This is a genomic window from Salinibacter grassmerensis, from assembly GCF_947077765.1.
GTDB classification, from domain to species: domain Bacteria; phylum Bacteroidota; class Rhodothermia; order Rhodothermales; family Salinibacteraceae; genus Salinibacter; species Salinibacter grassmerensis.
The window spans coordinates 575,038-632,708 of the sequence record NZ_CAMTTF010000003.1; the positions used below are offsets into that span (position 1 = coordinate 575,038).

The following is a 57,671-nucleotide window of genomic DNA, read 5'->3' on the forward strand; positions in this document are numbered from 1 at the left end:
CCTGCGGCGGTCCGGGGTGGGGGGGCTCACGCGGCCGCTGGTCGCCTACTATAACAAGTTCGCGTATCCCTTCGCCAACCTTCTGCTCATTCTGATTGGGGTGCCCATCGCCTCCACCCGTCGCCGCGGCGGGCAGGCCGTCCGGTTCGCGATCGGGCTGCTCACCGCCTTTGTTTACCTCTCCGTTCAGAAGCTCGCGGAGCCGCTCGGGTACGCCGGCACCCTCACCCCGGTCTGGACCGCCTGGCTTCCCCACCTCACGTTCGCCGTGGTGGCCCTGTTCGTCCTCTGGTGGGCCCGCAAGTAGCAGTGCGGCTTTGGGAATTTGCCGTCTGTCCCGAAACCGTTCCCCGTCATATTATTTTTACAGGTACCGGTGGAAGATCATCCACGAGTCTCTACGCACCCGGTTCTCGTACCCTGTCCACTCACCTGCTCCCCCTCCCATGTGGCACGACAGCGTCCTCGGCACGATCGGCGACACGCCCCTCGTTCGGCTGAACGAAATTGGCAGTGACCTCCCCCCCACGATTCTCGCGAAGGTGGAGTTTTTCAATCCGGGGGGGTCGGTGAAGGATCGGATTGGGCGGGCGCTGATTGAGGAGGCCGAAGAGGAGGGCCGCATCGAGCCGGGGGGCACGATCATCGAGGGGACCAGCGGCAACACGGGGGCGGGCCTCGCCATCACCGCCATCGCCAAGGGGTACCGGTGCATCTTCACCACCACGGACAAGCAGAGCCAGGAGAAGGTCGACGTGCTCCGGGGCCTGGGCGCAGAGGTGCTGGTCTGCCCCACCAACGTCGAGCCGGACGATCCCCGCAGCTACTACTCGGTCGCCCGCCGCCTGTCGGAGGAGATCCCCAATTCGATCTATCTGAACCAGTACGACAACCCCGCCAACGCGAAGGCCCACTACGAGACGACGGGGCCGGAGCTGTGGGAGCAGACGGAGGGCCAAATCACCCACTTCGTCGCGGGGGCCGGAACGGGGGGGACCATCAGCGGAACGGCGAATTACCTCAAGGAGCAGGACGACGACCTCAACGTGATTGGGGTGGATCCCCGTGGGTCGGTCTTCCACAAGTACTTCCACGAGGGCGTCTTCGACGAGGACGAGATCTACCCCTACTTCACCGAGGGGGTGGGAGAGGACATCCTCCCCGACAACATGGACTTTGACATCATCGACGACTTCGTGGAGGTCAACGACAAGGCGTCCATGCAGATGACGCGCCGACTGGCGCGGGAGGAGGGCCTCTTCATCGGACAGTCTTGCGGGCTGGCCGTCGCCGGCACCCTCAAGTGGGTGAAGGCCCACCGCGACGCCCTCTCGCCGGAGGACGTGGTGGTCGTGTTGCTTCCGGACTCGGGCTTCCGCTACCTGTCGAAGACCTACAACGACGACTGGATGCAAAACCACGGCTTCCTGGAGAAGAGCCCCGACGTGACGGCCGACAAGGTCCTTAACGTTCAGCAGGAAGAAACCGACGTCATCGCCGCCGCGCCGGATGACAATCTCGGCAACGTCATCGAAACCATGACCGACCAGGGCATCTCGCAGATGCCGGTTCTGGACGAGGACCAGGAGGTTGTCGGCAGCATTACCGAAACCCGGGTTCTCAACGAGCTCATCGAGGATCCAGCGTCCCGCAAGGCCCCGGTACGTGAGATCATGGGCACCCCGTTTCCGGTGGTCCCCGCCTCCCTGCATCTCGACCACCTCTCCGCCTACCTGGAGGAAGATGCGGGGGCCGTCCTAGTCGACCACAGCCCGGAGCACCGAGGCGGCTACTCGATCCTGACCAAGAGCGACCTGATCAGCGCGCTCGCCGATGTGGGACAGAGCAACGGCAACGGGGCCGCGTAGCGACGCCCGAGTTCTTTCCCCCCTTCCTCTCCCGCAACGTCTTCTCTTCTCGATGTCCGACATTGAGTCGCCGCCCCAGTCCTCCCGGGAGGTCGCAGAAGCGTTTTCCGCCCCTCTTCCCGAAGAGGCACCCGACCAGACGGTCCGTACGAACCGTCTGCGCATGCCGGATTTCGACGGCCTACGGGACGCCCCTGAGGAACTTCCCCTGGACGTGGACGAAGGGATGGCTGAGGGGACCTACGCAAATTCGGTCCTGGTCCGATCGTCCCCCGAGGAGGTCGTGGTGGACTTCGTTCGGGTCGTGCCCGGGACGATGCAGGCCCGCCTGAAGAGCCGGGTGATCGTGCCGCCCCAGAACGCCGAGCGCCTTCTCGACGCCCTCGAGGACCATCTCGACACGCCAGACCGGCCGGACGCGCTCGACTCCCCGTCCGCGGATCGTCCCGTAGCGGAGGGCGACCTCGACCTGGGTTCGGTGCCTTCGGGAAACGGACATTCCTCGCCGACGGAGGATGGCTCCGATCCAGTTCCCACTGTGGAGCCCGAACTGCTCACGGCCACCTTTTCCCTTTCGGGCGACGCGCAATACTGCAACGACCCGTGGACCTCTGTTCTCGGCACCCCCGACCACCCGTGGGCCCGCCTGTCTGAGGAGGACCAGGAGGTGGCCGAGTCCGCGGTGCTTCGGGCCCGGAAGGGCGCCCTCGTCACCAATCGCCTCGTGTCCGCCCAGACGCATCACCGCGAAGAACCCCTCCCCGTCCTTCTCAACTTTATTCCCGTGCACGACGACGCCTCCGGGGAGGACAGCCCCCGCGCCGTCACGGCGAGCGGGGAGGTGCTGGCCGAGCCGCCGTCCTGGATGCTCAGTCAGACCCAGCGGCACCGCATGGAAACCCTCGGCCGCATGACCATGGGCGTGGCCCACGACCTGAACAACCTGTTGAGCGGCCTGGTCGGCCACGTTGAGCTTCTCAAGGATCAGGTGGAGCGCGCCTCACTGACGGACTCGATCCGCCCCTCCATCGAGACGATCGAGACGACGGCGGAGGACGGCGCGGCCCTCATCGAGAAGCTTCAGCGCTATATCCGTCACGATACGCAGCAGCACTTCGAGCCCCTGAGCCTGACGGACCTGATCGAAGACTGCATCACCCTCACCGAGCCGTACTGGTACAACGAGCCCCGTCGCCAGGGCATCGAAATTTCGGTCGAGACCGACCTGAAGGACGTGCCGGACATTCTGGGGGCCGCGTCGGAGCTGCGCGAGGTGTTCGTCAACCTCGTCCTGAACGCCGTCCAGGCCATGCCGGAGGGCGGCACGCTCCGCTTCGACACGCACACGGACCGGGCCGGGCAGGTCTGCGTCACCGTGGGCGATACGGGCATCGGCATGAGCGACGAGGTACAGCAGAACATCTTCGAGCCGCTGTTCACCACGAAGGGCGACGACGGCACGGGCATGGGCCTCGCGGCCAGCTACGGCATCGTGCAGGAGCACGAGGGCACCATCGACGTGTCGTCCGAGCCCGGCGAGGGCGCCCAGTTTACCCTGACCTTTCCTCCGGCCGAAGGCGACCTACCCCCCGTCGATGAGAGCCCTGTGGAGGGCTCGTCGGACGAGCCGGCATCCTCCGAGGGAGCGTCCATCCTCGTGGTGGACGACGAAGAGATGGTCCGCTCGACCGTCACACGCCTCCTCACGCTCAGTGGGCACGAGGTCGACCGGGCTGCTTCGGGGGCGGAGGCACTGGAGGTCTTCTCCGCCGGCACACACGACATCGTGTTCACCGACTTCGGCATGCCCGAGATGACGGGGGCCGAGCTGGCGCACGCCCTCAAGGAGGAGGCCCCCGACCTGCCTGTTGTCCTGCTCACGGGCTACACCGAAACCGAGTCCGCCCACGACGAGGTAGACGACATTCTTTCCAAGCCCTTTAAGCGCGACGAGCTCGACACCGCCATCCAGAAGCACGTCTTCTCGTCGTCCTAGCCGCGATCTCTCCCACTACTGAACGCGAGGCACGTGCCGGGCGGCCTGAACGAGCATTCCGGTTTGGTCAGAGGAGTAGTTCCTCTTTGGAGACATGGACGGCGTGGTTGCGGTGAGCTGCCCCGAAGAGATGCGTCTTGCGTCGCCCCCCGACCGTTCAGTCCAGGCGGGGCGGGTGCGGGGTTGGATCGCCAAGAAGGAGCAGCGGGGCTGGTCCTCCTACGATTCAGGCTCGGAGTCCTGGCGCGGGGTTTCCTCGATCACTCGGGCCTCTTCGATGTTCGGATCAAGCTCACGATCAAACGCCTTCTTGGACTCGGCGGCGATATCCGAGACCCGGTCGGCAGTCGCCTCGACCAGATTGGCCGTCAGGCGAAGCACGGTACCCCCGGCATGGACCGTTTTCCCAAGCCAATTCAGATTGTGGGGTTCGCGGCGCTCCGAGGGACGCTCTTGGGACATGTGTCGGGACGAGTCGATGGAAAGGGGCGCCTGCGGGTACGGGCCCCGCGCCCGCAGTTGGGATTACGCGTCGTCGGACGTTCTTCCTCCCTTCGGGGCCTGTCGCTGGGCCGTCTCCGGCTCCGCAGCGCCCGGCCCGGACGTCTGAGACGTACACGACGACCGATGCGGACGGCGAACAACATCCTGGAGCCCGTCGGCAAGCGCCTTTCCGGCCTGCTCAATGCCCCTTGCCAGGGCCGAGGCGGAGGCCTCAATGAGGAACTGAGCCTGCTGCTCTACCTCCAGCTCATCGAAGCGGCGGCGGGTCTGTTCGTACTCGTCATCAGTCGGCATGGAAACGAACTGTTTGGCGCAAGGCCTCGTTTGGAAAGCATCGATTACATAGCAAGTGCCCCTTGAGGGCACCACGCTGACGTGCAGCAGGAGCAGATGGTTTCTCGATCAGACGTTCAGGTATGACCTCTTCTTCCCCAACGGACAAGTCCGACGGCCCTCTCCTCGAAGGGGTCGTGACCAGCTCGACCGGCAGCTGGTACGACGTGCAGGTCGGGGACCGGACCATTCCCTCACGGATGCGTGGCAAGTTTCGGCTGACCCGACAGGACGTCACCAACCCGATTGCCGTCGGGGACCGGGTGACGCTCCGGGTGGCCGACGAGGACCAGACGGGGTTCATCACGGACATCCACGAGCGCACGAACAAGCTGAGTCGACGGGCGGCAGGGCCCCGGGAGGGACAGGAACACATCCTCGTGGCCAACGTCGACCGCATCTGGAGCGTGCAGGCCGTGCAGCGGCCCGCCCTCAACCCCCGGTTCCTCGACCGCCTGCTCGTCGGGGCGGCCGCGCAGGACGTCCCGGCGGGCCTGATCATTAACAAGATCGACCTCTTGGCGCAGGACGACCTGCCGGACGTGATGGACCTGCACCTCCGGTACGCCGACCTCGATTACCCAGTGCTTACAACGAGCGCCACGGAACAACTCGGGCTCGACCGGCTCCGCGATGCCTTCGACGGGCAGGTCAACGCCATCACCGGTCCCTCCGGCGCCGGCAAGTCCACGCTCCTCAACGCCTTGGAGCCGGACCTGGACCTGCGGACCGCCTCCGTGAGCTCCACCACCGAGAAGGGCACACACACCACAACCCACGCCGAGCTCCATGCCCTCTCGGACGATAGCTACGTGGTGGACACGCCCGGCGTAAGGGAATTCGGGGTGCGCAACGTGCACCCCAAGGACCTGGCCCACTACTTTCCCGACCTCGCTCCCTACGTCAACGCCTGTCAGTTTCCAGACTGCACGCACGACCACGAGCCCAACTGCGCCGTGAAGGCCGCCGTGGAACGGGGCGATGTCCACGCAGAACGGCACGCGAGTTACCTGGCCATCTTGGAGTCGCTTCGTGAAGAGCACACCCCAGAGTATTGACGCAGAGGTCGCGACGTACAACCGTGTCGGCTCGCGCCCTACGCTACACGGATCAGAAGTGGCTAGGCCTTCTACTCCCGCACCTTCTGGGTCGCCGCGTCCCCCTTCTCCACCAGTAGGTCAAGGGCATCGTCCATCGTCACGTCGTCGATCGACTGGTCGTCCTTAAGGGACGCGTTGGTGCCGTCGTGCTTCACGTAGGGCCCGTAGCGCCCATTCCATACCTCCACCGGCTCGTCGGACTCGGGGTGCGGGCCGAGGACCCGATCCGGCTCGTTGCGCGACTCCTTGCGCCGGATCAGTTCCAGGGCGCGCTCCAGCTCCACCTTCAGCACGTCGTCGCCCTTCTGCAGCGACGCGAAGGTGCCCTCATGCCGCACGTATGGGCCGTAGCGACCAATATCGGCCTCGATTTCCTTTCCGGTATCCGGGTGCTCGCCGAGGGTGCGGGGCAGGTCGATGATTTGGACGCCAAGGTCAAAATCCACGTCTTCGGGCTCCACGTCCGGCGGGAGCGATACGCGCTTCGGGTCGTCTTCCTCTTCGTCGTCGCCGAGCTGGATGTACGGGCCGTAAGGGCCGGACTTGAGAAGAACCGGGAGGCTGGCCTCCGGGTGAATGCCAAGCACGCGGTCGCCCCGGTTGGCCTCCTCCAAAATCTCGCGCAGGCGCTCCTCCGTCGTGTCGCCGGGCGCCAGGTCGTCGGGAATCGAGGCCGTGACAGTGGATCCGTCCATCTCGCCCTCGACGTAGGCTCCGTACTTGCCCACGCGCACCACATACTCGCCCCACTGGTCGGGGAATGACATCTCGCTGATCTGCTTGGGGTCGATGTCGTCGAGCCCCTGCTCTACGCGCGTTTCGACCCCCTCCTCCCCCTTGTAGAAGTCTCTCAGATACGGCGTCGGGTCCTTGCTCCCCCGGGCAATGTCGTCGAGCACGTCCTCCATCTCGGCCGTGAAGTGGACGTCCACCAGCGGCTCGAACTGGGTCTCCATCAGATTATTCGTGGCGAAGGCCGTAAAGGTGGGCACGAGCGCACTGCCTTTCATCCGTGCGTAGCCGCGCTGCTGAATGGTGCCGATGATAGAGGCGTACGTGGAGGGGCGGCCGATGCCCTCCTCCTCAAGGGTCTCAACCAGGGAGGCCTCTGTGTAGCGGGACGGCGGCTTCGTCTCGTGCCCGAGCGGCTCCACCGACCGGACCTGAAACCCAGAATCGTCGGCCGCCTGCGCCGCGGTCTCTCCCACCTCGAGTGGCGGCAAGGGACGCTCCTGGTCCCGCAGGGCCGCCTCTGGATCCTCGCTTCCTTCCACCAGCACGCGGAAGAAACCGGGAAAGTCGAGCCGCTTGCCGGAGGCCCGGAAGCGGGCCACGTCGCCGTCCACCTCGGCGTCAAAATACACGTTCGTGTAGCGGACCTTGGCGTCCGCCGTCTGGGTGGCCAGCATTCGCTTCCAGATTAGGTCGTAGAGCGCCGCCTCGATGCCACTGAGGCCAAGCTCGTCCTTGGTTTGCATCTCCGACCCGGCGGGCCGGATGGCCTCATGCGCCTCCTGGGCGCTGTCTGAAGAGCTGTACTGGCGCACCCCGTCGCTCAAGTACTCGTCGCCGTACCGCTGGGCGACGGTGCGCCGGGCCCCTTCCACCGCCTCGGACGACAGGTTCGTCGAGTCGGTACGCATGTAGGTGATGTAGCCGTTCTCGTAGAGCGACTGCGCGACGCTCATCGTCCGGCTCGACGAAAGGTTGAGCTTCCGGTTGGCCTGCTGCTGAAGGGTGGATGTGATAAACGGTGGGAACGGGGACTTCGTGCGCGTCCGCTCCTTGATGTCATCGATGCGCCACGTCGTCTCCGGGAGTTGCTCGGCGAGGGCGGTGGCCTGCTCCTCGTCGAGCAGCACCACGTCTTCCCCTTCGGTGAGGGACTCCTTAAGCCGCCCGGTGTCCTCGTTGAAGTCCTTCCCGGACGCGAGCCGCACTTCGTTCAGGTGCGTCATCTCAGCCTCCACCCCGATGCCCTGCTTGGCCAACTGGGCGTCGAGGTCCCAGTAGGTTGCCGGCACGAACGTGATGCGCTCCCGCTCCTTCTGCACCAGCAGCCGCACCGCCACGCTCTGTACGCGCCCCGCCGAGAGCTTCGGCTTGATCTTACGCCACAGCAGCGGCGAGATCGAATACCCCACGAGCCGATCTAGGATGCGGCGCGTCTGTTGTGCCTCCACGAGGTGTTGATCGATGGTGCGCGTGTCGTCCAGGGCCCGCTGAATTGCGTCCTCCGTAATCTCGTGGAAGACCATCCGCTCGACCGGCACGTCGGGGTCCAGGGTGTGGATAAGGTGCCATCCGATCGACTCCCCCTCCCGATCTTCATCCGTCGCGATGTAGAGCCGGTCCGCGTCCGACACGGCCTGTTTCAGGTCCCGCACGACCTCCTTCTTGTCCGGCGGCACCACGTACAGCGGCTCAAACCCATTGGTCACCTTCACCCCGAGCCGGGACCAGTCTTCGTCCTTGTACTCCGATGGAATCTGATCCGCCGACGCGGGAAGATCCCGAATGTGCCCCATGCTCGCCTCGACGCGATACCCGCTCTCCGGCAGAAATTCTCGGATGGTTCGGGCCTTGGTCGGGGACTCAACGACAACCAAACGCTTCATAAAACTAAAATAGTCGGAGGTGACAAAGAGACAGCCGGGCGATGGCAGAAAGACACGACGACCCGTCGGGAAAAGAAGGCCGATAGATCACGCTCGCTACGGGACGGTCGTTCCGAGAAGGTTTGTGATCGATGTGTTTTGAATCGGGCACGGCGACCTGCGCGACGCTCCTCAACCGGGCCCTGCGTGCAGAAGTGGACGCATCGTGCATGCAAAAAGCCCGGCACCGGACAGACCGGCACCGGGCTCTTGCGTGTGCTTATTCCCGAGAATGCGGGAGCATTCGGGGTAGGTTAGGCGGTCTCGCCATTCGAGCGCCCGTACTCCAGGCTGTCCTCGCCCAGGAAGTGATCGAGGTGGTGGGCACGATCTTCAACCTTGGTCAGCGCCTTCTTGAGCGTGCGCTCAGTACCCGGATCCCCAAGGTCCTGTGCCTCCGTGATGACCTCTCGGAGGGTCTCGGCGAGGGTGCGCTCCGCATCCAGGTCGTGCTGGAGCATCTGCCGGATGCGATAGGTGCCCTCCGGCTCGTGCTCCACGTGGGAGAGCTCTGCCTGCGCGTCCGGCGCACTGGTCGGGATGCCCCCCAGGGCCGTGATGCGCTCGGCCACGCGGTCGAGGTACTTGTGGACCTCCTCGTAGTTTTCTTCGAGGAAGAGGTGGAGGTCGTTGAACTGCGGTCCCTCGACGAGCCAGTGGTGCTTCTGGTACTGGTGATACAGGGTCCAGAACGTGCACTGGATCTCATCGAGCTTCGGAATCAACTGCTCGACGACCTCCTCGTCCAGTCCGATCGGGTTGTCCTCGATCATCTGCTGCGGGCGCCAGGGCTCGCCGTGTGCAGTGTCGGTCGTTTGTGTCTTGGTCGTAGGCATACAGGTCGGAATATTGGTTTATTCAGCGGATGCGGTGTCGGTGTGTCGTGCCGCGGGCGTCAGTCCATCGCAATCTCTAGTGACAGACTGACGGCTTCTCTCGTCGAAGGGGTCAAACTCGGCCTTTCCGTAGCACCATAACAATGTACAAATCCGGTGCCACACCAGGCCATCCCGTCGTCTGTTGCGTCGTTGTAACGGGCCCATCGGCGTCGGCGTTCGTCGTCCGGGCGGGCCGCATTCTCACGTGAAGGCATTCAGCCCCGTCACGTCCTCCCCCACGATGAGCGTGTGCACCTCGTGGGTGCCCTCGTAGGTGATCACGCTCTCCAGGTTGTTCATGTGGCGCATCACCGGATACATGCTCGTGACCCCGTTTCCCCCCAGCACCTGCCGGGCCGACCGGGCGACCTCCAGGGCGGTCTGGCAGTTGTTGCGCTTGGCGAGAGAGACCTGCTGCGGGCGCATGGCGCCGGTCTCCTTGAGGGTGCCCAGGCGCCAGTTCAGCAGCTGCGCCTTCGTGATCTCCTGAACCATGTCGACGAGACGCTCCTGCATGAGCTGGAAGCGGCCGATGGGGCCCCCAAATTGTTCACGGTTCCGGGCATGCTGCCGGGCCGCGTCGTAGCAGGCCATGGCTGCCCCAATGGTGCCCCAGCAGATGCCGTACCGCGCCTGGGTCAGGCACGAGAGGGGACCTTTCAGCCCCGACACCTCCGGAAGACGCGCCGTATCCGGGACGCGCACGCCATCGAGCACCACTTCACTCGTCACCGCCGCTCGCAACGACCACGAATCGTCGATGGGCGGCGTCTCGACCCCGTCGCGGTCCGTCTCTACCAGAAAGCCCCGAACCGTATCGTCCTCGTCCTTCGCCCAGATCACGGCCACATCGGCCATAGTGGCATTCGTGGACCACCGCTTGTGCCCGTCGAGCACCCAGCCGTCCCCGTCGCGACGGGCCCGGGTCTTCATCTCGGCGGGATTCGAACCGACGTCGGGTTCTGTAAGCCCGAAGCAGCCAATGGCCTCGCCGTTGGCCAGGGCGGGCAGCCAGCGCTCCTTCTGCGCGTCACTGCCGTACTGCCAGATGGGATACATCACCAGGGCGCCCGTGACCGAACAAAATGACCGGAGCCCGGAGTCTCCCCGCTCGAGCTCCTGCATGATGAGGCCGTAGGCGATGTTGCTGTGCCCCTCGCCGCCGTACTCGGGCGGGAGCGTAGAGCCCAGCAGGTCGTGCTCGGCAAATGCCGAAATCAGATGGCGGGGAAACTCGCCGCGCTGGGCATACTTCTCGATAATGGGAACCACGTCCTCCGTCACGAAGGCTCGCACTCCTTGGCGAATGTCCTTCGCCTCGTCGGATAGAAGCGCTTCGAGGTCATAAAAGTCGGGCGGATCGAAGGCCGTTGGGTCCCACGTCTCGGGGACGGACGAGTCGGAGGAAGCCGGAGCCGTCTTGGGGTCGGGAGGAGCGGGCTGAGACATGACTGTCGCGTCGAAAGATGAGAGAAAGGCGAATACACGTGGGGAAAGGGCGGCACGCACCCGGCCGGACGCCGTTCCTATTGATCATCGCCTCACGGACGCGTACGTTCCGAGAGGCAGTCGATGGATTATCGGCGGCCTCTTTTCCTTCGGACTAGTACGTGCTACGACGCGCCCTTCTCCTTGATTCTACACGCTCGTTCTCCTATGCGACGCCTCTCGTGTCTCCTGCTCTTTCTTGGGCTCACGCTCTCTCTGGCCCCCGCACAGGCCCAAGACGACGGCCCGTCCCGCTTCGGACTTGGCATCCAGATGCTGGGAAGTACGGCCAGCGGCAACGTGGGGCCCGGCCTCCACTTTCGGGCGTCCACGCCCCTGAACTCCGACGTATCACTGGCGCTGGGATCCGGCCTGACCGGCTTTATCTTTCGGGGGCGCGACCAGGCGGCCTTTGCCCTCGATCCACAGGTGTCGGCCATTGTGTCGTTTTCGACTGCTCGCGCCCAGAACATGTACGTGCATGCCGGTGCGGGCGCCTACGTCCCCTTCGGCGACACAAATACCGAGAGCGGCCCGACCTTCAACCTGGGCATCGGCCAGGCATGGCGGCTCGATGAAAGCTCGCTGTTCGTCGAGTTTAACCCTGGATTTCTCATCGGCCAGGAGTCCACCACCCTGGTACTCCCAATTCGGGTCGGTGTCATCCTCTGACTTGCGCGCCTGGTCCCCGGCTCCGTCTGCCGCCCGAGCCCTGCTCTCACTCTCCCGATCGGGAGTTGGGGTCGCGGGACGCTTCGGGGCCGTCTTCCGGCGCCGGGCGGGCGTCGTTTGCCTCCCCCTGCCTCAGCGCCTGCTCTTCGATCCCGTCTGCGGCCTCGTTCAGAAGGTGATCAAGCGATCGCAGGTCGCCCGCCGGCCCTTCGGCCTCGGCCTCGTCTCTCAGCGCGCCGTACAGGTGGATCCACCGCTCAAATCGGTCGCCGAGCTTCATCACGCCGTAGAGCGTGGAGCTTCCGAAGACGAAGTCGAGAACAGCCGCGCCGAACGACAGCGGCATCAGGGCAACATCCTTGAACCCTTCAAGCCATAGCTTGGCCTGAAAGATCACTACGTCCCGAACGACGTCAGTGCGGGACGGCTTGTCCGACGGGGTGGAAGATTCGGACATGAGACGTGCGGAACGAATGCGATAGGTCTTCGGGATTGCGCGGCAACGGCCTTCCCCCAAAGAAGTTACGATTCCGCAATCCGAGGGAGACTACAGCACCCTCCGGAGGATGGACTGCAGGCGCTCATGGTCGTCGTCAAGGAGTCGGCTCAGGGCACGACCGGCCCGCACGAGCGGCTCGCGGCCCCCACGCTCCCCTCCGTGAGCCGCGTGGATGCCACGGAGGACGGCCACGAGAAGGTCGTCGACGGGCACATCCGGGTCCGGATGCTCGACCAGGGTGCGGAGGAAGTCGTAGGGCGCCGCGAAGGCTCGCACCTCCTGGTCGGTGCAGGGCGCAACGAAGTCGTGGATGTTCGGGGGCTGCGGCGGAAGGGTCTGCCGGATGTCCCCGTCGGGCCCCCGGCACGCCAGCATCTGCGCACGGACGGTGGTGCGGAGGAGTTCATCGACCATCGGCATCTCTTGTGCCCGCTCCTCAGACGAGAGGCCCAACGCGACGGCCTGCCGATTCGTGTCGTAGCTCCCCGTCTCCACATGGCTCACCAGCCCGTAGAGCGTCGGCGCCCCGTCCGGCTCCACCCGCACCCAAGCGCCAAAGTCGGGCGCGTCGGCCTCTTCGTACACCTCGGCCACAAATTGTCGAGTGGTAGCCTCGATCACTTCCCCCACCGCGGCGGTTTCGTCGGCCATCGTTTGCGTACGTTCATTTCGAAAACCAGAAGCGCTTGCGTCTCGGACAGATGTGTCTTCCAGGGCAGAGTTGCTGCGGCCCGCCCCCGCACGATTCACCCCTCTCTCGCCTTCGCGTCCCGCCAGAGCCGACGCACCTCCGAAAGGTCCGCCTCGTCGATGGACGTTCCCTGCCCCGACAGGCGTGACTCCACGTCCTGAAAGCGGCCTGTGAACCGGTCGGTGGTTTCCCGCAGGGCGTTTTCCGGGGTCACGTCTACGTACCGCGCGTAGTTTACCAGGGCGAACAGCAGGTCGCCAAACTCTTCCTGCCGCCGTTCTGAAGACCGGTCCCCCTCCACGGTATCCCGGAACTCCCCCAGCTCCTCCTGGACCTTGTCCCAGGCCTCGGCTCGATCCGGAAACTCGAAGCCCACGCCCGCCGCCTTCTCCTGCGTGCGCTGGGCCCGCAGCAGGGCCGGCAGTTGGGCCGGCACCCCGTCGAGCACCGAGGCCTCCTCCGGCCCGCCGTCCTTCTCCTGCTGCTTGATCTCTTCCCAGGAGGCCGCCACCGCGTCCGCATCGCCCGTCGCCGCGTCCCCGAAGACGTGGGGGTGGCGCCGGACGAGCTTGTCCGTTTCCGCCTCAATCACGTCCGCAAGCGTGAACCGCCCTTCCTCCTCCGCAATGACGGCGTGGAAGAGCACGTGCAGAAGCACGTCGCCCAACTCCTCCGCCAGTTCGTCCCAGTCCCTATGGTCGATGGCCGCGACCACCTCGTAGGCCTCTTCAATGAGGAGGTGCTTCACCGACTCGTGGGTCTGCTCCCGATCCCACGGGCAATCACGCCGGAGCTGCTTGACGATGGCCGACAGGTCCGCGTACGCCTCCAGCCGCTCGGCGGGCTCGGCGAATTGGGACTCGTAGATCTTGTCGGCAGAGGACGCGTCGGGGTCGGGCATGGATTCGGAGAGCGACGGGGGACTGCTGTGGTGAATACTATCCCATACAGGTCTACAGCCAGAGGCGTCGCGTGTTTGTGTGTGACAGGCGTGTCGGGCCCCTCGCCCACGGGAACATCGCAGGGAATGTGGCGTCAAAACAGATGCGCAAAGATATATTCTGGGGCACTTAGATTATCTAGCGCACCGCTCTTTCACGTATGGGGATGACACGGCTTCGACGTGTAGTAAGCGTGCAGCAGACTGACCTGCCGAGCAGCCTGATTCGCTTCGTAAAACCTGTCAGGAACTGTAACTGCGGACGATTATTCGTACGCGATGGCGGCGTAACAGCCCCCATCTGTCTCACGTCGCTCCTGGCCCTTGGGGAGCGTGAGACATCGACAAAAAGGGTGTAGCCGCCGCGTTCTCCGACTGCGGATGCGCCGGTGAAATTTAATCAGTCTCAGCGCCGCCCTGGCCTCGTGGATGGGCAGACGAGCGACGTGAACCGCTAATGCATCCACTATGCAGGTAGAGGTTTGCCTGTGCGGCTACACGGACCCGGGTTCGACTCCCGGCATCTCCACAACGCTTTTCCCCTGAACCCCGTAGGCCCAACGGCTTACGGGGTTTTCTTTTTGGCCCGAGTGTATTGTTGGGTGCATTCGCCCAAAATCCCGGCTAGGTCCGAAGACGGCCCTTCATGCAGGGTTTCATGCTGGCGACCGGACAAGGGATTACCCTGAACGATAAATGACTTGAACAATGGCGGCCTGAACGTACGGATCCGCACTGGTCCCCGGCCGCTGCATTTCCCTCTTCCCCTCGGCGCTTCAGATCCAGACTTCCAGATTCCAGAGGTCTCTCTCCATCGACGAGACTGATGAGAACGGAACGACGTACTACCGTGTTCGTCACCACCGCCGCCGAGGACGATGGAGAAACCACTGAAAGCGACACGTCAAATGAAGTAGAGACGGCATCCTTCTCCAATCCGCCGGACCGGCCGTAAGACTGACACTCACTCTTGATGTCTCGCCTTTTTGATTTGCTGACACCTTTAGAAACGGTAGTTTTTGAAGTAAGAAGCATCCACCGCCTCCTCCATGGAGCGAGGTTCAGGGCAAATGAGGTGTTTCAGAAGTTGTCATGGTGGTGTGGCCTTATGGGTAGCTGTTATCCGCTCAGAACGGCTTTTCGATCGGGGAGTCCCGCTGAGACAAGCACGAACCAGGACAAGTACGCAGTACGCTATCCATTCCACTGACTTGCCAGATTGCCTCATGGCGGCGTGTGCACTGTGGAAAGAGGCAACTACGGCAGAAAAGGGCCCGCTGTCACCTTTCCTTTGAATTTTCGGTCGTGACGTAGCCTCGGGTCCGCGCCAATAAGGTCATGAGGACTGTATCTGTCCTCCATGTCCGCCATGTTCTGGATGATCATCTGCCGTACAACCAATTTTGCGTTCTCAGCGCTGAAGGCCGATTTCCCCTATTCTGCATCAACTGATACCACTCTCGGTTGCCGACACGATCTACGCTTCTGAGGCACGTGCTGGAAGGGGAGCCTGAGAACGATCGGTGCGCTGCCCAGTCGGCTGATTTCTCCCTTGACCGGTTGGAAAAGCTACACCCGCTTCATCGGCGAAGCTCCGCCCCTGAGTCTCGATGCCTCCACTCCAGGCCACAGTTCCAGCTCCCGCGCAGACGATGCCAATCAGCGGGGCTCCCTTCCAAACCATTGTGGTCTCCACCGGGGCGAGCCCGAGCCCCAGGGCGATTTCCTCGCCAACCACCACGAAGAACCCGAACGCCTCGGAAAGCCCCACAGGCGCGAAGGAAAACGCTTCTTGAAGGGCAACATCAAGCACGAAAAGAAGCAGTCCGGCCGCACCCCAGGAGCGCCGGAACGACCGCTGCAGGCGGCGCTACCGGCCTGAGTCGGCAAGCACGTAGCCGACGAGTCGAAGCGCCAGGGGTAACACTCTGGGGGCTCGTCTCCGCGCTCCTGAAAAAACAGGCCCGGTCCCGGGGCCCCGAAATCAACGGCTTTGCCGGGAAGACCAGCGATCGCGTCGGCAAGCAGGCCTGGGCCCCGGGAGACGAGACAGAACCGGATAGCGTGACCCGCTGGCAGACTCGCCGCCGGCGGAGGCGTCTTCTACAGGTGGTTCTTCCGCGGTAGAGGGCATGTGGTTGCTGGAAAAAGCGCTCTCAGGAACGCGTCGCTCCCCGGACAGACGCGCCATCCCTTCGGTGCCCGCAGGTGTTCACAAGCACATGGCGCGCGGACTCATAGCGCAAAGAACGTCGCGCTTCAAGGCGTTATTGCACCGGCGTCGGTCATACCGGTAATGGCCGACGCAGGGCGTATGTAGGACAGAATCGCGGTGATTGACTTGTGCGCTTCGCCGGTTCTTCGGAGCGAGTTTTCTTTCGTCGAAGGACCGATGGCGGATCGTGTCGTACGATGCTTACGTCGCGATTCCCGATGTCAGACCTTCCGACCTATTGAATTCTATCGGGGCGGCAGATGATTAAACGCACGGTGCGCCTCCTCCAGATCTTCTGTCTCAGCTAAAGGGCCCGCTCGTTTGATGCACCTTCCCGACCACGCGTCCATGCGGCCCGACCACGTCAGTCCGATTCCGATGCTAGATTCCAAGCGGGAGGCGGAGATGCTATGTCTGCTCCTCGACGCAGGACTGCACCCATGTCTCCAGGAAGGTTCCGATCAGGAAGGCCTCGATGAGAAAGGCACCGACGAGGATCGTGAGCAGGGCTCCGGTCTGAACCCCGAATGAGAAGCTACGTCATCGACCTGTCCCTGGCGACCGAGCGAAACCATCGAGGCAGCACTCACCACGCCCGATTTCAGCGGCGAAAGCGGCGTTGCCGAGACAAGCGCCGAAGATCTCGCTGAGAATCTCCGCGGCGGAAAGGCCCATCGCCGTTGGGAGGTGGACAATCACCTACGCGACCGAGCAGACCGTTGTCTTCTCCGCCATAGCAATGGTCCGACGCGGACTCATTGGGAGCGGCGGGGCCCAGTCTGTCTGGGAGACAAAAAGCGCAACCTTCGCCGCGATGCGCGCCTCCCCCACGTAGTCGGTCGTCTTCCCGAGCTTGGGCACCGACTCCTTTCTGAGCTCTTCGTCGTCCACCTTGACCGTGTCTTCCGTGTCGACCTTCCTCGTTTCGGAAACCTCCCTCATCGCGGCCTCGATTCCGCTCACCAAGCTACCCTGCCCCAGGGCAACCGTGAGGGTTCTGCACGCGAGGTCTTCCCTCGCAATGACGCCAATGAGCATCGGTGGGCCGTTCCTGGCGTTGTCCGTCCCCGTATCATCCAGGTACAAGAAGAGTCCCCGGTTCTGGCCGTCGGTCCCTTTTCCCAGGAAGACAAATGGGCACCAGGCCCCAAGATCAAACGTCTCCGGGCGAAGGCGACGTGGGGGAGACACCTCTGAGGTGATCTTCTCGACTGGCGTTGAGGGCCGATCGGAGAGGTCTAGAACGTACCGGTCGGGTCGCCACGCCGCAATGGCGGCGATGCGATGGATGTCTTCGAATGCCCTGCCCGCCCCGACCGTCTCCGGGGCCTCGGCGTGACGATTGCTTGCGATCGTTGCGGCAATCTCGCCGGCCGCAAAGCACCACTCGGCCCAGTCGGCGTGGCCTTCGGCTCCTCTGTTTCTGATCCTCCGGTCGTAGGTACCTACGAGACGGGGATATCGGGCAGTAAGCCTAGCGTGAAGTTGCTTTGGAATCCTACGGCAAGGGGCATCAGGGCGTTCTGGGCTTGATCCAGACACGGGACTCGGGATCTGCAGGATCTATCGTGACATGACTGGTTGCCGCGCGCAGTGCGGTGCTACAGCGCGGCGAGTTGCTACGACGTGGCGGGTGCCGTGGTTGTCTCCTCTGTGCTAGCCTCCATCCGGTAGTACTGATGGTACATCGTGTAGGATGTGGCCACCAGCACAAACGCCACGACCGGGAGGATGAGCGCCGACGTAGGATCGCCCGAGGCCGTGTGCGCGATCACCGCCGAGACGACGCTGATCGTGAAGCCGGCGTAGGTCCACTCTTTTACCGAGCGGGAGAGCACTGAGCGAGGGAGGGGCGTCACGAGAGCCACGGCCCCTAGGAGCTTCGCAATGCCAAGCTCAATCCGAAAGTAGTCTGGGAAGCCAAGTTGAGCGAACTTGCTGGCCATGTTCTCGGACACGAAGTACATCGTGCCGGAGCCGGCCATCATGAGAGCGAAAAGGACAGTCGATCCCCAGTAGACGTATTTTTTCATCAGGAGGGCGGCGAGTGTAGAAATAAGAGATCGTTTGGCCCGTCAATGGGCGTTCTGTTTGCTGTGCTCTGGTCCATCCGTGTCGTTTGTAAAGCCTTGGGGTACGAAAATCAAAATCAGATAGGGAGGTCTGATCCACTCTTCTGAAGGAGGCGGGGTTTGTATCAGACACTGGGCTGTGTAATCATTTGCGTGACCCCCTGTACCCGCCGCTGCCGCAATCCACCAGTTGTCCCCGTCTTTTGGGTGTCCAGAATTTAGCTGTTTTAGATCTAGTTGGGATGGTCACTGTTCATCGGCCCGGAGGATTTGTTCAATCTCGTCGGTAATGGCGTCAATCTCGGACTGCGCTTCCTTGTCGCCGGTCTCGTGGACGCTGCTCCCCTCGCCGAGAGCTCGGGCGTACGCAACGCGCTGGTTCGTTCCGGCATCCAGCCGGCCGAAGGGCGCCTCGTTGACGATCTGCTGGATCTGCTCGCCCATCTTCGAAGAGCCAGTCGCCCTGGAGATGACGAAGCGAGCATCGGGCCTTCCTTTCGTTAGATCTTGGTGGGCCTTGATGTCATCAACAACCTGCCCGATCCCCTTCGGGTCCGCCGCTGAAGGTCGCACGGGCACCAGAGTAAGGTCACTGGCCTTGATGGCCGAGACGGTCATCTCCTTCAGCTTTCCAACCGCATCGATGATTGCAATGTCGAATCCCTCGATGGATGAAAGTTTTTCGTGGACTGCAGGTTGATCTACGCCAATCGTCTCGGGCGCTTGGGACCCACTTTTGGCTGACCAGTCTCGTACAGTGCCCTGCTGGGGGTCTTGTGGGCCCGCATCCACCAGGAGCGGGCTGTAGCCTCTGTCCTGTAGCGTGACTGCAAGATTGGTAGCGATTGTAGTCTTTCCAACGTCGTCCTTCCGCTGAACGAGACCAATGGTGGTCATACCCATATGGAGGCGTAAAATTTATGATTGTATGCCGACTGGAGGCCGGAGACCATGCCACTGCGGGCAGTGTGCTGGGAAGCACTCAGTGGTTTTCTCGGTATGCATTTGTAGCGATACAGGCACTTAACGTACGCTCATTTAATTCCAGCTGTTCGTTGTCGGAAAACATCGGGGGTCGGGACTAATCCTCGGCTGCCACGAAGTAGCGAAGCACCGGCGCCGGGCTGGACAGAACGGCCCTGCGCAGCGCCGCGTAAGACTCCTTCCAGCATCGGGAAAACGCCAGTCTACTGCCGCTGAAACCGACGGCAACCGCACCGTTTTGCGAAGATCCAAGAATTGCCTTCCGTCCGCGCACCTGGCTCCGAGACGAAAGCAAGGGGGTCTCTCGTGCTCCAACTGTGCCGAAGGCGAGGTCCCCGCGAGAGAAAGACTTCCCTCAACAGGATAGCGTAAGAGCATGACCATTGGTTTGATTGTCGCCCTGTCAGGCACGGTGATTGTTTTCTTCCTCATTGCGCAGGTTGCCACCTATAGCCGACCGCAAGGCTCCCGTAGCCGGGACGAGGGCATCCTCCGGGAGGTAATGGTGGGGTTTGTCGTCGGCGCTTCGGTGCCTGCGATCGTCATTCTGTCTGTCTTTTTGCTCTTCGGCCAACTGAGTTGATCCGACAGAGCCGCTGCCAGCAGCTCGTCGCGATCGGACAGCCAAGTCCCAACGGCCGAGCCGATGGCTGGGCTTCTCTGCCCATTCCGGCATGAGTACAGCGTTTGCGGCCCGGAGGACTGCTTCTGTGGAGGGAGGATTCTACTGGGGAAGGGCTCCTTCCCCGATAAAAATGCTTCTTCGGGTGGACATAGATTTTCTCCTGTGAGGCAATTCCGTTTGCCGCCTACGTTTTGGTCCAGTAACCGACTGCCTCAACCAACCGTTCTCCAGCATGTCTTCCAGTTCCAGCGGGCGCGACCAGGAGGAAAGCCAGGATTCAGAGGCAGAAAGCAGCCCTGCCGAAGCTAGAGGCGCGATCAGAGACTTCCTCCGGGATCCTATGGGCACCGATCTCTTCAGCACCAACGGCAAGGGGTTCCCTATCGGAATGGTTCTTTTCATCCTGAACCTCATTGCTTTGATCGTCGTGATCGCACTTTCGTTGATCTTTCCGGGCCTGTTCTGAGTGGACCGGTTCTGGTTTCCTCGGCCAGGAAAAATACCCCTTTGCTCCGCGCTTTAGTGTTTTTGGTCTTCATTTCAGCTTTCGACAACCACCTGTCATCGGTTGTTGTAATCTGAGCCACAGCCTCCCTCCCCAGCGGACCGGGTAAGGTGGAGTTATCCCCCAGGAGCGTGCCAGGCGACCGTCGCCTCGAACGTCCCGCGTGCAGGGCCCTTGGCGCCGAGGCCAGCGTGCCCCTCGGCAAGTCAGAGGCCACCGGCACCTCCAGCCCATTCTCCTCAATCGGTGACGCCGGTAGCAAGACAGTTTCACGCGCATGCCCCGTCCCGCGGACCCGGACGGACCGGTGTGAATGGTTCCACGAAGGGGACCTCCAACTCGCCGGGCACTGTTGCCATCTCAAAGACGGAAGGGCGACCAGATCTGTCAGGAGATCTAACGTTCGACAGGAGTGGACACGGAATCCTCGTAAGGGGGGTCGGCCTCCCCTGACCATTCGTTGCCGAACCATGCCCGATTTACAAACACGTAGGCTGCGGGGAGAACCACCAGCGTAAGCAGCGTGGCGCTGAAGAGCCCACCGACCATCGGTGTGGCGAGCCGCTTCATCACCTGCGCGCCAGTGCCGGTCGAAAACATGAGCGGAAGAAGCCCGAAGAACGTGGTGAAGACCGTCATAAGCAACGGCCGTACGCGCATCACGGCGCCCTCCTCCAGTGCTGACCGAAGGGCACTGAGGGACGTTAGCCTCCCTTCCTCACGGTACCGCTCGATGGCCTCGTCGAGGTAGACGAGCATCACGACCCCGGTTTCGGCGGCCAGGCCCGCCACGGCGATCACGCCCACGCCCACAGCGATGCTCATGTTGAACTTCAGCCCCCACAGAAGCCACGCCGCCCCCACGAGACAAAACGGCAGCAGACCCAGCAAGAGGGCCGCCTTGGCCGCACTGCGAAAGTGCAGGAGTAGCAGCAGAAAAATGATGGCGAGGGTAATCGGCACCAGCAGTTGGAGGCGCTCATTGGCCCGTTCCATGTACTGGTACTGCCCGCTCCACGTCAGCGAATATCCGGCCGGGAGGTCCACCTCCTCGCGCACCACCTGCCTGGCCCTTTGTACGAACGAACCGATGTCTGTCGTCTCCGTGAGGTCCACGAACACCCAGGCATTGGGGCGCGCCTGCTCGCTTTTGATCATCGGCGGGCCCTCCACACGTTCCAGTGCTGCCAGTTGGCCGAGGGGCACCTGTCCACCCGTCGGCAACGGCACGCGCACACTGCGGAGGGCCGGCAGGTTGTCGCGCAGGCCGCGCGGGTAGCGTACGTTCACCGAATAGCGCTCCAGGCCCTCCACGGTTGTAGTCACGGGCATCCCTCCCACCGCCGTCTGGATGATGTCCTGCACGTCCCCAGTGGTGAGGCCGTAGCGGGACGCCGCGGACCGGTTCACGCTGATGTCGAGGAAGGTGCCCCCCATGACCCGCTCGGCGTAGACCGACTGTGTCCCGTCCAGCGGCGACAACGCCCCCTCCACCCGCTCCCCGATCTGCTCTAGCGTAGATAGGTCTGCCCCGGCAATCTTAATGCCCACCGGCGTCTTGATCCCCGTGGCCAGCATGTCGGTCCGCGCCTCAATGGGCTGGGTCCACGCGTTGGTGAGTCCTGGAATCTGCAGCGACTGATCCAGCTTGCTAATCAGCTTCTCCTTCGTCATCCCCTCTCGCCACTTGCTTTTTGGCTTCAGAATGATCGTCGTCTCCAACATCGACAGGGGTGCCGGGTCGGTGGCGGTCTCTGCCCGCCCCGCTTTGCCGAACACCGACTCTACCTCCGGAAAACTCTCGATAATGCGGTCGGTCTGCTGCAGGAGTTCTTTCGCCTTCTGCGGGGACACGCCCGGCAGGGTGGTGGGCATGTAGAGCAGGTCGCCCTCGTTCAGCGGCGGCATAAATTCCGATCCGATCTGGGGGAACGGCACCACCGGCTCCCCCAACGTCATGCGCTGCAGGGGCAGAACGGTGACCCCCAGAATCAGCACGGCCCCCACCAGCACGGTTCCGGGAAACCGCAGCACCCGCCGAATGACGGGCCGGTAGACACGGATAAAGAACCGGGCGATTGGGTTGTCCGCCTCCCGCCGGATCCGGCCTTTGACGAACGTCACCATGAGGGCAGGCACCAGCGTCACCGCCAGCAGCGACGCCGCGGCCATCGCAAAGGTTTTCGTGAACGCCAGCGGCCGAAACAGCCGCCCCTCTACCTGCTGCAGGGTAAAGACCGGCAGAAAGCTCACCGTCACGATCAACAGCGAAAAGAAGAGACTCGGCCCCACCTCTTTCGCCGCGGCCACCACCGCCTCCACCCGCGTTTCGTTGTCGAGTTGCGAATGTCGACCTCCGAGCTCTGATGGCTCAGAAATCCCCGGAATCCAGCTGAGCACCCTCCGCACCCCACTCACCTCCCCGTCTTCGGTCTGCCCATCCTCAATCTGATCATCCTCAATCTGCCCATCTTCTTCTCGCAGCCGCTCGATGTGTTTGTGCGCATTCTCTACCATCACGAGCGACGCGTCCACCATTACGCCAATCGCAATCGCAATGCCGCCCAGGCTCATCACGTTCGCATTGATCCCGAGCAGGTACATCACCAGTAGGGACACGACGATGCCCACCGGCACCGTCACCAGTGCCACGAACGCGCTTCGCACGTGCAACAGGAACAACATCACGACAACGGCCACCACCAGCATCTCCTCCGCCAGTTGCGTCGTCAGCGTGCTAATCGCCCGTTCGATGAGGGGCCGCCGGTTGTACTCCGGCTCAATGTAGACGCCCTCCGGAAGGCTCGCCCGGAGCTCCGTAATTCGGTCCTCCACCCGCTGAATGACCTCCATCGCGTTCTCTCCGGACCGCATCACCACGATGCCGCCCACGGCTTCCCCCTCCCCGTTCACATCCGCGATGCCGCGCCGCAGCTCCGGCCCCGCCCGCACCTGCGCCACGTCGCCAACCGTGAGCGGCGTTCCCTGATCGGACCGGAGCCCGACGGCTCGGATGTCGCCCATTCCCTCCAGGTATCCCTGCCCTCGCACCACAAACTCCCGCTCTCCCATCTCCATGATCCGCCCTCCCACGTCCTGATTGGACCGCTTGAGCGCCCGCCGCACATCCTTGATCGTCGCGTTGTAGGCCGATAGCTTTTGCGGGTCCACCACCACCTGATACTGCTTCTCGAAGCCGCCGACCGACGCGATCTCGGAGACGCCCTGCACGCCCTGCAGCTCATAGCGCAAGAAGAAGTCCTGTATCGACCGGAGCTCTGCTAGGTCGTGCCGCCCGGTGGTGTCGCGGACGGTGTACTGGTAGACCCACCCTACACCGCTCGCGTCGGGCCCCAGCGCTGCCGAGGCCGCTTCCGGCAATTCCTCCTCTACCGTACTCAGCGACTCCAGGACCCGGCTCCGCGCCCAGTAGAGGTCGGTCCCGTCCTCGAAAATCACGTACACGAACGAGGTCCCAAACATCGAGTAGCCACGCACCGTCTTGGCGTACGGCACCGACATGAGGGAAGTCGTCAGCGGATAGGTGACCTGCTCCTCCACTACCTTCGGTCCCTGCCCCGCATACTCCGTCTTGATGATCACCTGCGTCGGGGACAGGTCCGGAAACGCGTCTACCGGCATGTTAACGGTTGCCCAGGTCCCCCCTGCCGCCAGCAACAGCGTCACCAGCGCCACTAGCAGCCGGTTGTGGGCACTCCATTCGATAATCGATTTCAGCACAATAAATGACCAGTTGCGTCAACGAGTCAACGACCAGTGGACCTGTTGCTAGTGTTGGTGGCCGGCACCCTGCATCGACGTGCTATCGTCCATCGCCGCCAGTGCGCCGCTTAGCCGCGCCTCCGAATCAATGAGGAACTGCGCGCTCGTTACCACCCGCTCGCCCCCGTCCAGTCCATGGAGCACCTGCGTGCGTCCGTCCGCCGAGCGTCCCGTATGCACCGGCACCGGCCGGAAGCGCCCGTCCCCGAGCGCCCGAATCACAATCTCCCGCTCGCCGCTGCTTACGATGGCCGAGGACGGGACGACCGGGCGGGGCGTCGCCTCGCCTCCCGACAGCCGGACTGTCGCGTACATCCCCGGTTTCAGTATCCGATTCGGATTCGGCACCGCAATGCGGGCCCGCACCGTGCGAGTGTCAGTGTCCACCTCGTCGTAGATGTACTCGACCCGCCCGGTCACCGTCCGCCCCGGACTGTAAGGCAACTCCACCTGCGCCCGGCTACCTACGTCGATCCAGGACAGGTCTTGCTCGTAGACGTCCACCATGAGCCAGAGCGGACTCAGGCCGGTGATGTGAAAGAGCGTCTGCCCCGGCGAAAGCTTTTCTCCCTCCGTGATTTTCTTCGTCGTCACGGTGCCGGTGGACGGGGCAGTAAACGTGAGCGTCCGCATCGGCGTCCGCGTCTCTTCCAGGCGCTTGATTTGATCCTCGGAGATGTCCCAGTAGCTGAGCCGACGCCGGGCCGCGTCCACCAGTCGCTGGGCGCCGTCGTCCGAGCCAAGCCGGTCGGCCGTCCGCAACGCGGCCAAGTACTCCTCCTGCGTCGCCACCAACTGCGGACTGTAAAGGTCAAACAAGGGCTCGCCTTTCTGCACCCGCGCCCCCTCGTAGTCTACGTGCAGCGTCTCCACCCAGCCCCCTACCTTCGGCGCTACCGCCGTCGCAAGGCGCTCGTTGGCCTCGAACCGCCCGGTCGTGCGCACCGTGCGGGCCAGCGGCTCCACCGCAACGGTCTGTGACCGCACGCCAATGTTCTGCATTGTCGCTGGCGAGACCTTAACCGTGCCCCCCTCCTGCTCGCCTACCGGGGTCCGGGTCAAATCCATGCCGCAGATGGGGCACTGCCCAGCCTCGTCGCGGACGATGTCTGGGTGCATCCCCCCTTGGTAAACGTACCCGTCCCCATCGGTGTCGTACGTCGCCAAACCGGCCGCCTGTCCGCTTGAGGATCTGGCCCGGCCCGTGGAGTCGTCCTCCATGGTCATCTCACCGGTGGAGTCGGCCCCCGTGCCCATCTCGCTGGAGCCATCCATGCTCGCCATGTCGTCGTGGGACGAGTGCGCCGCCGGCTCCACAACGTATGGCCCGCCGTACCACACCACAGCCCCGCCCCCAACAACGAGGCCGACGAGCAATGCAAGGCCGGCAATCACACCCGTGCTGCTAGCAACTGATCGAACGCTTAACATCATGTCACTTCGCATGCGGTAGAAGTATGCGGTAAAAGAAGTCTCGGAGGGCGGTGTGGGAAGACGCTGGGGGAGCACACATGGGCTTTTTCCGCCCCCTTCGGATTTCCCGCCCTTGATTGGGCCCGCCTGTAATCGAGCCCGCCTATAACGAAGAACCGCTCAAGTTAGAGCTTACTCGGCCGCGCCGGTGAGGTCCACCCGTCCTGCCGCCCGCTCCCACTTCGCTTCGGTTTTGAGAAGGCGCGTGTGGACGGACGCCCGCTGAAGCCGGAGCTGAAACAGTGTCCGCTCCGCGTCGAGCAGGTCCAAAAAGTCGCTCTGCCCAGTCTGGTAGCCGCTGAGGGTCGTTTCGAGGGCGGTTTCGGCCTTCGGAAGCAGCGTCTCATCCAGCAGCGTCAGCTGCTGCTCCCGCCGCTCCATCTGCTGTTGAAGGTCGGACAGCCGCGTGCGCAGCTCTAGCCGGAACGAGGCCAGTTCCGTCCTGGCCCGCTGCCGCTCGATCTCCGCTTCCTGGATCGCTGCCGTCTGTTTACTGCGCCAGAGCGGCACCTTTATGCCGACGCTCAAGGCCAGCGCGTCGCGGCCGTTCATCGCAGGGGTCAGGTCGGCCGGCGCGATGTCGAAGTACTGCACGCCGACAGTAACGTCCGGCCATTGCTCCTTCTTCGCGAGCTCGGTTTCACGCTCGGACCGCTCGATGCGGCGCTGAATCTTCGTTGCTTCCGGGCGCCGGTCGAGGGCCCGGGCGGGCTCGACGGGGTCCGTCTCGGGCCGGGTGCCGATCTCGGCCACGGGATCGCGCCGCGCAAGGCCCTCTTGCCCCGTTAGCCGAGACAGCGTCTGCAGCGCCGACTGCCGGTCGGCCGCTAGCCCTTCGAGGCGCGTCTCCAAACGCTGACGCTCGATCTGGGCCTTTAAGATGGCCGATTGTCCCTCTTCTCCGACCTCGTACTGCGAGGTCGCTGCTTGCTCGAACTGCTTCAGATCGGCCTGAAAGCGACGGATGGAGCGCTCATGAGCCTGCACCCGGACGAGGGTGTAGTAGGCCCGCCGGATGCGAAGGGCAAGGTCCTGCTCAAGGGCGTCCGCATTTGCCGCGGCGACGTCAGCCCCGAGGTCTGCCACTGTCCGGCGAAGGGAGCGCTTACCGGGAAACGGAATTGCCTGTTGGACGCGCCACTGCGTACGCTGCTCGCCCCGCGCCGTCACAATTGGAAAGGAGAAGACCGTGCCTCCGACGGTAGGGTGGGGGAGCGCTCCCACCTGATCTCCTCGTTTCTCACGGGCGTCGCTGCGGAGCCGGGCCGCCCGTAGGGATGGGTTTCCCTGAGCGGCAGCGTGAAACAAAGAATCCAGGCGTAGCGGGGGCGTTGCCGAGGCGTCGGCAGTCGTAGAATCGAGCGGTGTGGGGTCGAGCAGGGCCGGGGGGACAGTGTTGGGCTGAGGCTGGGCAGCAACGGCCTGTACCAGCAAGAACCCCCACAGGCCTACGGCCCCCATCCAAAATGGGCGACGTGACATCAATCGGGAATGGCATCGGAACGGGTAGACGAAAACCACACGGAGCCGACGGCGTCCGTGTCTAGTTCCCGGATCGCCGGTGTCAGCTCCGGGAAACCGATGCCAATGCTAACACTGAAAGGTAGCCGTCCAGACGTGAAGGCGGACGGCCATTGAAGAGAGAGGCCCGACCTCAATGTCCCAGACGTTCTCCTCATCTTCGGGCGCCGGAAGGGACACGGACCCGGCCGAACGGAGGTGCTCAGTACCGACGGTCGCGGGTTGGACCGGCAGGCGAAGGTCGACAATGTCGGTCAGCGCAGAAGGCGACTCGCAGCACAGAACGTCCGCACAGTCGGTCGTACAGTCCGTCGCATGTCCGTTCGCATGGCCATGACCAGAGGCATGCGCATCACGATGTGAGGCGTGCGCGCTGTGATGCATCGGCCTCGCCTCCGCTTGAAGGGCAGGCGGCGACGCGGGCGTCTCCTCCGCGCACAACTGCTGTATCCCCGGAAGTACAGACCCGGCGAGAAGGGCCACACTGAGCAGCACAGCCCCGATTCGATAAGCAGAGGAGTGTGATTGCATAGGTAAGTAAGACGCTCAACCCTCCGCTGATTGTTTCCTGCAGGACCGCGGAACGAATCTTTTTTCCCACTTGTGGTTCTCCATTTGTCGTTCTCCACTGCCGATTCCCTGTGCCGCTGCCACCGCTAGTGGGGTCACTCGAAGGACTCGAAGAACGGCCCACCAGGGAGGCCCTGCAGCCCGTCTCATCCGTAGAAGGTGAGTCGGAACTGGATATTCCCACAGGAAGCCGCTCGCGAGAGGCCAATAATCAGCCGGTCGACTGGCAAGCGGCGGTCGGCCGCGCGCGAACCTCACACCACGGGTTCGGTGACACGGGTCCGCGGAGCAGGCAAATTTCTGGCATCGCATAACCCGGTTTGATGCCATCAAGGGGTGGCTTCGGGCCGTGGCTCCAGACAACTCTGCCTTCCCAAAAGCCGATGCGGGTAGTACGCCCCGCCGTGCAGCCAGCTCCTGCGAGGGGATCGAGACTACTGCTTACACACTGAATTGAGTAGGGCAGGTGCTCCATCAGGCGGGCCCCGAAGACACGCGGAGCCCCCGATTGGGTCCGTCTACGCAGCTGCGGCTTTCTCGTCCAGTGAAGACACGCCGGTGACGACACATCCCCCCAAGGACTCTTCTCCTGCAGGATCGCACCGTTGCAATGGAGCATGTTTGCAGTGGCGCATGTTCGGAGTGGCGCAGATCCTATCCTGGCCTTCCTCGTCGTTGGTTCCCCCTATTGCTCAGGTCCTTCTTCACCACTAGCGACTTCTTTCTGCGGAGGCTTCCTCGCTCCCTACTACTGCAGACCTGTCCTGCAGGCATCTGCAGGCCGAAGGGCGCGCCGGAGCGCCCCCACCAGTTCCTCCCGGCGGAATGGCTTACTCACATGCCCATCGAACCCCTCCGCGAGAAGTGCTCTCCGTTCTTCCCGACGCGCGTAGGTCGTAAGTGCCACCGCCGGGGCCGACTCGGCCAGCCCGAAGTCTTGAAGTAGGTGGAGCAATTCCACTCCATCTCGCCCACCGGGGAGCCGGATGTCCAGCAGAAACAGGTCCGGCTGACTGTCGCAAAACACCGGCTCCCTGTTCCCGGACTCCCGCTCCCCATCACCAGGCTCCTCGTTCCCGAGAACGGCCAGCGCCTCCCCCGCACTTCCGGCGGAGACGACCTCAAAAGTCCCCTCCAGCGTCTTCTCCAACAGGAATCTCACCTCTCGGTCGTCGTCGACAAACAGAATGGAGGGCAGGTCGGTCGAGCTCATACGGATGGACGTGCGTGAATGGGCTCGTGTAGGTGAGCCCGTGTGGGTGGGATGTTCGGATGAGCGTACTCCAACAGGTTCACTCAGCGGCCGCCTGTCGCTTTGACCGAAGGTACCCTTCAAAAGCCTCGTTTAAAAGTCACTTTTCAAACGCGCCAATAGCAGATCCCAATGGCAAGTGCAACAGCAGAACGCTCGGCACAGCAGCAGGCGGGCAGGGGGGCGAGAACAAAAAAGACGAACGAAGCGCAGGGAGTGCCTCGCAGCCCAAGGTGCCCTTCAGGAGCTCAGGCCGTCTCGGCCTGCCTGGCCAGCGGAAGCCGGACGGTCACCCGCGTCCCTTCCCCTTCCGCGGTGTCCACCTCGATCGTGCCGCCCATCTGCTGGGCCGCCTCCCGGGTCACCGCCAGGCCAATGCCGGTGCCCTCGTACTCCCGGCTCCAGCCCTCCGACGCCTGCCGGAACGGCTCGAACAGGCTCTCCGCCGCCTCCGGGTCCATCCCGATGCCGGTATCCTCCACCTCCAACACCGCCGCCGCCGCTCCCGTGGTCGCTTCCATGGCCGCCTGGCCCTTCTCCTGGCCGTTCTCCTCTTGGCCCTCCTCCTTTCGGCTCTCCTCCTGGCCGTTTTCCCGGTAGGTCCCCTCCTGGTAGGTCCGCACCCGAACGGTCCCCTCCTCGGTGTACTTGATCGCGTTGGACAGGAGGTTGCGAAGCACGATCTGCACGCCCCCCTCGTCGGCCTCGGCGGTGGCTGCGGGGCTGGTCTTCAGTTCCAGACCAACGCCTTTCTCCTCCGCCCTCGCTCGAAGTTCATCGGCGGCCCGGCAGGCCTGATCTTCCAGAGAAACCGGCCTGGACTCCATCTCCATCTGCCCGGCCTCCAGCTTGGACAAGTTCAAGACCCCCTCCAGGGTCTTCAGTAGGCGCTTCCCGCCCTGCTCGATCAAGTCTGCATACTTCGGGAGGGGACTGCCTCCCGGAAGCTCCAACTCGGCGAACTCGGTGCCGATCGCCTCCGCGAAGCCGATGATCGAGGTCAGCGGCGTGCGGATCTCGTGGCTCATGTTCGCGAGCATCGAAGATTTAAGCCGGGCGGCCTCCTCCGCCTCTTGTCTTGCCTCTTCAGCTCTGTCTTTTGCCACGAGAAGCTCGTCCTCTCGCTCGAGACGGTCCAGCACGAGGGCGGCGTAGCCCGCCAATACCTCCAGCAGGCGCAAGTCGAACGCCTCGACTCCCCCAGCCTCGAAGCTCCCGACCGAGATGAGGCCCCGTCCGCCCATCGGCACGTACGCTGTCGCCCGAATGTCCCCACGGTCCATTGCCTCCAACTCGGCAGAAAGATCCTCGAAGGCCCGCGTCTCTCCGGATCGGTACGCCTCGGCCGCAGGCGTGTCCCCGTCGGTGTCGTAGGAGGGGCGCTCGGGCATTCGCTCCTTCACGACACCTGGCACGTGGGTAGGCACGAGCTCACCGCCCCTGGCGAGGCGGACGGTCGTGGCCTGGTAGCCAAGCGCCTGGCGGACAAGGCCTGCCAGCCGGGCACTCAAGTCCTCCGGGTCTTCGGCCTGAAGCAAGTGGTTGGTGGCTTCGTAGAGGCCCCCAAGCTTTTCCTGCCGCTCTTGGAGGGCCTCTTCTCGCTCTTTCCGTTCGGTGATTTCGATCCCAAAAGCAGCCACGCTTTCAACTTCGCCATCAAGGCCGGTCACGGGACTGTGCACGCGGAGGTAATGGGTTTGCCCTTCTTCAGTCTCTATTCGCTCCTCTAGCTCGGCGACCTGTTTTTCCCGAGCAGCCGCCCGAATCGCCCGGTCCCGGCGCTTCCCGAGTTCTGGGTCCAGGGTTCCTCGCTCCCGGCAGTACTCCTCGTTGGTGCGCCCGAGAATCCACTCTCGAACCTCCGGGTCCTGCACGGACTGAGAGTTCACGTACTCAAATTCTGCCTCGGGGCTAAAGACGGCTAGATCGATCGGCGTTTGCTCTAGGATCTGCTCGTAGAAGTTTTTGGTGCTTCGAAGCTCCTCTTGCGTATCGCGGAGGGCCTGTTCTCGCTCCTTCCGCCCGGTGATGTCCTGAATCGTCCCTCGGACCCTGGCGACTTTGCCCTCCTCGTCTTCGCCTTCCCACTGTGGCTTGCCCCGGGTGCGAACCCACCGTTCCTCGCCTGTCTCGGTCACCAGACGAGCCTCGATATCGTAGGGCTCTCCGTCCTCGACCGCCGCAGCCAGTGCCTCTCGAAGCACCGGGCGATCGTCGGGGTGGTATGCCTCGATCGCATCCTCCGCCGACTGGTCCGGGCCACTCGGATCCCCGTACCCGTAAATCCGGTGCACCTCGTCGGTCCACGTCACCTCACCGGACGCGACGTCGTACTCCCAGGCGCCGACGCTGGCAATCTCTTGGGCCCGCTCGAACAGGTCGTTCTGCCGCTCTAGCTCCTCCTTCCGGCGCTTCTGATCGGTGATGTCTTGGGAAAACACAATCCCTGAGGTTACTGTCCCGTCCTCCCCCCGCACCGGAAGGGTCTGGACGCGGTAGTGGCGGCCCTTGTATTCCTGCTCAAATTCCGCCCGCTCCCCCTCCAGCGCCCGGCGGTAATGCCGCTCTTGCTCGCGGGCGAGCTTTTCGGGCAGGATGTCGCGAGGCCCGGCCCCGATGATGTCCTCCGGATCGCCCAGCACGCCGATCTTTTCCCCTCCGGCGAGCATGTAGCGGAGGTCTCGGCCGAAGAGGTAGGCCCCCCCATCCGGAAAATGCTCGATCAAGGTCTGATACCTTCTCTTCGCCCTGCGGAGAGACTTCTCCCGCTCTTTCCGCTCGGTCGTTACCTCGAAGTAGATAGCGAGCCCCCCGCCCTCGTTTGGGTACACCTGTTCGGCAAACCACTCGCCCAGGCCCGCATAGTATTCTTCAACTTCCGCCGGTTCCCTAGACTGCATCACCTCCCGGTAGGCCTCCTCAAATTCGGTTCCTTCCAGCCCCCCGAACACCTCCCAGACGCTTTTCCCGAGCATCTCCTCCTCACCCATTCCGTAGATCTTCTCGGCCTGGTCGTTGACCAGCGTGACCCGCCACTCCTCGTCCACTTCAATGATGCCGTCGGTAACCCGCCGGATGACCTCCTGCCGGCGGCGCTCCTCCTCCTTCCGCCCGGTGATGTCCTGGAGGGCACCGGCCACCTCCGTGACCTCTTCGCCCTTCATCTCGGCGCCGTTCGTTTCAACGCCGTTCGTCTCGGCTGGGGCACCGACGGAACGGACCCACCGCCGGTTTCCCTCCGCAGTCTCGATCTGAAGCTCCAGGTCGTAAGCCTCCCCCTCCTCAGTCAGCGCTTCTGTTGCTTCTGTTATTTTCTCCTTTGACTCCGGCGTGTAGAACTCAAGGCCCGCCTCCAGGCTCACCTCCGCGGAGGGGTCCATCTCGTAAATCTCGTAGATCTTCTCCGACCAGGACACCTCTCCGGTCTGGAGATTCGCCTCCCACGCCCCGGCCAACCGCTGGGTCTGCTCCAAGAGGCTCTTCTGGCGGCGGAGCTCGCGTTTGCGCCGCCGCTCTTCGGTCACGTCTCGGGTCGTCCCGACGATCTGGCGCACCTCCCCCTCCACGATCACCGGCGCGATGCAGGTCGTCCAGTAGGTCATTGTCCCCTCCAGGGGCACCTCCTCTTCGTAGGTGAGCGGCTCTCGCTCGCGGGCGCACTTTCGGTATTTCTCCTCGATCTCCGCCCCGATCTCTTCCCCGAACACGTCCTGAGGGGACCGCCCGCAGAGATCCCCGCTACTGAGCCCGGTCTTTTTCTCGAAGGCAGGATTGATGCGCCGGACGGAGAATTCTTGGGTCTTCTCTTCACCTGAAAACTCTTCACTTACGGCTTCCCCGCCTGCAGCCTCCTTGCCCGCAGTCTCTGCGCCTGCGGCATCTGCGCTGTCTGTCACGTCTTCAGGCTCCACGTCGATGAGAAAGAGCGCGTCCTGCGCGTTTTGAAACAGCGTCTCGGCCTGCTGGAGGCGCCGCTCCCGCCGCTTCTGGCCGGTGATGTCGGTGTAGATGGAGAAGATCTCCGGCGGACCCTCCGCTGGCTGCCGCCCGGCTACCTGTAGCCGAAAGTCTCTGATCTCCCCACTGGCCGTCCTCCTGCGGACCTGGTGCTCGGACGGCTCCTCCTCTAGGGCTCGCCGGTCGATCTCGGCGGCCGCCTCCCGCCGGCCCGGCGGCACCAGGAGATCGTTCAGGTCCTGACCCTCTAGGTCCTTCCCTTCCAGATGTTTTCCCTCCAGGTCCCTTTCCTCTGAGTCCTGGCCTTCTGCTTCTTCCTGGCCGGCGCCGAAGGTCTTGACGAAAGCAGGGTTGGCCTCCTCAACGGTGGCCTTCCCGCCTTCCGCCCGGCACCGCACGATCGGGGACGGAAGGCTCTCGAAGAGCGTCTCCAGCCGGTCTCGCTCCCGCCGGAGCTTCCGCTCTGCTTCCTTTCGCTCGGTGACGTCCAGAAGCAGGCCCCGGAACAGGAGGGCCAGGTTCCCCTCATCCGCCTTTGAGGATTCGCCTGCCTCTAAGATCTCCGGCTGCGCAGACCCAAGAATCCACATCCGCTCTCCTCCCGACCGCTCGAACGGAAACTCCTGCTTCCACTCCGACCGGCCTTCTACCGACTCCTGCACTGACGTCAGGAACGCCTCCCTGTGACCCTCCGGGATGCGGCCTACGAACCGCTCGTATGACTGGCCGGGCCCGGAGGAAAGGCCGAGAAACGACTCGGCCCTCGCGCCTACGAACTCGATGGAGCGTTCCCCGCCCGGGCCCGCCCGGAGCTCGAACGTCACGCCCGGCATGCTGTCGGAGATCGATTCCAAGCGGGAGGCCTGCTCCCGGCGCCGCAGCTCCTGCTCGGTCACGTCCTGTAGCGTCACGAGCCGACTGGCCGACGAGCGGCCAGCCGACAGGCGGTCTTCGCCCCGGCGGGCCACCGTTTCTACCGGCCGAACGTACCGGGCCTCTCCCTCGGTGCCGGTTACCTCCAGCACGTCTCCCTCCGGCACATTTCCTCCTGCTTTGCCCTCCCCTATTTCTTCCTTCCCCGGAAGATCTCTGTTCTCCTCCGCCCCCCTGCCCAGCGCCTCCGACAGCTCCGGCAGCGCCTCCTCCAGTAGCGTTCCTTCCAGGCGCCCCCCCTCCAGGTGCCTCTGGGCCGCTTTCTCTTGAAGGGCTGGAAAAAGCCGGGCCGCCGCCTGATTGTAGTTCCGAATCCGTCCGCCCCCTGACAGTAGCAGGCTCGGCCGCTCCGCCCGCCCGGCCTGGCTGGTCTCCTCTAGCTGCCCATCCCTCAGGGCCAGGGCCCCGAGGGCAAACGCCGCCACCCCCACCGGCTCGTGGCTGAGGTCCAGTAGGTACCCTCCCCCGGCGTACCCGATTGCATTGGCCCCGAGCGGCAGGGCCGTCAGCGCGAACAGGCCCGCCAGCTTCCGTCCCCCCACCCTTGCCTGCCGCAGCGGCTCGGACAGCATGAAAAAACCCACCGCCGCCAGGGCATAGGAAAGCCCCGCAGTTCCCCAGTAGATCCCGTGGTGGTCCACCGCAAGATGACGGAACGGACTCGCCCCCCATTCGACCGAAAAGTACAGGCCGTGCCACCGGTTGGTCAGCTTCGCCAGCGTGACAACCGTAAAGACAGCAGCCCCGGCCCAGCGGGCGCCTCGGCTCCGGTGCAGCGAGCGGCCGCTGTAGGCGGAGCAGAGCCAAAGCCAGGTAAAGACCGTCCCGAAGCCAATGGTCAGGCCCGCCTCGTAGAAGGCCGTCTTCAGGCCGAGCCCTGGGGAGAGAAGCACCCCAACGTGGCAAAGGGCCCACAGACCGCTGGTCACAAGTAGACCGATCAGTCCCCGGCGCACGCCAGGAAGGGACACGCCCCGGGCCCGGAAGGCACTGGCCAGGCAGCCGGCCGCCGCGGCCGCGAAGACGAGCAGGTATAGCGGATATGCCGGGCCTCCGAAAAACAATGCGTCCATTGAAGCGGAAGCGGGTTTGTTCTACGATGGAGCCGCCCACAGCGGAGTCTTTGTGCAGTCGACCACTGAGGGCAGTCGAGTGCTGAGGGCAGTTGCGTATCGGTGAGCAGTCGGTTACCAGTGACCAGACAGTTCCCGGCAGAAAGTTGGCTCGCCGATAGGCATTTATTTATCGGCAGCCACCCGGAGGTCTGTAATCTAACCTGGAGGCCTCTGCCAACGGACGTCGAGCTGCCACTTGTCAGTGCTGCCACCTGTCGGGGCTATCACTTGGCAGTGCCATCGCCTGGTGGGGATGTCATCTTGGAAGGGCTCTCGGCTGCCAGAACCTTCATTTTAGCCCACTGCCTGCGAGACGAGTTGTTTTAGTCCCCCGGTGCCTCCCCACTGCTGCCTTTTCGCCCACCGCCTCCTCGCTCATCGCCTCTTGGAGGGCTTCTTCCGCTCTAGGCCGCTTCGGCTCGTAGTAGCGCTGGGTCGTCTCCAGGGCCCTCGTGGCCGAGAAACTGCGGGAGGAACTCCCCTCCCGCATCTCGCTTTCCAGGGCGATTGCCGTCATGCCTGATATACTGACCGTGTGCGGCAGGGACTTAGGGGAGACTCGCTACCGCCTGCACCAGTCTCGGGGCCCTGGCCGTGTCTCTCAGCCGGACGGAGACGATCTCGTCCTGTGCCCCGATCCAGCTTCAGTCACTCAGACTGGCCACTGGACCGGCGACCCGAGAGATGCGCACTCAACATCTCCAGAAGGCCGGTCGAATCCTCGGCCGCAATGATGCCCGTGACCGTTCCTTCCGGTCCGACGAGGGTCAAGTTGGGGAGTCCCCGCACCTCCGTTGAGGCAGACTCGCTGGGCATGCGGGCGAACTTGCCGCCAAATTCCCCCATGAGTCCTCCGCTTGCGTATGCGTGGCTCCCCGGCATCTTCCGCTCCTCCAAAAACGCCATTGCCTCCGACTTGGGCCGGTCGAACGAGACGTTCAGGATGGCGAGCCTTTCCGAAGAGTAGCGCTGCCGCGCCTCCTGGAGGTCGGGAATTTTTTTGATGCAGGGCGCGCACCACGAGGCCCAGAGGTTCATCAGCACGTAGCGGCCCTCGAAGCTGGAAGGAGTGACGGCACGCCCCGAGTCCCGGAGCGCCTCGATCTGGAAGCCGGGCACCGGCTCTCCAACCTCGGCGGGCTCCGGTTGTGCTCGTGCTTCCAGTGGCGATAGGGCGAGTAGCGACGCGGCCGAAAGGACTAGAACCAAAGCCGGTGCTCTCAAGCAGTAGTGATGCATCGGTGGTTTGCGCGTGCTGTCAGGAAGCGCTCAAAGAAAGGACTTGAAAGCTTGCAGGAAAAGAATCTCTACCGAGATGTCCATTAAGCCACGGCCACGGAACCATGAGGAGGCCATGGCCGCCCAGGGCAGATCGTTCCTTTTTGCGTGCCGGCTTGCGGGGATACGGCGAGTCTCGCAGAGGTCAACGGCCTCTCCGTCGTCTTCCGCTCGGGTCAAGGGTTCCCCAGCCGGCAACTTCGCCTCTACGGAGATCCAGAGCGGCTCTACCCACGTTTGTGCTCGTGTAACGAGGACCTCAAATTGGATAGATACTCCCTGGTATTGTAGAGTTAGGATTCGTTTTCAGTGTCTTGGCGCGCAAGAACTGCGCGCTTCGCCGACAGAATCGGCAATATCGGCCCGGTCACCGGCCCGTTTCGCACTTCACTTTCGCTCTACGGGCGACAGGGGAAACTGTATATTGTCCCTGGTATTGCACTCAGTCTTGGGAAGAATGCAGCCGCCCTCCCCCAGGTCCCCCTCGGCCAGAACCCACCCTGCCTTCGATCTACTCCAGGTCGAGGTCACCGGCCTCGAGGGTGTCTGCCTCCGGAGGACCCTCCGGGACGGGTCGCGCCGGAGCTCTCCCCTGACCCGACGGCCGCCGGGGCGGACGGATCATCTTCGGGTCAATACTGCCAGGAACAGGGACGTTCACGATCTTTGGGTCTACGGTCGTATCTGGCCTGATAACCATCCTCCGGTCGACGGGTGGTTTTGGGCGTACTGCCTCCTCCATTGTCGTGTCTACCGCTGCCGTGTCTACCGCTGCCGTGTCCACGGCCGAAGCACCTGGGGATACCAGCGGCGCCTCTGAAACCAGATCGTCCTCTGAATCGGTCGCGCCGTTGGCATTGGCAGCGCCGTTGGGATTGGGCGTGGGCCTAATTAGCTCTTGCGGAGAGCACCCCAGGGAGAAGCCCCCCAGAAAAACCCAAAGCACCAGCAGGCACGGTAGGTGCCGACTTACGTTCACCCTGCCAGCTTTCGCCTCTGCGGTTTTCTCCTCACTGACGTTCGTCTCGCTAATTTCTATTTTGCTGATTCTGTCTTGATGGACGTGCTGGCGCAGGTTGACGCTCTGAGCGGTGTGTCTCAATCGCTGGGGGAAGGCTCCCGGAGAAAAAGATTCTCAAGGCGGGGGACCCTGCCTCGATCAGGGCCTGTGCCACATGGATCTGTGCGACGTGGACAGGTTTCTTTGAGAATCGTACTTGACTAACGAAGTCCACGCTCAGATATTGCCACCCTAAGACGCTACAGACCAGCAAGACGCCATAGGCCAGTCAGTCCCGTGACTCAGTCCTGTGGCGGCCGGTTGGCTGAACGCCAGCTGTCAGCGAACGCTAAACATTGGCGCTCGTCAGCAGACCAGTCCATCCGGCGATTCAGGTTTCAAACTTTTGCGGGCACAGTGGACGCGTTCTGGGCGTGAGCCCGGCATGAGAGATCTCTGCCAGTCAAGGCAACGATGAGACATGTCCATCGAACCGGATTCGCCTTATGGGAAAAGGACGCAACTGGAATTGCCGGAGCACAGATAGAATTAGAGCGGTTTGGCGACCGGAATTCCCTCAAGGGAGAAGCTATCGGTGCAGCTGTGGGAGCGGCCATTGGAGACGCCACAAATACTGCAGCGACGTGCTAGCGGAACCTCCGTCCAAATTCAGAAGACATCTTGTGGGCCGCGAGGATGTCGGTGCCGATCGAAACGGTTCTCTGGGCAAGTGCATCTTGAGTAGCTTGCCGCCGGCCCTCGCCGAATGCCTCGACCCCAGCTACGACAGCGAGGCTACCGATCAGCGCAGAAAGCGCGAGCAGGAGACGTTGCTGCTGGCCCATGCCTGTGAGAACATGTGCTTAGAAGAATGTGGAGTCGGGGGAAGCGCGCAAGGCTTTTGCAGATTGCTTTCACGGGAATGTGTGCATGTGTTAAAGACACTTCGGGCTACTGGGCGACGTTCGGTTCTCGCCCATGGTTTTTCATGTTTGGGACACCTGAGCCGCCCCGCCGCAGCTCAGGGCCCACTCAAAACTTCCAGCGCGGATTTTGCCCCTGGGTCCAAGGGCAACTGCCCCCTGTACCTGAGTCTTGAACGGGCGCGTCTCCTCTGGCTGGCTCCCTGGTCGGCCAGCGTCTCCCGGGTCAACGCCTCTCGTGGTCACCTCTGGGAGCAACCGCAGGGCATCTCGCCTGAGGGAGCGGCCCAGTAGATGCTGCCGCTGCCTTCGGAGATCGCATTGGCAATCCAGATAGCAGCATAGATCGAACGGCTCCGGTCCCCTTTAACATGCCGAACGAGTCCGCTCTGAACGGCCAACTGCCCAGCTCTGGCACTTGCCCCCGAGGACCCGGTCCCAGAAATTCGCCAACACAGTTGCTCCCGTCACCCTCGGAGCACCCGTGGCTCTTTTTGTTCGTGTCGGAGACAACGAGACTCCCCCGAAAAAATGGGGCTTAATTGGCCTCAAACCGTATCCACCAATCTGCCCGAATTGGTCTCGTTGCCCTGCACACGCGCCGCATCACATTCGTTCTGGTCGGGCTCCTGCTTTCTGCACCGGGCAGCTACGCCCCGGTCAAGCCGGGGGTCGTTCAGTGCGCGCGTCATCGAGGTCACCGACGGCAACCCCCACGACGTCCGGCACTCCGGATGCGGAGGGAGAACGGTCCGCCTCCACAGCGTCCATGCCTCGGAGGCCGCCCAGCCGTTTGGAGGGGCCGCCACCATGACTGCACGCCGGTACGTTGGGGGGAAAGAAGGTCGCGTCATCGTCGACACATCAGCCGCGACGGCCGAGCTGTGGCCTCTGTGCACGTACAAGGCGGCGACCTGTAGGCCATGCTTACCCGAGACCGGTTGGTCTGGCACTACGAGCAGTATGCTCCAAACGAGGTGGAGCATGCGCGTCTCCACCTCCACGTCTTGCCAGGCGACTTCTGTGCGGAGAGTACGCCTCCCTCGATGGGCGGAGGTTCACGCCCGACACGAGACGGTGGAGAGTGGTTGTGAACCTTTCTGGCTCCCGTTCTTTTCCTCCTTGTCTCTGAGGCTGCCTCGCAGGAGAACCACGACGTCCTCTGTTCCGAAGCACAGCGCGTTTCGGAGATTGATAGGCCCGATCTTCTGTCTACCCTCCACCCACGTTATCCCATTTCTTCTATGGCACGCAAGCGCCGCCCCCTCTCTCCCGACGAAAAGCAGCGCCTCGACGCCATGCTCGACGAGGTCATGGACACGACTGTACACCACTACGGCGCCGAGCCGCGGTCGGCCGTCCGCTACGACAAGCGGGAAGAGATGTACGGCGGCTCCGGCACCACGTACTTGTTGCAGATGTTCGAGGACGGAGAGCTCGTCAACAACCGAATCGGGGCCTACATGGTGCTTCCCAACGAGGGAGACAGCGCCGGCTTCCATACGCACGGCGACCGCAACGAGCAGGAGCTCTACGTTGTGATGAGGGGCGAGGGGACCTACCTCGAAAAGGATCACGGCGGGGCCGAGGCGCGCAGCGTTCCCATCGAGGAGGGCACGATCACAACGGTGCGAGGAGACGCGCTCCATGCGGTCCGCAACACCGGCCCGGAGCCCCTAATTGTCTTTGTGATCACGACCTTCGAGCCACAAAAGCACCCCAGCCGTGACCAAGCGCAACCCGCGTCCGAACGATCCTAACAAGCCGCGGTCGCTCGGACGGGCGAGGTATGCCCCCCCACTCCGGCACCTCGGAACACCGCCCGGGCGAGGCATCCTCGGGAGATGCTCAGGACGCCGCAAAGCCAATTTCCCCGCCTCCTCCGCTGTCGTCCCTGAGCCGGTCAAGGAGCTGGTGCCCCTTCATCGTAAGGACGTGGACGTCGTGGCTATCGGGACTCTCGAGGGCCGGCAGGGCCTCGTAGAAGTCCTCCTGGCTGGTGAAGCACTCGGCATCCACCAGCAGACCGACGTGGTGATAGACAGTCTGGAGCTCTCGGTGTCGCACCTCTTCCTCCGGGGAATCCGACTCAGACTCGTCTGCACGGTCTTTTGCGACTTGATCGGCAGGCCTCAGTTGCTCCGATGCCACGGCAGCCCCGCTCTCGTCAACGAGAACGCCGGGGGCCGCCGGAAAATCAAGAGCGTCGTGGTGGTCGAACCCCTCGTAGGCTTCGAGAAGGTCGGCGAGCAGGTCTAGATCAACTTCCATGAGTTGGGGACTTTAGGGTTGGATGGCATGATGGTTCAAGCTCGTCTTCGGGCGCTTCCTGTATCCAGTTCCGTCAGGCACCGTCTCGACGGGCGGCTACTGCTCTTCTGTAGATTCCTCCTCCGCGGCCTCCTTCTCCTGCCGCTCAAACGCTCGGGCCACCCGGCCGTCGGCGCCTCGGGTCACGTCTAGTCCAGCGTCTCGGGCAAGCTGTGCAACCGCGTCTGCCTCGTCTTCCCGCACCCGCAAACTAGTCGCCCGTCGGGTGCCAAGGCGCCCGCCCCCGATCGACCGGGCGTCGTGTGCGCTGGTGGCCACAGTGGCCACGGTCCGAACCCGCTCGGCCGGTCCCACGACCTCAATGGTTTCCGTCGAGGGCGCCTCACCGACGGCCTCCCGAACCCGCTGTACGTGGGCGGCCTCGACGTCCATTTTTTGGAGCAGGCCCGGCAGCGTCAGCATCCCGAACGATCGGCCGCCGGTCTGCTGGTCAAACTCGTGAATCAGCTCCGTCCGGGGGTAGAGGGCAGTGCCTTTGCCGCCTTGATGCCACCAGTCGGACTTCCGGTCCTGTGTCACCAACACCGCGTCCCGGTCGCGGCGGGAGGCAACTTCCAGAAGGGTGTTCCAGATCAGCAAGTCCCCGGCGGCGTTCTGGTCCTTGCCGCTGTCGAGGTAGCCGGGGGGACGGCTGATGTCGTCCCGACGCTGGACCTCCGCCGTCACGTCCCGAACGGTGGCATCCAGGTCCTGAACCGCCTCGTCCTCGAAAAGTGTGCTGTAGGCCTCACTGATGAAGTCGTCGCCCGCCCAGGCCTCGAGGTCCCCCATGAGCTGCCGGGCTTCATGGTGGTATGCTTCCGTTAGCTTAGCAATCTGCCGACGAAGTTCATCGAGCCGGTCTGCGTACCCGAGGCTCTCGACGAGCGCTCGGTTCGAGAGCTCTCCCGATCGTTTCGGCATGGCCGAGGGGCTCACCTGCCGGGATAGGTCGTCGTAGAGATCCGTGATTTTGTAGGAGCGCACGACGGCGTACTCTCGGGCCGCGTGCCCGGGCACAATCAGCCGATTTTCCTCCCGCAGTTGACCAAATGCCTCGAGGGCCGCCCGGGCCGCCGCCTCGGTCGCGTCGTACAGAAGAAGGAGGGCCGAAGTATCCAGAAACACCAGTGCCGAGGACGACGCTGCCTCAGGCGGACTCAGGTCAAGCCCAAACGCAGACTGGGCGTCGGGAAACCGCTCCTCGTACGCGAAGGATCGGGGGGACGTCGCGTCCTCAGGTTCGCGGTCTCCCGTGATCTCTTCGGACGAACCGGGCGAGGACTCTTCAGGAGAAGAACGTGGCACTAAAACCTTGGCGGAAGTGGTGGAAAGGTTCGGACAGGTACCGTGAACAAAGTTGCAGAACGCGGGATTCGGGCGACTTGTGCAAATTTAGTACTGCAAGGCCAAAGAGGATTGGGACCGGGCGAAAGTGGGGGCCCGCAACTCTTCCTCATCGGCTTTGGGCTCCACTCCGGCCATGCTCAAGCCGTGTGTTTTCGAGGTCCCATTCCGGTCTGGAGCGTCCGCCCCGACTCGATATCAGAGAAATTGACTTTTTTCGCTTGATTTGCATAAATTCAAACTGAAGAGATTTCGGTGTGGGACCCGGTTGCGCTCTCGGCACGGACGCGCCGAAGGGGAGGAACGACCCGAGGGCCCACCATCGGTTGTGATCATCGGAGCGAATCAGTGCTGAGCGAGTCCACGAGCAAGTTTCGATGATGTCAGTCAGGTCTGGTGGGACTCCGTCGGTCGTTCTCTTCGTGTCCCTGATCTTTCTGCCGCTCCCACATCAACAGGGGGAGCCCCTCACAGCCCAATGCCAGCCGCCGCGCAATGCAGAGGGGCCGGACCACCGCTCCTCAATCTGTCACGGGCGGCGCGGCACCCCGGGTCAACCAGGACCGGGTCCCACGCAGAAGGGCAGGAAAGACCCCGCCGAAAAGGCCCCCTTCGGCGCAGAGGAATCAAAGAAATTGGAGATTAAGGTCGTCACGTTTAATCAAGGCAGATTCGATCCGCCGATTCTTGAGCCGGTCCGCTTTTGGCCCAAGGGTCATACGGCAGTGATCATTGACGGGGAGGTCCACAGTTTTGAGGCCGACTGGCAATGTGGCGAGACGAAGGCGGAATACAAGCAAGACAACGAGTGGCGGGGCGCGTGGGTGCAGGTCCTCGACGTCCCAAAATCAGATGCCAAACAGATCCAGAAAGACTTTGACCGGTCGTGCGGGACCGGGGCGTTTTTGCTGACGGGCGTCTGTACGAGCAGCGCGAGCCGACTTCTTCAGAACGTACTGACCGACCTGAAGATCACGTGGGCGCCGATGCGCCTGCGAGGGCAGCTGGTCAAAGGTGGCCACGTGGATCGCACGTATCGGTGGCACCGTGAGGTCTGGGCGGACAATGTTGCCCAGTGCTTGGGAGGAGAAAACGAGAGGGCCCGACACCACCCTGAAGGTGCCTCCCCTTCAAAAGGCACCCTCGAGAGAGCCCACGACAAATGCCTGAAACTACTGGGGCTGAGCAAGGAGGACGTCCCCCTCCCACTCGGGTCCTCCGTGGATGCGGTTGAGCCTGTCCCCCTGGAGCCTTCCCACTACAATCAGGGCAAGTCTGATCGGCCGAAAAGCACGGCGACACCACGAGGTCGAGAGCATCCCCCGAGCGATAACACCTCCACTGGAGGGGACGTACAGTCGAGCCGTGGACGGCGCGCAAGATTGGCTGTAGGAGGGCGGACTTGAGATAGAGCCGGCTTAACTGCTCCGCGTGGGCGCTCGGCGTTGCGAAAAACACCCGGCCGGCCGGACGAGTCTGATCGTTCTTCCACCGCTGTCGAGTCTCCTCCATACACCGATCAACGCAGGCGTCGTCGAGCGCAGATGGACAAAAGGTCATGTGGTTAGCTTCTCCGAAACGGGCTGCCTCCCGGGATTTTCCTCTTCGGCCGCGCACAGTCGCACCGTGAACCGGCTTCCTACCCCCTCTTCCGTTTCGACCTCGATGGCGCCCCCCATTCGGTCCAGCACCTCTTTGGTGACGGTCAGGCCCAGGCCAGTGCCCTCGTACTCTCGTCCTACCCCGTCGGAGGCCTGCTTAAATGCCTCAAAAAGCCCATCTGTGGTTTCTGGGTCCATCCCGATCCCCGTGTCCTCCACCTCTAGAATTGCCGCCCCCTCTTCCGATCGAACACGGACCCACACCTCGCCCCCTTCCTCGGTATACTTCACCGCGTTGGACAACAGGTTGCGGACGACGATCTGCAGTCCACTCGCATCCGCCCACGCCCGGACGGGATTGTCGTCCTCCTGTAGCCGGAGGTCAACGCCGGCGCTTTTTGCCTGCGGGGCAAACTGGTCGGCCGTCTCTCGGGCCTCGGTAGCAAGGTCGACCGGTCCGGGACTAAGATTCATTTCCCCGGCCTGTAGCTTCGAGAGGTTCAGCACGCCGGTGAGCGTGTTCATGAGGCGCTGCCCGCTCCGTTCGATGAGCGACGAAAACTCTGCAAGTGTCGAAAGGTCGACGTCGCTGACGTTCTGGGAGGGGTCGACCTCCCGCCCGATGGTTTCCGCAAAGCCAAGGATGGAGGTCAGCGGTGTGCGGATCTCGTGGCTCATGTTCGCGAGAAAGGCGCTCTTGAGCCGGTTCATGCGTTCGGCCTCCTCCTTCGCATCGACGAGCTCGCGCTCACGCTCCTTCCGTTCAGTAATGTCGAGCCCGAAGGCTACGACCTGAGTGACCTCCCCATCCAAGTCGGTGACGGGACTGTGCACCCGAAGGTAATGATGGGTTCCCCCATCGGTCTCGATGGCTTCCTCGAACTGCACGGTCTCATTGTCCTCAGCCGCCCGCCGGATTGCTTGGTCACGCCGTCGGCCCAACTCTGGATCCAGGCCTCGCTCTCGGCAGTAGTCCTCGTTGGTGCGTCCAAGCATCCACGCCCGCACGCCGGGGTCCCCGACGCTCTCGGGATTGACATACTGGAATTCGGCGTCGAGATTGAAGACCGCGAGGTCGATTGGGGCCTCGTCAAGGATCTGCTCATAGAAGTTTTTCGTGTTGCGGAGCTCCTCTTGACGCTGCCGCTCTTCGGTGACGTCTCGTTGCACGGAGACCCAGTGCTCGATCGATCCCCTGTCGTTCCGGACCGGCGATACGTTCCACTGAACCTGGTAAGGGTCCCCGTTCTTGGAGTAGTTGACCGTTTCCCCAGTCCACGCCTCTCCGGCCTCCAAGGCCTCCCGCAGCGAGTCGAGCGCGTCCCGATCAGTCTCTGGGCCCTGCAGGATGCGGGGCGTCTTTCCGATCATCTCCGCCTCGGAGTAACCCGTCATCTCTTCGTAGGCGGAGTTGACGTACTCGACCCGGGGCCCAGGCTCGTCTAGGGGCCTCGCTTCCGTAATCAGGACCGACTCCGCCGCCTGGTCGACCGCCTCCGACAGCATGCGGAGCTTCTTCTTCCGACGAGCCCGTTCGGTAATGTCGGTTACGACCCCGTCGTAGTAAATGACCTTTCCACTTTCGTCATAGGCGGCCGTTGCACTGAGGAGGCCAACGAACACCGAGCCGTCCTGCCCTTCAAACTCAATCTCCACATCACTGGCCCCCTCTTCCACCAACATTTGGCCCCTCTTCAGCGGGTCAGTGCAGAACGTCGTGAGGTCCAGACCAGTGAGCTCCTCCACCTGTCCGGCCCCGAGCATGTCGGCGAGCGCCTCGTTGGCGTAGTCAATCCGCCCGGTCGGGCCAGCCCGGAAGACCCCCGCCGAGAGCCCCTCCGTAATCGACCGGATCCAGGCGTCTCGTTGCTGGAGCTTGGCCTGCATGCCCCGGCGCTGCACGGACCACCGCAAGGTCCGCCCCACTAAGGCCGGCGTAAGCTCTTCTTTCTGGAGATACTCCGTAGCCCCGGCCTCCTGCGCCTTCAGGGCCGCCTGCAAATCGTTTTGCCCAGTTAGCACGACGATCGGGACCCCTGCGGCGGCACCGGCGGTGGCCCGTACCGTTTCGGTCCCCTGGCTGTCTGGAAGCCCCAGGTCGACCACAACCACGTCGGGGCGGGACGCACTGAGGGCCTGAAGGCCAGCCTGCAGGGTGCTCTCGTGGTGCAGGACGGCGTCCGTGGTGCTTTCGTCCAGGTATTCCTCAAAAAGGCGAGCATCCCCTGGGTTGTCCTCCACCAGAAGGACCTGGAGGGCCTCGGCGTCGAAGCGGTGGGCGTTCGTCGAAGGCGGGCGTGAGGCAGGCATGTGATGCGCGACGTACCAGTGCCTAAAATGCTGTTCTGTGGAGACGTCCGCGTTGGGCGTCCCCAAATCGGTCGTCCCTCGGGCGCTACAGGGGGCGGCTTGCGGGCAGGCTCTTTCTACTTCCCTGGCAAACGGACCACCTGAAACCAAAACTCGTCGATCGACTGCACGATCGTCGTAATCTCGCCCAAGTCGACCGGCTTCGTGACGTAAGCATTTGCGTGCTCGTCGTAGCTCTTCACGACGTCCTCCTCCGCCTCCGAACTAGAGAGTATGACAACTGGAATCCGGCGCAGCGTAGGATGGGACTTCATCTCTTTCAGAAGATCGTGGCCGCTTTTCACCGGAAGGTTCAAATCCAGAAGCATTAGGTCGGGCCGGGGGCCTGGCTCTTCCGCCATGGCGTCCTCGTCGGGGAGCCCGAGAATGTCCTCCGCCTCCTCGGCGGTGTGCGCCACCAGGAGATCATTTCGGACCTTCGACTCCCGCAGCATCTCGTGGGTGAGACGAACATCGGCCGGGTTGTCCTCAACTAGAAGGATGCGGATGGGTCGTTCGTCTTCGGGGCTCGACGATGGAAATTCACCGAGGGAGTCGCTCATGTGTGGATGGGCGGAGACAAGTGGAGGGTAACGTGGAAGGCAGAGCCCTCTCCCGGATCCGACTCGACCCAAATCTGGCCGTCGTGCCGGTTAGCGATTTTTTTGCAGAGGGCAAGTCCCATGCCGGAACCCTCTCGCCCTGTGCCGTGCGGATCGAGCTGCTTGAAGATCTGAAAAATCTTTTCTTTCCCCTCCGACGGAATTCCAGGCCCCTCATCACGAACCACAAGGTGCACGCCTTCCCCCGATTCGATCTCGGAGACGGCGATCGAGGGCGGGTCCTCCCCGTGGTAGGTCAGGGCATTTTCGATCAGATTCTGGAGAAGCCGTCTGAGCTGATCGCGGTTGCCATAGACCCGAGGCAGGGAGTCTCGCTCGACCGTCGCGCCAAGCTCTTGGACCCGGCGCCCCAGGTCGCTCAGGATCTCATCGAGCACCTCTTCGAGATCCACCTCCTCAAATTTTCCCTCCTTGCGCCCGACGCGGGAATACTGCAGTAGGCCGTTGATCAGGGCCTTCATGCGCTCGGCGCCGTCGACGGCATAGTCGATAAACTCTTGGGCGGTCTCGTCGAGGTCCTCTTCGTAGCGCCGGTCCAGCAGCTGCAGGTAGCTCGAAACCATGCGAAGCGGTTCTTGCAGGTCGTGGGAGGCCGCATACGCAAACTGCTCAAGGTCTTCGTTCGACCGCCTCAGCTCGCGGGCCCGCTGGCGGAGCGTCTCTTCGAGCGTTCGTTGCTCGGTGATGTCGTTGATGGCCAGAAGGATCCGCTCCGACGTCTTCTCATTGGCGTCCAAAAGGCGTCCATTGACCTGAAAGACCCGGCGCCCTCGCTCCGCAGACGCATCCTCCAGCTCGACCTGCTCAAACGGCTCGCGCTCATCGAGCAACGTTTCGAGCGCGTCCCGAAGGGCCGGATGGTCGAAGTGTCCCTCCCCAAGGTCAGAGAGCGGCCGGCCGATCGGGTCTTCGTCGGTGGTCCCGAATGCCCGGTGGAACGCCGGGTTGACCTGCCGCGCCCGAAGATCTCGATCCAGCACGAGCAAAGGTTCGTGGAGAGTGTCCACGATCTGCTGGGCGCCGGTCAGGGGCGAGCCCGTAGACGAAGACGATGAGGGCGAAGACGCTTCCGGAGAAGCCGGTTGAGTCATGGGGCAAGAGCACTCGGAAAGACAGAGACGACTCGGCCTTGATTCGCTTTTGCCCTGCCTGTGGCAGCGCTCTACAGGGCGCCGCACGAGAACAAACCGGACCCGGCCGAAAGGAGTTTTCAGTGTATCAGGTGCATTCCAATATCACGGGCTTTCATAGATCGATAGGAACGGGGGTTCCGGTCAGCACCTCCATCGTGCCGCTCTCACAACCTCCGAGGGCCGTCCGTCCATGGGGTATTTCCCACACTCGTGCCGCATCGTGGCCCCGAGTTGTTGACTCCGTTACGGATATTCCTTGACGACCCGGGGGGGAATTTTAGTATGTTACGCAAGTACAACCCAAAAAGGTATGTCAATCTGGTTTCTTGTCCGAAAAGCTACTCAGCACAAGAGAATCTGAGTCTGCCTTGTGGCAGCAAGCGCAATAGAACAGCCGCAGTTGTCCTCTTCAGTCCCCCACACGTTCAATCCGCCACACGTGATGCCTGATGTTACCTATCCCTCTACTTACGAGTGCTCCGGGTGCGCCGAGGGGTTAACTGTAACACGGGAGGACGCCCGGGGCCTCTATCCCGATCCGGACTCGACTAACGCACCGGAGGTTGTTCTTCAGGAGCGGGGCTGGTTCAAGGGTCCGAACGATGAGCTTTACTGTCCAGACTGCGGGAAGGCGGCAGGGCGCTAGAAGAGCACGCGGGTCCGGCTCCTCGGACGGGAAAGACTGTCTCCGTCGACCGTATCTGTGTTCAGTGCCGTTCCTTGACGGGCCTTCCCAAGACCATTTCGACCCCAATGCTTGACTATCTCTTTAATATCCGCACCAAGCCTCCACTTCAGAGAGGGGCTGTTCGCGGCGGGATATTTTTCGTACTTCTGCTTCCCGTTACCGCACTCTTCAACTACCTCGCGGGAACGCCCGCTGCGTGGTCGATTGGGACATTCGTTGAGATTGGTGTCGCATCGGTCCTGTATGCCGTGTTCGTTCATTACTTCTGGGATGAGGAAGAATCCTCGGACCGCCAGGACCGCTCCCCCCCTACGACGCGGTCCCCCCGATAACCTCTCCAGTGGCACAACCGGCCCCGTGCCTCTCGGCGCAATCTTTCGGGCGCTTTTTTCGTCCTCGCTAGCGGATGCCCGCAAGACGCTGAGGATTGGCCCTTTCCAGACAATGTAGAGCCGAGGGACCAAGGCTGAAGCTTGTCTACATCTTGTGCCTGGACTTACCCCCTAGATAAAACACGAGCGAGGGAGGACTCTTTCGAAGTGGCCCCCAACACAAAAAAGCCTGCATCGACAGCTGGGCGGGGGAGGGCGCTGTCGAGCAGGCTTAAACGGCGCTACGCGAGAAGTATGGATGACCAGTCGACCCGAAGGTCGACAGTCAGTCAACTTCTGTGCGCAACGCACAACCACACTATAGGGGATCGTGGAGGATGGTGCAAGAGCTCCCCAACAAAGATTTCGCGTAGGCACCAAGTAGATTCGACGGAGAGAGTGAATACGGGCTGGGGCAACGCGGGAAAAACGAGTGCAGTGTCGCGCGCATCCGCACGCAGGGACGAGCGTCCTCACAGAACCAGAATCGAAATCTGTACCCGGCCATCGCCTCAGTCCCCACGTGTGTTCTCCAGGCCAGGTCCCCGTCTGTCCACCTGGTTCATCATATGTCTTCGACCCAGATTCAGAAGTTCTGAATCGCCGCGGGCAGGCCCCTCTCCACTGGAACCATATGGTAAACCCGACACGACGACGGGCCCTCAGCGGGCTTCGTCCAGGGCTTGGCCAGCCTCTTTAAACGCGTCCTTCGCGCGGTGGTAGGCGTCGTTCCGGTCCACGATCGGCGCTGGGTAGTCCGGGGCAGCCTCCGAGAAGTCTTCCTGGGTTCCGGAGGCGAGCCGGTCGGCCTCGACGTCCCGCAGCTCCGGCACCCAGCGTTTGATGTACGTGGCCTCCGGGTCGTGCTTCTCGGCCTGGGAGTAGGGGTTGTAGATGCGAAGCCGGTAGTCGGTGCCCACTGAGGCGGCCCACTGCCAGTTGCCGGCGTTCACGGCGGGATCGTAGTCGGTAAGCGTTCGCGCAAAGTGCTGCGCGCCCCAGCGCCAGTCGACGAGCAGGTCTTTGGTGAGAAAGCTGGCGACGACCATCCGCACCCGGTTGTGCATGTAGCCGGTTTCGCGGAGCTCGCGCATGCCGGCATCGACAAAGGGCACGCCCGTCGTGCCCGTGTGCCACCGGTCGAACTCGCCCCGCTCGTTGCGCCAGGGCATGTGCCGGCCAATCGGGCGCAGCGAGGTGGTCAGCTGCTCGGGGCGGTGGAAGAGGAGATGTGTGTAGAAGTCCCGCCAGTAGAATTGGCTGATTAGCTTGTGGTAGTCTTCGAACGCCTTCTTCACTACATAGAGGGACTCCCGGACCGAAATGGTGCCGAACTTGTGGTGCGCCGAGAGGGCCGTCAGCGACTCTTGCGCCGGCTGGTGACGAGCGTCTCGGTAGGAGCCAAGCGTCTCGATCTCTTCGAGGAACTCGATTCCCTCCGCCCGTCCGCCCTTCGCCCGGAGGTTGTCTGTGGGGTAGCGATCGTACTTCTCCAGCTGAATCGTCTCGGCCGAGAGTGCACTGTCGCAGAACGGCCCTTCCGCCTTGCCCCTCGGGAGGGGCGTGGACACGGATTGTGCACGCCTCCGGAACGGGGTAAAGGTGTGGTAGGCACCGCCCCCGCTGGGCTGGACCTCTTCGGGCTCAGTGAGAAGAAGCGCGTTTGACGACTGAAACTGGGCCCCTTCCTCGTGGCACACCGAGCGCAGTTGGTCGTCCCGGCGCCGGGAGAACGGCGTGTAGTCCCTGTTGACGTAAACCGCCGAAATGTCGCCGGCGGAGACAAGCTCGGAAAGAATCTCGGCCGGGTCGCCCTCAAAGACGAAAAGCCGCCCGCCTCGCTCTCGCAAGCGCCGTTGGAGTTCTTTTAGCGAGCGGACCAGGAAGGCAAACGCGTGCTCGCTGAAAAAGGCGTTGTTCTCGGGGTCGCACTGTCGCGGATCGAAGATAAACGCCGGCACGACCTCGCCCGACTCTCGGCATGCCCGATCCAGTCCTGCATTGTCGGCCAGTCGGAGGTCCCGGCGGAAAAGAAAGAGACTGCGGTCTGGCACTGTACCGGGGCTGATATCTGATCAGGGTTGAGCCGGGCGAAACTATCGAGCCCCCGTTCGCGGACGCAGGCACGCCGGAAACAACTCTGGGAATTCACCGGCTCCAGCCTTCATCCGTTCCATCGAGGCACACCATTTCGGCGCCCATCGTCCAAACGACAGCCGCTCACCTGGGCAGTACCATGGCCCAAGACGTGTATCGGCACTTGTCTTCTGCCCTGACTACCCGAGTCTTGGGAGGCCCGCATGACGTTGACGCGCCCAGGGGAAGTGCGTGAAACGACGACGATGAGACTTGGGGCAGGCGACCGGAGGCCCCGAAACGATGCGTCTAAACAAAAAAATAGGTGCCCCAGAGCCGCGGGGCGGGGGGAGGGTCACGGCTCAGGGCACCCAAAAGTGGAGCCACGGGGATTCGAACCCCGGACCTCTTGCATGCCATGCAAGCGCTCTACCGACTGAGCTATGGCCCCAAGCGAATGTCAACTGCGACCAAGCCAATTCTCGTAGCCCTGTCGCTATCTGCGAGAGTGCTTTACTTCGAGCCTTTTCTCACGTTCCAGGGCGGCGGGACTTGGAAGTCGTTTCATCGAATTTGTTCGGGCCGCCCATGAACGCATTGGGGGGAAGGCAGGGTAACAAGACGACTCGACGACACGTATAAATGTGGTCATGTATTCGCTCACCACACACCCACTCTATGAAGTTCGCGCTCGTTGGCACCGGACAGATGGGACACGCCGTGGCGAGGGAGGCCGAGGCGGAGTCCCACGAGGTTGTCGCCCGCTTTCATTCCGACCGACCCTTTCTGGAGGCATCCCGCTCCGCCGTCGAGGACGCAGACGTGGCCGTCGACTTTTCGCTGCCCGACCTGGCCGTCCCTCATCTCCGGCGTTGCTGTGAGTGGGAGATCCCCCTGGTCATGGGTACGACCGGGTGGTACGATGCCCTCGATGAGGCTCAGGCGGTCGTCCAACGGCATGACGCCAGCGTGCTGTACGCCCCGAACTTTTCGATCGGCGTCGCGGTCCTGTCTCGTGCACTCGACCGTGCCACCGCGCTCATGGACAAGCTCGACGACTACGACGCGTTCGTCCAGGAGCTGCACCACACAAAGAAGGCGGACAGTCCCAGCGGAACGGCCCAGATGCTCGCCGAGCAGATTGTGGACGGGCTCGACCGCAAGGACCATGTCGAGCCGGAGACGCAGCATCGACGCATCGATCCCTCGGCCGTGCACGTGAGCTCCACCCGTGCCGGCACGGCGTTCGGTGAGCACACGGTTGCGTTCGATAGTCCCTTCGACCGCGTTGCGCTCCGCCACCGCGCCAAGAACCGCCGCGGATTTGCCGCGGGCGTCCTGCGGGCCGCGAAGTGGCTCCGTGGGCGCAGCGGGCTCTTCACACTGGACGACGTGCTAGACGACTGGCTCAACGCCTGACCCCACTCTGTCGACTGCACCCTCTTCCCACAGACCAACCCGACTCCTTCTCTCATGGCACACGATCTGCTCTTCCGCGGCGTCGCCCCCGCCCTCGTCACCCCCTTCACGGCCGACGACGAGATCGACGAGGCCGCTTTTCGGCGCCTGATCGACACCCAAATTGAGGGCGGGGTTTCCGCCCTCGTCGTACTGGGCACCACCGGCGAAAACCCCACGATTACGGAGGCTGAACGCCACCGACTCGTAGATACCGCCCTGGACGCGGCGGACGGACGGGTGCCCGTCATCGTCGGCACCGGGACGAACAACACCGACGAAAGTGTCGCCTTCTCGAAGGCAGCGGTGGACGCCGGGGCCGATGGCCTGCTGGTGGTGGGCCCCTACTACAACAAGCCCTCCCAGGCAGGCTTCGCGGCCCACGTCGAGACCATCGCGGCGGGCGCCGAGGCACCGATCCTTCTCTACAACGTGCCCGGTCGCACCAGTTTTAACATCTCCCCCGACACCGCACTGCACCTGGGCGAGGAGGTCCCACACGTGGTCGGCATCAAGGAAGCCTCCGGCGACATCGAACAGATCGACGACCTGTTGGCCCACCGGCCGGACGGCTTCGGGGTGTACTCGGGCGACGACGAAATGACGCTTCCCCTTCTCGCCATGGGGGGGGACGGGGCGGTCTCTGTCATCAGCAACGCCCTGCCGGAGCCCTTCTGCGAGCTCGTGGCGGCCGGGCTCAGCGGCGACCTAGCGACGGCGCGCGAACGGCACGCCGAGCTGCTTCCGGCCATGCGGGCCTGCTTCCTGGAGACGAACCCGGTGCCCATCAAGGACGTCTGCGCCGCGCTTGGCTGGATGGAGCCGCATGTGCGCCTTCCCCTCGCGCCGATGGATGAACGCTCCCCCGTCCGCCAGCGCGTGCTGTCGGCGTTCGACGACCTGATTGACGTCACGGTCGCCTGATCGGCCCCCTCGCGCTGCCCCGCCGTACGGGCGCGGAGGCGCCCTCACCGGGCGAACAGCGCAACAATTCCACCAACGGCAGCCGTGTAGCAGGCCGAGCCCAGCCACAGGCCGTACAGCAAAAAGCTCGTCGTGGCCTGGGTCTGCAGCGCGACGAGCGCAACGAACAGCCCGTTGTGTAGCAGGGCCACCACGAGGCTCCCCAGGAGGGCCTGCTGCGGTCGGATAATGAGGGGCGTGTGCTCCTCCACCGCAAACCGACCCACCAGAAACCCAATCAGGGCCTTCACAAACATGTGGATCCCCCATGTGCCGTAGGCCACGTCCATGGCCAGCCCCAGCCCCGCCCCTGCCAGCGTGCCGCGCCGACGCCCCTCCCGCAGCGCGTACCACCCGAGGAAGAGGAGCACGGCGTCGGGGTAGGCGCCGTAGATCCGCAGGCGGCCTACGATGAGCCACTGCAGCCCAAACACTCCAACCGCGGTGAGAAGTCGACGGGCAGAACGGGACATACAGGAGAAGGGGCGACAGACGCAACGTACGGGGCCCCCGCGAGTCCGTTAAGACGGCGGGGCCGACAACAGCCGAACGATGTCGTCCATCGTGTGGGTGATCTGATAAGACGGCCCGGTGTAGTTGTTGGCGAACAGGGCAAACGCCACACGTCCCCCGTCCGGGCGCTCGGCGTATCCACTCAACCCCCGCACGAAGGCAAGGGATCCCGTCTTGGCCCGCACCTGCGTTCGGCCCAGGCGTACACTGAGGGTCGTGTTGCGCTCGCCCCCGCGTGGAATCGACGCCCGAAAGACGTCGCCGGCCGTATGGCCATTCATGTGGGCGAGAAGCCCCCGAAGAGACCGGGGCGTGACGAGGTTTTTGCGGGACAGCCCCGACCCATCATTGAGGGAGAGCGCCCGCGTGTCGATGCCGGCCCGCCGCAAGAACGACTCGGTGCGCTGGATGCCTCCTCGTGTGGCCCCTCCCCATCCGTACGTCCGAAGGACCTGCTCCGCGTAGAAGTTGTTGCTGCGCTTGTTGATCTCGGTGACGATCTCCGACAACAGGGGAGAGACGTGTACGAACAGGGGCTCCCCCTCCCCAGGCGGCGTGTCGAGTGCCTCAACGTTGACGAGCTCCAGGTCCGTCTCGATGCCCGCGGCCTGAAGACGCTCGCGGAAAATGCGAAGCGTGAAGGCCGTCGGGTCGCTGACCGGTACGTTGCGCACCCCGCCGTAGGACCGCGCCACCGACCCCGTCAGCACAATCTTGTTCGTCGAAAAGGTGCGATTGATTAGCAGCGTGCTCCCCCGCCACCGCTCGCTCGTCACGGCCTCGTTGTCCACCGACAGGACACCCTCGGGCTGGATGCGCACCTCGGGCGGCGTCCCTGGCGTCGTCGCGCGGACCGTGACGGGCACCGTGTTGTCCCGGTAGCTGAGCCCCCCGGCACGGACGCCCATCTGCTGGCCCTTTTGCCGGGTCAAATAGTTCACGCTCCAGCCGTCCGGATAGAAGCCGTCCAGGAACGCTTGGTCGTCCCCGATGAGGCGCCCCTCGATCCGACGCACCCCCATCTCGGCCAGTCGCTCCGCCCATTCACGGAGGGGATCCGTTCGCTCCAGGGCCGTACTCCCGAACGTCGGGTCACCGGAACCGACGAGCCGCAAATCGCCCTGCATCACCGAGTCCTGCGTCGTCCCGTCAAAAGAAAGCGTCGTCTCGTACCGGTGCTCCGGTCCCAGCAGATCGAGCGCCGCGGCCGTGGTAAACAGCTTCTGATTGGACGCCGGCAGAAATCCCCGGCCTCCGTTCCGCTCGTACAGGAGGCTATCGCCTTCAAGGTCGTAGATGCTGATCCCCCAGAACGCGTGGGCGGCACGGCGCTCCTGGAGTAGCGAATCGATTTGGGCCGGGAGGGGCTGCGCCACGGCTTCCTTCGGTAGAAGCCCCATGGCGAGCAGAAGCCCCACGACAAGGACGCACCGGCGGTACATGTATGAGGGCAGTTAAGATTGCGACAGAAGACGACGGCTGGAACCTTCCTCAATGATCCATGGTTTCTTGTGCTTGACGAAAAACACTCTCTGCCGGCCTCTAACCGGCCCCCTTCCGTCGTTGCCTCGGCCGTGTCGCCCTGCATCTAGGCCCCTCCGACCCATGCCTAACTCCTCTCGGCGCCAGAATCGATCCGGGACGCTCGTCTTCGAGAACTGGAATTACGTGCTCCTTCTGATCGGCGTGGCGCTCATCGTGGTGGGCTTCACCGCCATGTACCTCGAGGGCGCGTATCAGGGCTTCGTTTCTCTCTACGTCTCCCCGGTCCTCATCGTCGGCGGATACGCCGAGATCATCTACGCCCTTTTTTGGTCCCCCGACGAACAGTCTGCGGCGGAGGATCAATAGCTAACGGCCCGCCGTCTCGGCCCTGTAAAGCAGGGCGGACGCCCGTCGGTCACGGAAGGCCTCCACCTCCTTCCTCCAAGACGCGATGATTGCCTCCGGGGACGCCCCGTTTCGGAGTTGCGTCAGCAGCCGATCGGTGCCTGCCAGTCGCGTGAGGTGCTCGGGCCGGCTCACGAACGCCGTGTCTCCCCGCACCTGTGCGCGCTGATGCATGGCATGAAGGGCGTGAAGGCCGACCTTTACCGGCTCCACGGCACGCCGATCCGTCATCCGCACCTCCAAGCCGTACAGCTGTTCTCCTTCGAATCGAGGGGCCGGGGCCCCCGGCCTGGATCGCGGCGTGAAGGCCGCCGTGTCCACCGCCACCCCAGCCAGATCCCGGGCGCGGAGCGTGTCGACCACCCGCTGGGCTGCTTCCGGCGGCCACGGTGCACCGATCTGACGAAACGGGCGCTCTGTCCCGCGCCCTTCACTCACCCGTACACCCTCAAAGAAGCACATTCCCGGGTATAGCAGCGCGGTCTCCCAGGTCGGCAAGTTGGGGCTTGGGGGCCTCCAGTCGCGCCCTGTGTCCGGCCACTGCGTGTTGCGCGACCAGTTTCTCATTTCTACCACCGATAGATCCAGCGCCCCGACGCCCGCGAGCAGCTGCTCGGACTGAATGTAGCGGGCCAGCTCCCCAATCGTCAGGCCGTGGGTGACTGGGATCGGGTAGCGCCCCACGAACGAGGCGTGGGCGGGCTCCAGAACAAAGCCATCGGTGTACGTCCCCCCCAGCGGATTTGGACGGTCGAGCACCACGAACGACAGGCCGGCCTCGGCGGCGGCCTGCATCGACAGGCCCATCGTGGTGATGTACGTATAGAACCGAGCCCCGACGTCCTGTACGTCGAACACCAGAACGTCGAGTCCCTCGAGCATCGCCGGCGTCGGCCGCCGCGTGTCGCCGTAGAGGCTGTAGAGCGGCGCCCCTGTGCGGGGATCGCGATCGTCCCCCACTGCTTCCCCCGCGCCGGCCGTCCCCCGGAAGCCGTGCTCCGGTGCGAAGATGGCCCCGAGCTCCACTGCAGGGGCGGCGGCGAGGCGGTCCGCCAGGTGCGACGTGTCGACCCGCGTCGTGTGATTGGCGATCAGCCCGACCCGCTGGCCGGACAAGGACGCGAAGTCATTCTCGGCGAGCACCTCGGCCCCTGATTGCACCGGGGCGGGCTCCTCCGCATCCGGCGCACACCCGACCACGACCGCGGCCATCGCCCCCAGGAGGAGCAGCGCGCACTGTGCCCTGCGCCGCAATTCAAAAAGGTCCTGGAGGGCACTCACGTGTGGGCGACGATCTCGTGCTCGGGAAAGAAGTAGCCGGCCTCTTTCTGCCCATTCGACGGGGAGTCGGAGCCGTGGACGATGTTTTCCTGTATGGACCCGGCAAAGTCGCTCCGGATGGTTCCGTCCGCGGCCTCGTCGGGGTCGGTCGCCCCAATCAGGTCACGAAAGTCCGCGATGGCATTCTCTTTTTCCAGGACGACAGGCACGCACGGCCCGCTCGACATGAAGTCGGTCAGGTCATCGAAGAACGGCTTGTCTTCGTGCACCGCGTAGAAGCCTTCGGCCTCGGCCTTCGACATCGCAACCATCTTCATCGCGCGGATTTGAAACCCGGCGTCTTGAATGCGGCGAAGAACCTCACCGACCTTTTCCTTGCGGACACAGTCGGGCTTGAGAATGGCGAGCGTGCGTTCGATGGCCATGGTGATCGAAGAGTAAAAGAGCGAGAGATGATGAACTGAACTCGACTGTGACTTTGCAATGTGGTTCACAAGCCGATGAGCTTAAAGTATGGGATGTACGGCTCTTTGCAGTCCCAATGGTGTTAGTCATCCGTGAATCCCAGAAGTCTGCTCGTAACGAGTGTGCCATCCACATTGCACTCCCCCATCCTCGGGGCAACAGGGCTTCTCCCCATGCATTAGAGCTATTCCACTCTTCTCACAACCCCCCACGCAACCTGTGTCGACCCTCAACCACGCAACCCTCGGTGGCGGCTGCTTTTGGTGCCTGGAAGCAGTCTACGAAGAAGTGGACGGCATCACGGAGATTGTCTCCGGCTACGCCGGGGGCCACGTTCAAAGTCCCTCGTACCGGCAGGTCTGCAGCGGCACCACCGGCCACGCCGAAGTGGTGCAGCTGACCTACGATCCGTCGGTGATCGAGTACCAAGACCTCCTGGAGATCTTCTTTACGATCCACAACCCGACCACCAAGGATCAGGAAGGGGCCGACGTGGGCCCGCAGTACCGATCCATCATTCTCCACCACGATGATGAGCAGCGAGAGATCGCCGAGGGCCTCATTGAAAATTTGGAGGCCAACGGGGTTTTTGGAGATCCGATCGTGACCGAGGTGGAGCCCCTGGACACCTTTTACCAAGCGGAGGACAAGCACCAGGACTACTACGAGCGCAATCCGTCCCAGCCCTACTGCCAGTCCGTCATCTCTCCGAAGGTCGCCAAGCTGCGGAAGAAGCACGCCGACAAGCTGCAGGGGCAGGCCACCAGTCCA

General features: G+C 63.2%; 43 protein-coding genes, 1 tRNA gene and 1 other RNA gene (2 of these 45 only partly in view). 15 read left to right on the plus strand and 30 right to left on the minus strand.

All coding sequences use genetic code 11. The features are described from left to right. From OJB03_RS09680 to OJB03_RS09690, 3 genes are all read left to right on the plus strand, one after another. On the plus strand, window positions 1–307 hold the 3' end of the coding sequence (locus tag OJB03_RS09680) for an LptF/LptG family permease (protein ID WP_263786849.1). The gene continues 779 nt to the left of window position 1, outside the view; only the last 307 of its 1,086 coding nucleotides appear in the window; the start codon falls outside the window, past its left edge; its stop codon occupies window positions 305–307. Between the two features lie 139 nt (window positions 308–446). Further along, window positions 447–1,868, plus strand: coding sequence for a cystathionine beta-synthase (locus tag OJB03_RS09685; protein WP_263786850.1), 1,422 nt, complete (start codon window positions 447–449; stop codon window positions 1,866–1,868). 52 nt (window positions 1,869–1,920) lie between these two features. Further along, complete coding sequence (locus OJB03_RS09690; protein ID WP_263786851.1) at window positions 1,921–3,864, plus strand: DUF3467 domain-containing protein; 1,944 nt, start codon at window positions 1,921–1,923, stop codon at window positions 3,862–3,864. A gap of 219 nt (window positions 3,865–4,083) precedes the next feature. Here OJB03_RS09690 and OJB03_RS09695 read toward each other — a convergent pair whose 3' ends face one another. Next, a complete protein-coding gene (locus OJB03_RS09695; RefSeq protein WP_263786852.1) occupies window positions 4,084–4,326 on the minus strand; it encodes a hypothetical protein in 243 nt (80 codons plus the stop codon). 63 nt (window positions 4,327–4,389) lie between these two features. Then, window positions 4,390–4,662, minus strand: coding sequence for a hypothetical protein (locus OJB03_RS09700; protein WP_263786853.1), 273 nt, complete (start codon window positions 4,660–4,662; stop codon window positions 4,390–4,392). 122 nt (window positions 4,663–4,784) lie between these two features. Between OJB03_RS09700 and rsgA the strand changes: the two genes are divergently transcribed. Continuing rightward, window positions 4,785–5,759 (plus strand): ribosome small subunit-dependent GTPase A, encoded by a 975-nt coding sequence (gene rsgA / locus OJB03_RS09705; RefSeq protein WP_263786854.1) that lies wholly within the window; start codon window positions 4,785–4,787, stop codon window positions 5,757–5,759. A gap of 71 nt (window positions 5,760–5,830) precedes the next feature. Here rsgA and topA read toward each other — a convergent pair whose 3' ends face one another. From topA to OJB03_RS09720, 3 genes are all read right to left on the minus strand, one after another. After that, entirely contained in the window at window positions 5,831–8,419 is a 2,589-nt protein-coding gene (gene topA / locus OJB03_RS09710) for a type I DNA topoisomerase (RefSeq protein WP_263786855.1), read from the minus strand. A 293-nt stretch (window positions 8,420–8,712) separates the two neighbouring features. After that, window positions 8,713–9,294: a DNA starvation/stationary phase protection protein DpsA gene (dpsA, locus tag OJB03_RS09715; RefSeq protein ID WP_263786856.1), complete on the minus strand. Its 582-nt coding sequence runs from the start codon at window positions 9,292–9,294 to the stop codon at window positions 8,713–8,715. 243 nt (window positions 9,295–9,537) lie between these two features. Then, on the minus strand, window positions 9,538–10,785 hold the full coding sequence (locus tag OJB03_RS09720; RefSeq protein ID WP_263786857.1) for an acyl-CoA dehydrogenase family protein: 1,248 nt from the start codon (window positions 10,783–10,785) through the stop codon (window positions 9,538–9,540). 207 nt (window positions 10,786–10,992) lie between these two features. On the opposite strand from OJB03_RS09720, the gene OJB03_RS09725 reads away from it, so the two are divergent. Beyond that, window positions 10,993–11,496, plus strand: a complete 504-nt coding sequence (locus tag OJB03_RS09725; protein WP_263786858.1) for a hypothetical protein — start codon at window positions 10,993–10,995, stop codon at window positions 11,494–11,496. A 46-nt stretch (window positions 11,497–11,542) separates the two neighbouring features. Here the strand turns inward: OJB03_RS09725 and OJB03_RS09730 are convergent, their stop codons facing one another. From OJB03_RS09730 to mazG, 3 genes are all read right to left on the minus strand, one after another. Next, window positions 11,543–11,953: a hypothetical protein gene (locus OJB03_RS09730; protein WP_263786859.1), complete on the minus strand. Its 411-nt coding sequence runs from the start codon at window positions 11,951–11,953 to the stop codon at window positions 11,543–11,545. 90 nt (window positions 11,954–12,043) lie between these two features. Then, window positions 12,044–12,646 carry a hypothetical protein gene (locus OJB03_RS09735; RefSeq protein ID WP_263786860.1) on the minus strand — a complete coding sequence of 201 codons (603 nt, stop codon included), beginning with the start codon at window positions 12,644–12,646 and terminating at the stop codon, window positions 12,044–12,046. 95 nt (window positions 12,647–12,741) lie between these two features. Beyond that, window positions 12,742–13,587, minus strand: coding sequence for a nucleoside triphosphate pyrophosphohydrolase (gene mazG, locus OJB03_RS09740; protein ID WP_263786861.1), 846 nt, complete (start codon window positions 13,585–13,587; stop codon window positions 12,742–12,744). A 202-nt stretch (window positions 13,588–13,789) separates the two neighbouring features. Here mazG and ssrA point away from each other — a divergent pair. From ssrA to OJB03_RS09755, 3 genes are all read left to right on the plus strand, one after another. Continuing rightward, window positions 13,790–14,158: a transfer-messenger RNA gene (gene ssrA, locus OJB03_RS09745) on the plus strand. A 294-nt stretch (window positions 14,159–14,452) separates the two neighbouring features. Then, window positions 14,453–14,581 (plus strand): hypothetical protein, encoded by a 129-nt coding sequence (locus OJB03_RS09750; protein ID WP_263786865.1) that lies wholly within the window; start codon window positions 14,453–14,455, stop codon window positions 14,579–14,581. 1,584 nt (window positions 14,582–16,165) lie between these two features. Further along, complete coding sequence (locus tag OJB03_RS09755) at window positions 16,166–16,372, plus strand: hypothetical protein (protein WP_263786867.1); 207 nt, start codon at window positions 16,166–16,168, stop codon at window positions 16,370–16,372. 168 nt (window positions 16,373–16,540) lie between these two features. Here the strand turns inward: OJB03_RS09755 and OJB03_RS09760 are convergent, their stop codons facing one another. The 3 genes from OJB03_RS09760 to OJB03_RS09770 all read right to left on the minus strand — a co-directional run bounded on the left by OJB03_RS09760 (window position 16,541) and on the right by OJB03_RS09770 (window position 18,810). After that, window positions 16,541–17,383, minus strand: a complete 843-nt coding sequence (locus OJB03_RS09760) for a hypothetical protein (RefSeq protein ID WP_263786868.1) — start codon at window positions 17,381–17,383, stop codon at window positions 16,541–16,543. A gap of 77 nt (window positions 17,384–17,460) precedes the next feature. Beyond that, window positions 17,461–17,874, minus strand: a complete 414-nt coding sequence (locus tag OJB03_RS09765; protein ID WP_263786870.1) for a DoxX family protein — start codon at window positions 17,872–17,874, stop codon at window positions 17,461–17,463. Between the two features lie 285 nt (window positions 17,875–18,159). Further along, window positions 18,160–18,810 (minus strand): nucleotide-binding protein, encoded by a 651-nt coding sequence (locus tag OJB03_RS09770; RefSeq protein WP_263786873.1) that lies wholly within the window; start codon window positions 18,808–18,810, stop codon window positions 18,160–18,162. Between the two features lie 463 nt (window positions 18,811–19,273). On the opposite strand from OJB03_RS09770, the gene OJB03_RS09775 reads away from it, so the two are divergent. After that, the gene (locus tag OJB03_RS09775; protein ID WP_263786878.1) at window positions 19,274–19,480 is read left to right on the plus strand and encodes a hypothetical protein; all 207 of its coding nucleotides are present in this window, start codon (window positions 19,274–19,276) and stop codon (window positions 19,478–19,480) included. A 274-nt stretch (window positions 19,481–19,754) separates the two neighbouring features. Further along, window positions 19,755–19,988: a hypothetical protein gene (locus tag OJB03_RS09780; protein WP_263786880.1), complete on the plus strand. Its 234-nt coding sequence runs from the start codon at window positions 19,755–19,757 to the stop codon at window positions 19,986–19,988. Window positions 19,989–20,423: 435 nt separating this feature from the next. Here OJB03_RS09780 and OJB03_RS09785 read toward each other — a convergent pair whose 3' ends face one another. The 8 genes from OJB03_RS09785 to OJB03_RS09820 all read right to left on the minus strand — a co-directional run bounded on the left by OJB03_RS09785 (window position 20,424) and on the right by OJB03_RS09820 (window position 37,754). Next, window positions 20,424–23,768: an efflux RND transporter permease subunit gene (locus OJB03_RS09785; protein WP_263786882.1), complete on the minus strand. Its 3,345-nt coding sequence runs from the start codon at window positions 23,766–23,768 to the stop codon at window positions 20,424–20,426. A 48-nt stretch (window positions 23,769–23,816) separates the two neighbouring features. Next, entirely contained in the window at window positions 23,817–25,256 is a 1,440-nt protein-coding gene (locus OJB03_RS09790; protein WP_263786884.1) for an efflux RND transporter periplasmic adaptor subunit, read from the minus strand. 159 nt (window positions 25,257–25,415) lie between these two features. Further along, window positions 25,416–26,765, minus strand: a complete 1,350-nt coding sequence (locus tag OJB03_RS09795; RefSeq protein ID WP_263786886.1) for a TolC family protein — start codon at window positions 26,763–26,765, stop codon at window positions 25,416–25,418. A gap of 1,357 nt (window positions 26,766–28,122) precedes the next feature. Continuing rightward, window positions 28,123–28,587, minus strand: coding sequence for a response regulator (locus tag OJB03_RS09800; RefSeq protein ID WP_263786888.1), 465 nt, complete (start codon window positions 28,585–28,587; stop codon window positions 28,123–28,125). 287 nt (window positions 28,588–28,874) lie between these two features. Next, a complete protein-coding gene (locus OJB03_RS09805; protein WP_263786891.1) occupies window positions 28,875–34,589 on the minus strand; it encodes a PAS domain-containing protein in 5,715 nt (1,904 codons plus the stop codon). 331 nt (window positions 34,590–34,920) lie between these two features. Further along, window positions 34,921–35,148, minus strand: a complete 228-nt coding sequence (locus OJB03_RS09810) for a hypothetical protein (RefSeq protein ID WP_263786893.1) — start codon at window positions 35,146–35,148, stop codon at window positions 34,921–34,923. A 131-nt stretch (window positions 35,149–35,279) separates the two neighbouring features. After that, the gene (locus OJB03_RS09815) at window positions 35,280–35,840 is read right to left on the minus strand and encodes a TlpA family protein disulfide reductase (protein WP_263786895.1); all 561 of its coding nucleotides are present in this window, start codon (window positions 35,838–35,840) and stop codon (window positions 35,280–35,282) included. 1,716 nt (window positions 35,841–37,556) lie between these two features. Further along, a complete protein-coding gene (locus tag OJB03_RS09820) occupies window positions 37,557–37,754 on the minus strand; it encodes a hypothetical protein (RefSeq protein ID WP_263786898.1) in 198 nt (65 codons plus the stop codon). Window positions 37,755–39,076: 1,322 nt separating this feature from the next. On the opposite strand from OJB03_RS09820, the gene OJB03_RS09825 reads away from it, so the two are divergent. Continuing rightward, on the plus strand, window positions 39,077–39,592 hold the full coding sequence (locus OJB03_RS09825) for a cupin domain-containing protein (protein WP_263786900.1): 516 nt from the start codon (window positions 39,077–39,079) through the stop codon (window positions 39,590–39,592). Window positions 39,593–39,680: 88 nt separating this feature from the next. On the opposite strand, the gene OJB03_RS09830 is transcribed toward OJB03_RS09825, so the two are convergent. The 7 genes from OJB03_RS09830 to OJB03_RS09860 form a co-directional block, all read right to left on the minus strand. Continuing rightward, window positions 39,681–40,103, minus strand: a complete 423-nt coding sequence (locus tag OJB03_RS09830) for a DUF2513 domain-containing protein (RefSeq protein ID WP_263786902.1) — start codon at window positions 40,101–40,103, stop codon at window positions 39,681–39,683. Between the two features lie 96 nt (window positions 40,104–40,199). Then, window positions 40,200–41,450, minus strand: coding sequence for a PIN-like domain-containing protein (locus OJB03_RS09835; protein WP_263786904.1), 1,251 nt, complete (start codon window positions 41,448–41,450; stop codon window positions 40,200–40,202). Between the two features lie 1,595 nt (window positions 41,451–43,045). After that, the gene (locus OJB03_RS09840; RefSeq protein WP_263786907.1) at window positions 43,046–45,400 is read right to left on the minus strand and encodes a PAS domain S-box protein; all 2,355 of its coding nucleotides are present in this window, start codon (window positions 45,398–45,400) and stop codon (window positions 43,046–43,048) included. 116 nt (window positions 45,401–45,516) lie between these two features. Continuing rightward, a complete protein-coding gene (locus OJB03_RS09845) occupies window positions 45,517–46,002 on the minus strand; it encodes a response regulator (RefSeq protein WP_263786908.1) in 486 nt (161 codons plus the stop codon). After that, on the minus strand, window positions 45,999–47,153 hold the full coding sequence (locus OJB03_RS09850) for a sensor histidine kinase (protein WP_263786911.1): 1,155 nt from the start codon (window positions 47,151–47,153) through the stop codon (window positions 45,999–46,001). Before OJB03_RS09850 ends, OJB03_RS09845 begins: the two co-directional genes overlap by 4 nt. A 1,763-nt stretch (window positions 47,154–48,916) precedes the next feature. Beyond that, on the minus strand, window positions 48,917–50,308 hold the full coding sequence (locus tag OJB03_RS09855; RefSeq protein WP_263786913.1) for a cryptochrome/photolyase family protein: 1,392 nt from the start codon (window positions 50,306–50,308) through the stop codon (window positions 48,917–48,919). 400 nt (window positions 50,309–50,708) lie between these two features. After that, window positions 50,709–50,781 (minus strand) — tRNA-Ala (locus OJB03_RS09860). Window positions 50,782–51,008: 227 nt separating this feature from the next. Between OJB03_RS09860 and dapB the strand changes: the two genes are divergently transcribed. Both dapB and dapA read left to right on the plus strand, forming a co-directional pair. Beyond that, window positions 51,009–51,749 carry a 4-hydroxy-tetrahydrodipicolinate reductase gene (dapB, locus tag OJB03_RS09865; RefSeq protein ID WP_263786915.1) on the plus strand — a complete coding sequence of 247 codons (741 nt, stop codon included), beginning with the start codon at window positions 51,009–51,011 and terminating at the stop codon, window positions 51,747–51,749. Between the two features lie 54 nt (window positions 51,750–51,803). Beyond that, window positions 51,804–52,712, plus strand: a complete 909-nt coding sequence (gene dapA / locus OJB03_RS09870) for a 4-hydroxy-tetrahydrodipicolinate synthase (protein WP_263786918.1) — start codon at window positions 51,804–51,806, stop codon at window positions 52,710–52,712. Window positions 52,713–52,756: 44 nt separating this feature from the next. On the opposite strand, the gene mreD is transcribed toward dapA, so the two are convergent. After that, window positions 52,757–53,224 (minus strand): rod shape-determining protein MreD, encoded by a 468-nt coding sequence (gene mreD, locus OJB03_RS09875; protein ID WP_263786919.1) that lies wholly within the window; start codon window positions 53,222–53,224, stop codon window positions 52,757–52,759. Between the two features lie 48 nt (window positions 53,225–53,272). Then, the gene (dacB, locus tag OJB03_RS09880) at window positions 53,273–54,706 is read right to left on the minus strand and encodes a D-alanyl-D-alanine carboxypeptidase/D-alanyl-D-alanine endopeptidase (RefSeq protein WP_263786922.1); all 1,434 of its coding nucleotides are present in this window, start codon (window positions 54,704–54,706) and stop codon (window positions 53,273–53,275) included. Between the two features lie 163 nt (window positions 54,707–54,869). Here dacB and OJB03_RS09885 point away from each other — a divergent pair, with 163 nt between their 5' ends. Further along, on the plus strand, window positions 54,870–55,115 hold the full coding sequence (locus tag OJB03_RS09885) for a DUF3098 domain-containing protein (protein ID WP_263786924.1): 246 nt from the start codon (window positions 54,870–54,872) through the stop codon (window positions 55,113–55,115). On the opposite strand, the gene OJB03_RS09890 is transcribed toward OJB03_RS09885, so the two are convergent. Both OJB03_RS09890 and ndk read right to left on the minus strand, forming a co-directional pair. After that, entirely contained in the window at window positions 55,116–56,435 is a 1,320-nt protein-coding gene (locus OJB03_RS09890; RefSeq protein ID WP_263786926.1) for an exo-beta-N-acetylmuramidase NamZ family protein, read from the minus strand. Next, window positions 56,432–56,860: a nucleoside-diphosphate kinase gene (ndk, locus tag OJB03_RS09895; protein WP_263786928.1), complete on the minus strand. Its 429-nt coding sequence runs from the start codon at window positions 56,858–56,860 to the stop codon at window positions 56,432–56,434. Before ndk ends, OJB03_RS09890 begins: the two co-directional genes overlap by 4 nt. Before the next feature lie 259 nt (window positions 56,861–57,119). On the opposite strand from ndk, the gene msrA reads away from it, so the two are divergent. Continuing rightward, window positions 57,120–57,671, plus strand: partial view of a peptide-methionine (S)-S-oxide reductase MsrA gene (gene msrA, locus OJB03_RS09900; protein ID WP_263786931.1) — the 5' portion only. It continues 9 nt past the right edge of the window; 552 of the gene's 561 nt are visible here — the first part of the coding sequence; it begins with the start codon at window positions 57,120–57,122; its stop codon lies beyond the right edge, outside the window.

Excerpts from the sequence above, each read along its gene's own strand:
- OJB03_RS09685 (WP_263786850.1), top strand. The coding sequence starts at position 447 with ATGTGGCACGACAGCGTCCTCGGCACGATCGGCGACACGCCCCTCGTT.
- OJB03_RS09690 (WP_263786851.1), top strand. The coding sequence starts at position 1,921 with ATGTCCGACATTGAGTCGCCGCCCCAGTCCTCCCGGGAGGTCGCAGAA.
- OJB03_RS09695 (WP_263786852.1), bottom strand. The coding sequence starts at position 4,326 with ATGTCCCAAGAGCGTCCCTCGGAGCGCCGCGAACCCCACAATCTGAAT.
- OJB03_RS09700 (WP_263786853.1), bottom strand. The coding sequence starts at position 4,662 with ATGCCGACTGATGACGAGTACGAACAGACCCGCCGCCGCTTCGATGAG.
- rsgA (WP_263786854.1), top strand. The coding sequence starts at position 4,785 with ATGACCTCTTCTTCCCCAACGGACAAGTCCGACGGCCCTCTCCTCGAA.
- topA (WP_263786855.1), bottom strand. The coding sequence starts at position 8,419 with ATGAAGCGTTTGGTTGTCGTTGAGTCCCCGACCAAGGCCCGAACCATC.
- dpsA (WP_263786856.1), bottom strand. The coding sequence starts at position 9,294 with ATGCCTACGACCAAGACACAAACGACCGACACTGCACACGGCGAGCCC.
- OJB03_RS09720 (WP_263786857.1), bottom strand. The coding sequence starts at position 10,785 with ATGTCTCAGCCCGCTCCTCCCGACCCCAAGACGGCTCCGGCTTCCTCC.
- OJB03_RS09725 (WP_263786858.1), top strand. The coding sequence starts at position 10,993 with ATGCGACGCCTCTCGTGTCTCCTGCTCTTTCTTGGGCTCACGCTCTCT.
- OJB03_RS09730 (WP_263786859.1), bottom strand. The coding sequence starts at position 11,953 with ATGTCCGAATCTTCCACCCCGTCGGACAAGCCGTCCCGCACTGACGTC.
- OJB03_RS09735 (WP_263786860.1), bottom strand. The coding sequence starts at position 12,646 with ATGGCCGACGAAACCGCCGCGGTGGGGGAAGTGATCGAGGCTACCACT.
- mazG (WP_263786861.1), bottom strand. The coding sequence starts at position 13,587 with ATGCCCGACCCCGACGCGTCCTCTGCCGACAAGATCTACGAGTCCCAA.
- OJB03_RS09750 (WP_263786865.1), top strand. The coding sequence starts at position 14,453 with ATGAGAACGGAACGACGTACTACCGTGTTCGTCACCACCGCCGCCGAG.
- OJB03_RS09755 (WP_263786867.1), top strand. The coding sequence starts at position 16,166 with ATGCACCTTCCCGACCACGCGTCCATGCGGCCCGACCACGTCAGTCCG.
- OJB03_RS09765 (WP_263786870.1), bottom strand. The coding sequence starts at position 17,874 with ATGAAAAAATACGTCTACTGGGGATCGACTGTCCTTTTCGCTCTCATG.
- OJB03_RS09770 (WP_263786873.1), bottom strand. The coding sequence starts at position 18,810 with ATGACCACCATTGGTCTCGTTCAGCGGAAGGACGACGTTGGAAAGACT.
- OJB03_RS09775 (WP_263786878.1), top strand. The coding sequence starts at position 19,274 with ATGACCATTGGTTTGATTGTCGCCCTGTCAGGCACGGTGATTGTTTTC.
- OJB03_RS09780 (WP_263786880.1), top strand. The coding sequence starts at position 19,755 with ATGTCTTCCAGTTCCAGCGGGCGCGACCAGGAGGAAAGCCAGGATTCA.
- OJB03_RS09790 (WP_263786884.1), bottom strand. The coding sequence starts at position 25,256 with ATGCGAAGTGACATGATGTTAAGCGTTCGATCAGTTGCTAGCAGCACG.
- OJB03_RS09795 (WP_263786886.1), bottom strand. The coding sequence starts at position 26,765 with ATGTCACGTCGCCCATTTTGGATGGGGGCCGTAGGCCTGTGGGGGTTC.
- OJB03_RS09800 (WP_263786888.1), bottom strand. The coding sequence starts at position 28,587 with ATGAGCTCGACCGACCTGCCCTCCATTCTGTTTGTCGACGACGACCGA.
- OJB03_RS09805 (WP_263786891.1), bottom strand. The coding sequence starts at position 34,589 with ATGGACGCATTGTTTTTCGGAGGCCCGGCATATCCGCTATACCTGCTC.
- OJB03_RS09810 (WP_263786893.1), bottom strand. The coding sequence starts at position 35,148 with ATGACGGCAATCGCCCTGGAAAGCGAGATGCGGGAGGGGAGTTCCTCC.
- OJB03_RS09820 (WP_263786898.1), bottom strand. The coding sequence starts at position 37,754 with ATGGGCCAGCAGCAACGTCTCCTGCTCGCGCTTTCTGCGCTGATCGGT.
- OJB03_RS09825 (WP_263786900.1), top strand. The coding sequence starts at position 39,077 with ATGGCACGCAAGCGCCGCCCCCTCTCTCCCGACGAAAAGCAGCGCCTC.
- OJB03_RS09830 (WP_263786902.1), bottom strand. The coding sequence starts at position 40,103 with ATGGAAGTTGATCTAGACCTGCTCGCCGACCTTCTCGAAGCCTACGAG.
- OJB03_RS09840 (WP_263786907.1), bottom strand. The coding sequence starts at position 45,400 with ATGCCTGCCTCACGCCCGCCTTCGACGAACGCCCACCGCTTCGACGCC.
- OJB03_RS09845 (WP_263786908.1), bottom strand. The coding sequence starts at position 46,002 with ATGAGCGACTCCCTCGGTGAATTTCCATCGTCGAGCCCCGAAGACGAA.
- OJB03_RS09850 (WP_263786911.1), bottom strand. The coding sequence starts at position 47,153 with ATGACTCAACCGGCTTCTCCGGAAGCGTCTTCGCCCTCATCGTCTTCG.
- dapB (WP_263786915.1), top strand. The coding sequence starts at position 51,009 with ATGAAGTTCGCGCTCGTTGGCACCGGACAGATGGGACACGCCGTGGCG.
- dapA (WP_263786918.1), top strand. The coding sequence starts at position 51,804 with ATGGCACACGATCTGCTCTTCCGCGGCGTCGCCCCCGCCCTCGTCACC.
- mreD (WP_263786919.1), bottom strand. The coding sequence starts at position 53,224 with ATGTCCCGTTCTGCCCGTCGACTTCTCACCGCGGTTGGAGTGTTTGGG.
- dacB (WP_263786922.1), bottom strand. The coding sequence starts at position 54,706 with ATGTACCGCCGGTGCGTCCTTGTCGTGGGGCTTCTGCTCGCCATGGGG.
- OJB03_RS09885 (WP_263786924.1), top strand. The coding sequence starts at position 54,870 with ATGCCTAACTCCTCTCGGCGCCAGAATCGATCCGGGACGCTCGTCTTC.
- ndk (WP_263786928.1), bottom strand. The coding sequence starts at position 56,860 with ATGGCCATCGAACGCACGCTCGCCATTCTCAAGCCCGACTGTGTCCGC.